This window comes from Mesorhizobium tamadayense (genome assembly GCF_003863365.1).
Classification (GTDB): Bacteria; Pseudomonadota; Alphaproteobacteria; order Rhizobiales; family Rhizobiaceae; genus Mesorhizobium; species Mesorhizobium tamadayense.
Genome location: NZ_RQXT01000010.1, coordinates 115,344 through 169,797, shown reverse-complemented (window position 1 = coordinate 169,797; position 54,454 = coordinate 115,344). Strand labels below are relative to the sequence as shown.

The following is a 54,454-nucleotide window of genomic DNA, read 5'->3' as shown; positions in this document are numbered from 1 at the left end:
AAGCTGCCCGGCGGCGCCCGAGACGATGCCGGCTCCCGCGAATGAGCCGACGAGCAGCGTGACGGCGGTGGAGCTTTGAAGCGCGATGGCAAGGCCGCAGCCGGCCAGTACCGCCATCAGCGGTTTGCGCATGGTGGCGCGCAGCTTGTGGCGCAGCACATCGCCATAGGCGCGTTCGACGCCGGTCTTCACCAAGCGGGTGGCAAAAAGCATCAGCGCCACCGCGCCGGCAAGGTGCAGAAGGACGACGGAACCGCTCATGCCCGGCCTCGCAATGAGGCGGCAGGGAAGGGGGAAAGGGCACGAATCACAAGCATTTCAGGGGCCGAGATTACTCCAAACAATTTTAGCCGGATAATAAATTTTGCGTCGCTTGACGGGCGGCCGGCACACGACGGGGCGTGTCGGAAATGGATGGGAGACATATTGGTTGCATCCGGCCGCGGCGCTAGCCGGCCTGACGCGATACGAAGACTGGCCCAAGGGTCAATTTGGGTTTTTCTTCTTCTTGAAATGATCTTCACAAACGTCGGAAATCATTACAGAATTGTAATCAAGGTGTTCAGTTTCGGTTCATCCACGCCGGAATATCTCCTTGCCTATCGACAACCAAGGAGCACCGACCATGAAGCGTCTCATACTTTGCGCCGTCACTGCCTCGATGCTGGTCGCCTCAGCTTTTTCGGGCCAGGCCGCGCCACTCGTTAAGCCGAGCGCGCCGCAGTCGAGCTACACCCAGGTCGACTGGCAGAAGCCGGGCCGGCACGTCGAGAAACGCGTCGTGAAGAGGAAGGTCGTGGTGACGCGCGGCCATTGGCGCAACGGCCAGAAGTATTCCAGCTGGAAGCGCCATCAGGCGGTTCGCGACTGGAACCGTTACGGGCTGCGTCGCCCCGGCCCCGGCCAGGAGTGGATCCGCGTCGGCAACGACTACCTTTTGGTCAGCATGGTCTCCGGCATCATCTTCGGCGCGATCGCCGCGCACTGATCCGGCAACGATCCGAAACACAAGAAGGCGGCCCATCCGGGCCGCCTTCTTTTTGTCTGTGAAAAGCGGGTACGATGGATTTAACGAGTCGTCGCGCCCGGGCGGCTCGATTATATGGAGGGCAAAAGAGCTTCCCCGATGCGCTTTCCGCCCGCCTTCCTCGACGAGATACGCGACCGCGTGCCGATTTCCGCGGTGATCGGCACGCGTGTCTCCTGGGACAGGAAGAAGACCAACGCGTCGCGCGGCGACTATTGGGCCTGCTGCCCGTTCCACGGCGAGAAGAGCCCGTCATTCCACTGCGAGGACAAGAAGGGCCGCTACCATTGTTTCGGCTGCTCGGTGTCGGGCGATCATTTCAAGTTCCTGACCGAGCTCGACGGGATGAGCTTTCCCGAAGCGGTCGAAAAGATCGCCGAGATGGCGGGCGTGCCCATGCCGGTGCGCGACGAGGCGGAGGAACGGCGCGAGAAGGAACGCGCCAGCCTGACCGACGTGATGGAGATGGCGACCGTCTTCTTCCAGGAGCGTCTGCAGGGACCGGAGGGCGCCAAGGCGCGGGCCTATCTGCGCGATCGCGGCTTGACGCCCGCGACGCAGCAGTCGTTCCGGCTCGGCTATGCGCCGGACAGCCGCAACGCGCTGAAGGAATATCTCGCCGCCAAGGGCGTGCCGAAGGCCGATATCGAGGCCTGCGGGCTGGTGCGGCATGGCGACGACATTCCCGTCTCCTATGATTGGTTCCGCGACCGCATCATGTTCCCGATCCCGGATTCGCGGGGGCGGATCATCGCCTTCGGCGGTCGGGCGCTGGCGGCGGACGCTTTAGCCAAATACATGAACTCGCCGGACACCGAGCTCTTCCACAAGGGCAATGTGCTTTACAACTTCGCCCGCGCCCGCCAAGCGCTAGGAAAGGGGGCCGTCGCCAAGGGCGGCACGGTGATCGCCGTCGAAGGCTATATGGACGTGATCGCGCTGGCGCAGGCCGGCTTCGAGAATGTCGTGGCGCCGCTCGGCACGGCGCTTACCGAAAACCAGCTCGAGCTGTTGTGGCGCATGGCCGGCGAGCCGGTGCTTTGCTTCGACGGCGACCAGGCCGGGCTGAAGGCTGCCTGGCGCGCCGCCGACCTTGCCCTGCCGGCGATCCAGCCGGGCCGCTCGGCACGCTTTGCGCTGCTGCCCGAAGGCAAGGACCCGGACGACCTGGTCAAGGCGGATGGACCGGAGGCTTTTCGCGCGGTGCTGGCGGAGGCGCGGCCGCTCGCCGACCTTTTGTGGATGCGCGAGACGGCCGGCGGCGTCTTCGACACGCCGGAGCGGCGCGCGGAGCTCGAAAAGAGGCTGCGCGAGATCACTAGCTGCATCCGCGACGAAAGCCTGCGCTATCACTACAGCCAGGAAATGCGCGAACGGGTGCTGAGCTTCTTCGGCTCGCAGCGCGGCGCACGGCAAGGCCGCCAAGGGGGACGCCCGGACGGCCGGCCGGGCGAGCGCGGCAGAGGCTCGGCGCCGGGCGGAGCGTTTGGCCGGGGCGCTACCGCCGTCGGGCGCGCCGCAATCACCGAAAGCCTCGGCCGTTCAGCACTGGTCAAGCGGGCCGGCGAGGGCATGTCGGTGCGCGAGGCAACGATCATCGTCGCGCTGGTGAACCATCCTGCGCTGATCGACGAGAATTTCGCGCATGTCGAATTCCTCGACCTCGTCAACTCGGATCTGCGGCGGCTGCATGCCGCCATCCTCGATGCGATGGCCCATGACGCGGCCGACAACCGCGACGCGGTGATCGGCACCATCGAGCGTGCCGGGTGCGGTGGCATCTGGGAGCGGGCGGTGGCGCTGATCAAGCGGGCGCGGCAGTGGCCGGCGCTCGAAACCGCGGCGCTCGACGATGCCCGCGACGCCTTCAATCAGGCGCTGCACTTGCAGCGCAGCGCGCGCACCTTACATAGAGAGCTGAAACAGGCGCAGGCGGCGCTGGATGCAGACCCTTCGGATGAAAACTTCCGGCATCTCGTCGAAATTCAAGCGCAATTCAACGATGTACAGGCAACGGAAGCGCTGATCGAAGGGTTTGGCGTTTCATCGGGCAGGGCCGGACGCGTTTAGGTCGAGACCTGCCAAAAAAGGAAGTGGAAATACACAGCGCGTCGATTCGACGCCCCTAAGTCGGGTAATTGATTCGCTTTTTTCATGCGAATCATGCCAGAGGCGCTTGACCTTCTGGCAGATTGGCGGAATCAGGACGATTCGAAACGTTAACCGTGCCCCGGCGTCGGCGGGAAATTTTGAGCGATGTGAGATTCTGGTCACTGGACAGGCAAAGGGCCTGCCACAGATACCAGGGTTAATCTGGACTTAACAAGAGATGCGGCTACTGGCCCGGTAAGAAGCGATCTGGTGCGAGCGCATCCGATTAGACCGGTCCCGGCAGCTTACGCGGCTTCGATATTGGGCCGCTTGGAGACGACAAAGAATGGCGACAAAGGAAAAGGAAGAGGTCGAGACGGAACGTGAAGGCGCCACCGATGGCCCTCTGCTCGACCTTTCCGATGATGCTGTCAAGAAGATGATCAAGGCCGCGAAGAAGCGCGGCTATGTGACCATGGACGAGTTGAACTCGGTGCTGCCTTCGGAGGAAGTGACCTCCGAGCAGATCGAGGACACGATGGCCATGCTCTCCGACATGGGCATCAATGTCGTCGAGGACGACGAGCAAGGCGAGGAAGCGGAGGCCGCCGACACCGGCGCCGACGCCGAGGAAGACGCCAACGAGCTTGCCGAGCAGACCGGCACCGCCGTCGCCACCACGACCGCCAAGAAAGAGCCGACCGACCGCACCGACGATCCGGTGCGCATGTATCTGCGCGAGATGGGTTCGGTCGAGCTTCTGTCGCGTGAGGGCGAAATCGCGATCGCCAAGCGCATCGAGGCCGGCCGCGAGACGATGATCGCGGGCCTGTGCGAAAGCCCGCTCACCTTCCAGGCGATCATCATCTGGCGCGACGAGCTCAACGAATCGAAAATCCTGCTGCGCGAGATCATCGACCTCGAGGCGACCTATGCCGGCCCCGAAGCCAAGCAGGCGCCGGTTGTCGAACGCATCGAGGAATCGCCCAAGGCCGAGGAAAAGCCGCGCGGCCGCGCGGCGGCGCGCGAGGAAGAAGACGACATCACCAATGTCGGCGGCGACACGCGCGGGCTGGAAGAAGAGGAAGACGACGAGGACGAGGCAAGCCTGTCGCTCGCCGCGATGGAAGCCGAACTGCGCCCGCAGGTGATGGAGACGCTCGACGTCATCGCCGACACCTACAAGAAGCTGCGCAAGCTGCAGGACCAGCAGGTCGAGAACCGGCTGGCGGCTGCCGGCACGCTTTCGCCCAGCCAGGATCGCCGGCTGAAAGAGCTCAAGGAGCAGCTCATCAAGGCGGTGAAGTCGCTGTCGCTCAACACCGCGCGCATCGAGGCGCTGGTCGAGCAGCTCTACGACATCAACAAGCGTCTGGTGCAGAACGAGGGCAAGCTCTTGCGGCTCGCCGAAAGCTACGGCGTGCGCCGCGAGGAGTTCCTCAGGGAGTATCAGGGCTCGGAGCTCGATCCGAACTGGACGCGCTCGATCGCCAACCTGACCTCGCGCGGCTGGAAGGAATTCACCAAGAACGAGAAGGACGCGATCAAGGAGCTGCGCGCCGAGATCCAGAACCTCGCCACCGAGACGGCGATCTCGATCCAGGAATTCCGCAAGATCGTCAACCAGGTACAGAAGGGCGAGCGCGAGGCCGCGATCGCCAAGAAGGAAATGGTGGAGGCGAACCTTCGTCTCGTCATCTCGATCGCCAAGAAATACACCAACCGCGGCCTGCAGTTCCTCGACCTGATCCAGGAAGGCAATATCGGCCTGATGAAGGCGGTCGACAAATTCGAGTACCGCCGCGGCTACAAGTTCTCGACCTACGCGACCTGGTGGATCCGGCAGGCCATCACGCGCTCGATCGCCGACCAGGCGCGCACCATCCGCATTCCGGTGCACATGATCGAGACGATCAACAAGATCGTGCGCACCTCGCGCCAGATGCTGCACGAGATCGGCCGCGAGCCGACGCCGGAGGAACTGGCCGAGAAGCTCGCCATGCCGCTGGAAAAGGTGCGCAAGGTGCTGAAGATCGCCAAGGAGCCGATCTCGCTCGAAACGCCGGTCGGCGACGAGGAGGATTCGCATCTCGGCGACTTCATCGAGGACAAGATGGCGATCCTGCCGATCGACGCGGCGATCCAGGCCAATTTGCGCGAGACGACCACGCGCGTGCTGGCTTCGCTCACCCCGCGCGAGGAGCGCGTGCTCAGAATGCGCTTCGGCATCGGCATGAACACCGACCACACGCTGGAAGAGGTTGGCCAGCAGTTCTCGGTCACCCGCGAGCGCATCCGCCAGATCGAGGCCAAGGCGCTGCGCAAGCTCAAGCACCCCAGCCGCTCGCGCAAGCTGAGAAGCTTCCTCGACAGCTGAGACGGAAATATCAGACAAGCAATTCAAAGGGCGCTGCGGCGCCCTTTTCATTGGGTCAACAGGCGCGCCGCTCTCTTGCCCACGATGCCCGTCAGGAGGATACTTTCCGTGTCGGATGCATTTCTGGGCGACAGACCGGATGCCCGCCCCGGCGGAAGGTCCTTGACCTCGACGCCGTGCTCCGTGGCGCCGGAGAGAGGTGTGCCATGACGACCTATATTATGCTGATCAACTGGACAGAGCAGGGCGCCAAGAACGTGCGCGAGTCGCCGAAGCGGCTCGATGCCGCCAAGAAGCAACTGGCCGACATGGGCGGATCGTTCAAGGCGTTCTATCTGACCATGGGCGAGTGCGACATGGTGGCCGTGGTCGAGGCGCCCGACGATGCGGTGCTTGCGCGTTTCGCGTTGATGCTGGCGACTGGCGGCAGCGTGCGGACGCGGACGCTGAAGGCCTTTCCCGAGTTCGCCTATCGCGAGATCATCACCTCGCTCGGGTGAACGCGCCGAGGGCCGCTTTGGCCAGTGCGCCACATTGCGGTGATGCGTCCCGTCGCCGATAGTCGCGCGATGTCCAAGCCCCTGCTTACGGTCTGGTACAATACGCGCTGCCCGGTGTGCGATGCCGGCATCAGGCGGCAAAGGCGGCGGCTGATCGAGGCGGTCAAGGCCGGCCGCGTCGAATTCCGCGACATCAATTTCGAGCCGGCGGCGCTTTCCGCATTCGGCGCCTCGCTGGAGGACATCCGCCGCCGGCTGCATGCGATCGACGCCGAGGGCAGACTGCTGGTCGGCGCGGATGTGGCGATCGCGGTCTGGCGGATAACGCCCGGCGAAGGCTGGCTGGCGACACTGTTCGGCAATCCGATCGCGCGGCCGCTGACGCGCCTTGCTTACGACCGCTTCGCCGATCTGCTTTACGCCTGGAACCGGCGCAACGGCCGCTGGTAGCCTGTTTCCCGGACGCGTTGCTTCGCATCTTCGACCGCTCGGCAGCGTCCCTTGGCGCCAATCGCGATACATCGTAAGATATATCTTGACTTACAGCGAGCTGCGAACTAATTAAGATATATCGTAAGACATAACTCAAGGAGCAATCCATGCACAGGCATAACCATTTCGGCGAGCGCATGTTCATGCATATGGCCGGCAAATTCGGCGGTCGCGGCGGCGGCTTCGGGCCGTTCGGGCACGGCATGCGCGGCGGCGGACGCGGCGGCCCGGGCGACATGTTCCGCGCCGGCCGCATGCTGGCCGACGGCGACCTCAAGCTGATCACGCTTTCGCTTCTGGCCGAGGCGCCGCGCCACGGCTATGACATCATCAAGGCGCTGGAGGAGCGCACCAGCGGCATCTACAGCCCGAGCCCGGGCGTGGTCTATCCGACCCTGACTTTCCTCGAGGAAGCCGGCTACGCCGTCTCGTCCAGCGAGGGCAACAAGAAGGTGTTCTCGATCACCGAGGCGGGCAGGGCGCATCTCGAAGAAAACCGCGAGATGATCGATCATGTGCTCGACCACCTCGAGCGTTTCGGCCGCAAGATGGCCAAGGCGCGCGACTGGTTCGGCTGGAACGACGACGGCGAGGAGGGCGGCCGGCGCAGCCGCCACGAGAAGAGGGACGAAAAGCGCGACCGGTTCCGGGCGCTGCGCCAGCGGCTGCGCGCCGCGCTCGGCGATATCGTCGATGCGCCGGAAGACAAGCAGGCCGAGGCGATCAGCATCCTGGAAGACGCCGCCGCGGCGCTGGAGGCGCTGTCGCACCGCTGAGGCCGCCAACCGGCGTGAGGCGCCTATTGCCCGTTCAACCGAGGGCCGCTACTGAAAATCGTCCTGCAATACGCTATGTGATGCAGGACGATTGCCGTTGGAGGATACTGAAATGTCTTTTCTGAAACGTCTTTTCGGCGGCGGTGGCAGCGAGGCGACAGAGGCCGGTGCCGCGAAGCCGGCAAAACAGGTCGAGCACAAGGGATTCCTGATCAGCGCAACGCCCTACAAGGCCGACGGCCAGTACCAGACCTGCGGCGTCGTTTCCAAGGAAGTGGACGGCGTGATGAAGGAGCATCGCTTCATCCGCGCCGACCGTTTCGCCGGACTGGACGATGCCGTCGACATCTCGATCAAGAAGGGCATCCAACTCGTCGACGAGCAGGGCGAGAGGATGTTCGGATAGCCGCAGCGGTCCTTTTTGCCCCGATCAGAACGCGACCTTGTCGCCGCCCTTGAGCTGCAGGATCTGTCGCGCTTCGTCGGGCGACGCGACCGAGGCGCCGAGGCCTTCGATGATCTGGCGTACCTTGGTCACCTGTTCGGCGCTGGAGCGGGCAAGCTTGCCCTTGCCGATCCACAGCGAGTCCTCCAGGCCGACCCGCACATTGCCGCCGAGCGCGATGGCCTGCGTGGCGATGGGCAGCTGGTGGCGGCCGGCACCCAGCACCGACCAGTGGTAGTCGTTGCCGAACAGCCGATCGGCCGTGCGCTTCATGTGGGCGACGTCTTCCGGGTGCGTGCCGATGCCGCCCAGGATGCCGAACACGCTCTGGACGAAGAACGGCGCTTTCACTAGGCCGCGGTCGACGAAATGCGCCAGCGTGTAGAGATGGCCGATGTCGTAGCACTCGATCTCGAAGCGCGTGCCGTTGTCGGCGCAGGTACGCAGTATGTGCTCGATGTCGCCGAAAGTGTTGCGGAAGATCCTGTCGCGCGAGCTTTCGAGATAGGGCCGCTCCCAATCGTGCTCGAAGGTCTTGAACCGCTCCAGCATCGGAAACAGCGCAAAATTCATCGATCCCATGTTGAGCGATGCAACCTCGGGCGCGAAAACCTTCGCCGGCTTGACCCGCTCTTCCACGCTCATCGTCGCGGCGCCGCCGGTGGTGATGTTGATGACGCAATTCGAGCGCTGCTTGATGACCTGCAGGAAAGGGGCGAACGCCTCCGTCGATTGGTCAGGGCGTCCGTCGACCGGATTGCGGGCATGAAGGTGGACGATCGCCGCCCCGGCCTCGGCCGCCTCGATGGCCGCGGTCGCGATCTGCTCGGCCGTCACCGGCAGATGCGGCGACATCGACGGGGTGTGGATCGATCCTGTGACCGCGCAGGTGATGATGATCTTGTTCTGGTTCGCCACTTTGTGATGCCCTGATCTTTCGCTGTTTGACCGCGCCTTATTTGACCGCCCCTTTGGGTGATGCCGGACATGAACTGCTTTGACAGCGCGATATAGAGCAGCGTAGTCGGCAGCGCCGCCAGTGTCAGCCCGGTGAACAGCACACCTCAGTCGGTGTCCATTCGCCGGCGAACACGGTCAGCCCTAGTCGGTGTCCATTCGCCGGCGAACACGGTCAGCCCTTGCGGCAGTTGTCTTCAAATTGTCGGAGGTGTTCAGGACCAGGGGGGAGAAAAAGTCGTTCCAGATCGGCACCGCGTTCTGGATCGCCAAGATCGTCCGGTGGCGGTCTTGCCGCCTTTGTTGCGGTCAACCGTCTGACGGACATGCAAAAAGGCAGGCACCGGTTGGCGCCTGCCTTTTCAGTTTCCAGGGCAGGGGTTACGCCGCGGCGGCCTGATCGGCATTGGCGGCCGCAGCAGCAATCGCGTCGACCTTGGCGGTCGCCTTGGCAAGCGCGGCGGTGACAGCGTCGGCGCCCATGCCGACGCCTTCGACGCGGATGACCTCGACATCGGTCATGCCCAGGAAGGCGAGCACGCCGCGCAGATAGGGAATGGCATGGTCCATCTGCACCGCGGCGCCTTCGGAGTAGATGCCGCCGGAGGCAAGCACGATATAGACCTTCTTGCCGGTGACGAGGCCCTTCGGACCGTTCTCACCGTAAGCAAAAGTCTTGCCCGAGCGGGAGACGTGGTCGATCCATGACTTCAGCGTCGAGGAGATGTTGAAGTTGATGAAGCCGGTGGCGAGGATGATTGTGTCGGCCGCGAACAGCTCGTCGAGCACCGCATCGGACACGCCGACCACCTCGGCCTGGCGCTGGCTGCGCGCCTCGGCGGGCATGTAAATGCCGGTCGCATAATCGGGGTCGATGTGCGGCAGCGGGTTGGCGACGAGATCGTGCACGACAAGCTTGGCCGACGGGTCTGCGGCAAGCAGTTTCTGGGCCAGATCGGTAGCGACGCGGGTCGAGTGCGAAGCAGCGCCGCGCGGGCTGGAGGTTACAAGCAGTATAGACATGGCGGTGTCCCCCTTGGGGTTGGATTGAACTTTCCCCGCGAATATGGGATTGCCACTCTATCTGGAAAACTGGTATAATTTGCGTGGTATCCATCTATGAAATAGATTGATCATGCAGCCAAATCCTACGCTCGACCAATTGCAAATTCTGGTGGCGGTGGCCGACACCGGCAGCTTCTCGGCCGCGGGTCGCAAGCTAAACCGGGCGCAGTCGGTGGTGAGCTACGGCATCTCCAATCTCGAGGCGCAACTCGGCCTGAAACTGTTCGAGCGCGAAGGGGTGCGCGAGCCGCAACTGACCGATGTCGGCAAGGCGATGCTGGAGGACGCGCGGCGCATGATCGGCGTGCTGCAACGCATCCGCTCGCGCGCCGACGGTTACCGGCAGGGACTAGAGGCGGAAGTGGCGATGTCGGTCGACGTCACGCTGCCGTCGCCGGTGCTGGTCCGGGTGCTCAAGGCATTCGAAGCCCAGTTCCCGGCCGTGATGCTGCGCCTTCACATCGGTTCGCTCGGCCTGACCGTCGACCATGTCGTGAGCGGCCAGGCGGACCTTGGCTTTGGCGGCCTCATAGGCGAAGCCGATGTCAATCTGCAGCGCATCGGCTTCACCTCGCTGGTGCCGGCGGCGGCGCCCGACCATCCGTTGGCGAAACTGCCGGGCCCCATTGCTGTCGAGGATTTGCGCGAGCACATCCAGCTCGTCGTCTCGGACCAGTCGGAGCGGACGCGTGGCCGCGACTATGGCGTCTTTGCCTACCGCACCTGGCGATTGACGGATGTGCGCACCAAGCACGCCTTGATGCGCGAATGCCTTGGCTGGGGCGGGCTGCCGCGCTGGTTGATCGCTGACGATTTGGCGAGCGGCCGGCTGGTCGAGCTCGATCTTGAGCCCTATCGCGAGGTGCGCTCGCCGCTCTACGCCATGCACCGCACCGACCGCAGCCCCAAGCCGGCGGCGTCCTGGCTGATCGATGAATTCAAACGGCAGCTTGGCTGTTTCAACGAGATGGAGCCGGGCGTCTGGACGGAAGAGGGGCCGGAGACAAGCCGTCCATGAACGTCATGCCGCGAATTAGCTCCTTGCCACCGGCGTCACCACGACCTGGCTGACCCCGGAGCGGCGCACGACGGTGCAGAGCGTCTCGCGGCCGATGCGTTCGGCATCGAGGATGCGCACGAGATCGTCGACGCCGGTAACCGGCCGGCCGTCGATGGCGGCTATGATGTCACCTTCCTTCAGGCCGGCCTTCGCGGCGGGGCCGTTCTTCTCGACGCTGCGCAGGCGCACCGCCGTGTTCGTGGTTACCTGCGAGAGAAGTGCTGCGCGGCGCGGCAGGTTGGTCGTGTCGGCCGAGACGCCGATGAAGGCGCGGCGCACGCGGCCGAAGCGGATGATCTCGGAAATGACGAAGTTGGCGGTGTTGGAGGCGACCGCGAAGGCGATGCCTTGCGCGCCGTGGATCATGGCCGTGTTGACGCCGATGACCTCGCCGGCCGACGACACCAGCGGTCCGCCGGAATTGCCGGGGTTGAGCGCGGCGTCGGTCTGGATGACGTCGTCGATCAGCCGGCCGGTCGAGGCGCGCATCGAGCGGCCGAGCGCCGAGACGACGCCGGCGGTGACGGTCCATTCAAAACCCAGCGGATTGCCGATCGCGATCGCGATCTGGCCGCGGCGCAGGCGCTTGGAATCGCCGAGCGGCGCGACATCGGCGAAGCTGCCGTCGGCGCGCACCAGCGCGATGTCGGTGTCGGGATCGCGGCCAAGCACGCGGCCCTCGCGCGCGGCGCCATCCGGCATCGTGACGCGCACGGCGCGCGCGTCGCCGACGACATGGAAGTTGGTGACGACCAGCCCGTCCTGCGCGATGACGAAGCCAGAGCCATGGCCGCCGGCGCCGCCTATGCGCTCGATGCGGCAGACGGCCGGACCGATGCGGTCGACCGCGTCGGCGACCGCCGTTGAATAAGCATCAAGCAAGGCGTCATCGGATTGGAGTTTTTCGGCGGCGAAGGCCATGGGGTGGGGCTCCGTGTCATTCGATAAAGCAATGACTATATGTGCGGAGCAGCCTCCGGCGTCGCGACCTGACCACATGGCCAGTCCGGCCGCCGACTAGCCGTCAGGCGAGTACCAGCGGCGGCGCCATGGAGCGATATCTGGGTCACAGAACCCAGGAGATCATCGATTATGAGCAACTTCAACCTCAATGCCTTTTCCGACGCCGTTGCCGACGTCGCGGCGACCGCCGCGCCGGCGTTGGCGAGCTTTGCCACGCATCACCACCGCAGCGCGAGCGCCTTCCACTGGCGCGACGGCTTCTTCGTCACCGCCGAGGAAGCGGTCGAAGCCGGCGAGGAGATCGAGCTGACGCTGGCCTCGGGTGAGACCGTCAAGGCCGAGCTTGTCGGCCGCGATCCTTCGACGGGTGTTGCTCTATTGAAACCAGCCTCCGCCGCCGCCGGTTTGCCGCAACTCGCCCAGGCTGCTGCCGTGCGCCCGGGCAATGTAGCCATTACCGTCGGCAACAGCGACGGGACTGCACTTGCCGTGTTCGGCACGGTCGGCGAGGTCGGACCTTCGTGGCGCTCGATGCGCGGCGGCACGATAGACCGGCGCATCAACCTCGCCATCAATGCCGGCGGCCGCTTCGAGGGCGGTCCGGTGCTCGATGCCAAGGGCGGCCTGATCGGCATGCTCCTGTTCGGGCCACGCCGGCGGGCGCTTGTCATGCCCTACGAGACGATCGAACGGGCGGTGGCGACGCTGCGCGAGAAGGGGCACGTCGCGCGCGGCTATCTCGGTGCCGGGCTGCATCCGATCCGTAACGGCGACACGCACGGCGCCATGGTGATGAGCCTCGACGACAGCGGTCCGGCCAAGGGCGCCGGCCTGCATGTCGGCGACATCATCGTCGCCTGGAACGGCGAAGCCGTGCATGGACCGCGCGAGCTGATCCGCAAGCTCGGGCCGGACAGCGCCGGCACGGCCGTGACGCTCGGTATCTTGAGCGGCGGCGCGCAGCGCGATGTTTCGATCATCATCGGCGAGAAGCCGTTGAGCTGAGAGGGTCGATGCCAGGCAGCGCGGCACAAACGATTGCTCGACCGGAGCCGGCAAGCCACCGGCTGACGGTGCTGATCGCGCTCGGCGACGCGGCGCGCGCCGAGCAACTGGCCGACGCGCTTGCGGCGAGCGACGACCTGCTGCCGATCCTCGCCGGAAGCAGCATGGGTCAAACGGCGGATGTCGCCTTGGTTGACGAGGCGGCGTTGGAAAGCCGGGCCGTGAGCCCGGCAACGCCATGCGTGCTGTTCTCCCGGCGTGCCGGCCACGAACGGCCGGCCGGCAATGTGTTTGCGACGCTGCCGGCCTCAGCCGATAGCTTGCTGATTGCGGCCGCTCTGCGGTTGGCGGCGTCCGGCTACCGCATCAGCCGCGCAGCACCGTCGGAGGTCGCCGCTCATGGCGATTTCCACGGAGATCTTTCCGAGGACGAGACGACCGACGAGCCTCGCGCGGCGTTGTCGCAGCGCGAGGCGGAAGTGCTGGCGCTGCTGGCGGAAGGCGCGCCCAACAAAGTGATCGCGCGGCGGCTCAACATTTCCGTCCATACGGCGAAATTCCATGTCGCCGCGATCCTGGTCAAGCTCGGCGCAGCCAACCGCACCGATGCGATCGCGATCGCGATGCGGCAGGGGCTGGTGCTGGTGTGACGCGTCCCCGTCAGATTGCCGGTTCAATGTCGGTCAGCCGGAAATCATCACCCTTGAACAGTAGTGGCATGGCTTCAAGCCGCGCCGTGGCATAGGCGATGCAGTCGCCGAAGTTCAACGCCGCCGGATGTCGGCCCTTGCCGTAGCGCTGGAAGGCCTGGCGCGCGACGGCGGCGTGGTCGGCGGTGAAGGCGATGGTCTCGATCGACGCCGTGCGCAGGAAGGCGTCGAGCTGGTCCAGGATTTCGTCCTGCCACCTGCCAGCGAGCACCATGCTCGTTTCGAGGAGTGTTGGCGCAGCAATCAACCGTCTTGCGGCATCCGTGATCGCCCGCACGAAACGTTCATGGCCCGGCTCGGCGCGGAGGATCGCGACCAGGGCCGACGAGTCGATGATCATCGCGTCGGGATTCCAAGTTCGTCGTAGCCAAGGATCTCATCCTCGGTCATCGCATTTTCCCGTTCCGGAATCTGCGCGGCCCTGTCCGAAATCGCCATTAGACGTTGGAGAAGGTCTGTGCCTTTGTCGCGAGGCACCAGCCGCTCCCGCGCGACTTCCCGCTCGAGAGACTGGCGGATCGCTTCCGTCACCGACACGTGGCGGCGGCGGGCAAGTTCCCGCGCCAACCGCTCGACTTCCATGTTTTTGATCGAAAGCGCCATTCTATATTCTACCTATTTGTATAGAATATATACCAATTCGGGAACCTTCCGCAATGTGCGGGCAACAAAGCCTCCCCTCGCGTCATCACCGCTCGCTACTGCAAACCCTTGTACCCGCTCGAAGGCGCGGGCAAGGATCGCGCGAACGCTATTGGCACTGGGAGGTACAAGAATGTCGCTCAAGGGAAAGACGCTGTTCATCTCGGGCGGATCGCGCGGCATCGGGCTGGCGATCGCGCTGCGCATGGCGCGCGACGGCGCCAATGTGACGATCGCGGCCAAGACCGCAGAGCCGCATCCGAAGCTGCCGGGCACGATCTACACCGCGGCCGAGGAGATCGAGCAGGCCGGCGGCAAGGCGCTGCCGATGCTCTGCGACATCCGCGACGAGGCTCAGGTAGCCGATGCGGTGGCAAAGACGGTCGAACGGTTCGGCGGCATCGACATTTGCGTCAACAATGCCAGCGCCATCCAGCTCACCGGCACGCTGGAAACCGACATGAAGCGCTATGATCTGATGCACCAGATCAACACGCGCGGCACGTTCCTGGTGTCCAAAATGTGCATTCCGCACCTGAAGTCGGCCAAAAATCCTCACATCCTGATTCTGGCACCTCCGCTCGACATGAAGGCCAAGTGGTTCAAGAACCATGTTGCCTACACCATGGCCAAGTTCGGCATGTCGATGTGCACGCTTGGCATGAGCGCGGAGTTCGCCGGCGCCGGCATCGCCGTCAATTCGCTATGGCCGATCTCGACCATCGACACGGCCGCCGTGCGCAATTTGCTGGGCGGCGCCACGGTGGCGGCGATGAGCCGTTCGCCCGACATCATGGCCGATGCGGCGCATGCGATCTTCCTGCGCCCGGCGCGCGAGGCTACCGGCAATTTCTACATCGACGAGGAGGTGCTGCGCGCCGAGGGCGTCACGGACTTTTCGGTCTATGCGCCGGGCGCCAAGGGGCCGCTGGCCGGCGACTTCTTCGTGCCGGACGAAGTATTTGCCAATTCGGACACGAAGATAACGCGAACGTTCTAAAGGTGCCTGGGATAGTCCATTTGTTGATGCAAAATGCGCACAATATCAATGGATTGCTCAGTCGTCCGCAGGTACAGTACGTGGGAACCAACAGCATATTTCAGTAGGCCAGGCCGGACATCCGAAGCGTTCCGTGCTATCGCCGGAAACTGGTCTATCAGGGTGATCGTGGAGTGAATGGAGCGGATGTAGGCTTCTGCCCACTCCGCGCCCCATTGGTTCAGAGAATAATCCCAGTACCATCGAGATCCGCCTTCGCTTTCGGCGAAAAACGATCGTTCGTGTCATCCGCGTTTCTTCGACTCGAGAAACGCCTCAATGTCGAACGGTTCGGGGCTGCCCGACAGATCTCCTTCGTCGATCGCGGTACGGAGCTGCTCGAGCTTCAGTTCCTGCTCTTCAAGGAGGCGAAGACCCGCGCGGACGGCTTCACAGGCAGAACCAAAGCGGCCCTTCTCAATCTGCCGCTGGATGAAGGTGTCGTATTGATCGCCGAGGGTAATGGACGTGTTTCTGGGCATGGCTAAGCTCCAATACCAATAGATGATATCAACGCGACTTCACGCTGGCGAGCCCAAGCGTATTTCTACGTCTTGGCCTTCTTACCCTTGGCCAGCGCCATCACCCGGTCGATATAGGCAAGCATCAAAGAGCCCCGCCGGAGAGGGGGCGCCGGCGGGGCTCATGTGTCCCGCTGGAGTCGGGACGGGGCAGGGAACGCCCTGACCTGAATCTGGGTGCCGCAATGCGGCGATTCAATGAGCGCGGCGGGACAAGCGCGACAATTCTTCTTGAATTTTCAAAGGCAGGGCCCGTCCGGATCCGGGCGGGCCCTGCCTTGTCGCGCTGATTTTCGAAAACCGGGTCAGGATTTTGAAATCATTGCTCGTTGTTGCTCGCCACCGGCGCCACCAGCGAGGTGATGCGACGAATGGCGACACGGCGGTTCTCGCGGTTCGGGCCAGGCGTGTTCACCTTGAGATACTCCTCGCCGTAGCCCTGTGACGTGAGGTTCTCGGCAGGGATGCCGAACGCGCTGGTCAACGCCTCGGCCACCGCCTCGGCACGCCGGTCCGACAGTGCGAGGTTCGCATCTGGCGTGCCGACGGCGTCCGTATGGCCCTCGATCAGGAAGGTTTCCGCCGGGTTCTTCTTCAGAAGCTTTTCCATGGCGGTGGCCACACCTTCGAGCTTCTGCACTTCGGTGTCGGAAATCGTGGCCGAGCCGAAGTCGAAGTTCAGCGTGTCGAGATCGATGCGGCGGGCGATGTCGCGCACGCGGGCCGAGCGCTTGACCTCGTCGATCGAGTAGAGGCGCTGCACCCTCTCCACCGGCGGCTGCTCGAGGAAGGTGTAATACTCGTCCGGGTCCTCGACTTCCTCCGAATCCAGGATGTAGTCCCGACGCGGGATGTCGAGCCGCATCGGCGGCAGGTCGTCGCCGGGATCGCGCCATTCGTCGACGTCGCTGTAGTACCGCTCGTCGACATAGCTCAGCACATATTCGCGGCCATCCGGCATGATGCGCGAACGCCGGACGACGTCGCCGTTGCGGTTGCGGATCGTGATGATCTTGACGCCGTTGTCGCGCTCCACGATTTCACGGGTTCGACCACGCGGCAGATCCTCGTAGTAGACATCCCTGGCGCCGCGGGTGATGCGAGGAGCCTCGTTGCTTTCCACGAACGTCTGGTTGTTGAACTGGAGGATCACGCGGTCGCCGAACTGCTTGACCACGTCCGCGCCCTGCGGCCGGCGGCGATCACGGACGACCTGCTCGGGCGTAAGCTCAATCCGCTTGCCCTTCTCTTCAGTAACCGGAACGAGCTTTTCAGGCTTGATCTCCTGCTGGGCTGCCTTGTCATCGGTGGGCGGCGGGCCCTGATCGACCGGCGCAGGCCTTTGCGCCTGCTGGCCTCCCTGCTGTCCAGCCTGGTTGCCGCCTTGTACGCCGCCGGCCTGGCCATTCTCGTTCTGGCCGGCCGGCTGGCGGCCCTTGCGCTTGCGAACGACGTCCTTCTGGCTGTCGAGTATGGGAGCCTCATTCGCGTTGGCAGGCGCTTCGCCCTGCGCGGCCGTGCCGCCCTTCGCGCCGCCTTCAGCTGGTGGCTGCTCGCCGGTAGCGGGCTGGCCGCCGGTGGTTGCCTGGCCCTCGCTGGAGGGCTGCTTGGTCGAAGGTTGCTCTCCCGTCACGGCTTGACCGGTGCCGGGCTGCTCGCCGAGAGGCTTCCTGCGCTTCTTTGTCTTGTCCAGAGGCTGTTCGCCTTCGGCCGGTGCAGCTTGCTGATTGTTCTGCTGCGGCTCGGCCTGCTGCGCCTCGCCGGCAGGGGCTTCGGTCTTCGGCGCCTGCTCGGCCGGTGCGGTCTCGGTCTGCTGCTGGCGCTTCTTCCTGCGCAGCTTGTCCTGCGGCATGTTGTCGTTGGCGGGCGCCGCCTGTTCAGCAGGCTGCTCGGCCGGTGCGGTTTCGGTCTGCTGCTGTTGGTTCCGCTTCTTCTTGCGCGGTTGCTGTTCCTCGTTGGGCGCCGCCTGTTCAGCAGGCTGCTCGGCCGGCGCGGTTTCGGTTTGCTGCTGCTGGCGCTTCTTCTTGCGCGGCTGCTGTTCTTCGGTCACAGGCGCGCCGCCCTGATCGGCTGGGGCTGCCTCGATCTGCTGCTGCTGGTCGCGTTTCTTGCGCGGTTTGAGCTGTTGCTCGGCCGGTGCTGCTTCCTCTGCCTGGCCGGTGTTCATCTGCTGCTGCTCCTGCCGCTTCCGGCGCGGCTTCTGCTCGGGCTCGGCGGGCTGTTCGGCCGGCGCCGATTCCGTCTGCTGTTGCTGCTCGCGCTTCTTTTTCCTCGGCTGCTCAGCTTCTCCCTGCTGGCCGCCTTGCGCACACTCTTCCGCCGACTGACCCTCGGCGCAGCTCGACTGCGCCAGGATAAGCGGCGCCCCCCGCGAGGTGCCGAAATCGGCCTGCAGCGGATACGCGCCCAACGGCGCGGATGCCATAAGCAGGCCGATTGCCGTACCCGCCAGAATCCGTGGTTGGCGTTTCATATCAATTTTCTCCTAGTGGGGTCCCATCCCTGCCCAAACTTTCATCAGCCGCAATTGGTTCCGTCAGGCATTGGCACCAGCCAAGGATGCCCGGCCGGCCTTTTGAAGGCAATTTCGTGTTTTTCTAATGTTGATACTGGGTCACTATGACAACAGCGCTTGACCGGAAGGCTCCGGAGCGCCAAATCCAGCCGCATGAACGCACCGTTCTGGAAAACCAAGACGCTCGAGGCCATGACTCCGGCCGAGTGGGAATCGCTCTGCGACGGCTGCGGCAAATGCTGCCTGTCTAAGCTCGAGGACGAGGACACCGGCGAGATCTATTGGACGAGTGTCGGCTGCCGGCTGTTCGATCCCGAGAAATGCCTTTGCTCGGACTACGCCAACCGGCTGTCGCGCGTGCCCGATTGCGTCGGGCTGACGCCGCAGAACGTGCGCACCATCACCTGGCTGCCCAAGACCTGCGCCTACCGGCTGGTGGCCGAGGGACACGATCTCTATTGGTGGCACCGGCTGGTTTCGGGAAGTGCCGAGACGGTGCACGAGGCCGGGATTTCGATCCGTGGCCGGGTGAAGGCCAAGGAAACTGATCTGGCTGAGCCGGACGACTATTTTGACTATATACTTGACGACGAACCCTGACGGGTTCGCGTTTTGATGACGAAGCCTGACGGGTTCGCATCTTGACGACGAACCCTGAGGGGACCGGGCGCTTACGGCGCGTTTCCGGCTCCGGATTTGGATGCGCGAGGATTTCGCCTTTCCTTCCACATGAACCGGACGTGAACGGCCGGTTCGCAAAAAGTTCAGACACGAAAAGGCATTTTGTAGTCATTGGTTTGCCAATCATCAGTTCAAGGGGCGAGAGGCCCGCAAAAGGAGAGAGACGATGTTCAACCAGATCAAGACGGCAGCCCTTTCGGCCCTTGTCGGGCTTGCCACGCTCGGCGCCATCCCGGCGCATGCGGACAGCCTCTATCTCGGCTTCGGCAACAATCACGACCCGCGCTTTGGCGTCTACACCGGCGACGATGACGATGATGGATATTACCGCCGCGATCGCGACTGGCACCGCCGTGGCTGCTCGCCGGACCGCGCGCTCGACAAGGCCGAGCGCATGGGCCTGCATCGCGTCCGCATCGTCGACATCAGCCGGCGCACGGTGAAGGTGGCCGGCCGCCAATATGGCGACCGCGTGGTGGTGGTCTTCGCCAACGAGCGCGGCTGCCCGATCATCTATCGCTGAGACTTTTGTCCGGCGGGATCGGCTTACAGCGATCCTCTGCGAGGATCACCTGTAAGCAAGGTCTTCTGCGAGGACGACAGAAACCCCGGAGGACCGATCCTCCGGGGTTTTGTTTCTGGGTTGGCTATTTCAGCTCGAACGTGACGGTCACCTGGACGGTATAGGCGTTCTCGCCGGCCTGCACCGGCACGGCGGCGCGGGCGGCATCGAAGGCCTTGGCGTTCATCGGCATCGGCACCGGCGTGACGTTCTGGTCGGCGATCTCGATCACCCTGCCGAGGCTGACGCCGGCGGCCCCGGCGAGTGTCTTGGCCTTGGCGATCGCGTCGGCAACCGCCTTCTTGCGCGCCTCAGTGATGGTGGCCTTCGGATCGTCATTGGTGAAGGCGATGCCGCCACCCTGGTTGACGCCGAGCGACACCGCCCTGTCGAGGATGTCGCCGGTCTTGTCGACGTCGCGCACGCGTACCGACAGCGTGTTCGTCACCTGGTACGCGACGAGCTCGGCTTCCTGGCTGCCGTCTGCCTTGTTGGTGTAATTGTAGCGCGGGTTGATCTGGATGCCGGCCGTCTGCAGATCGCGATCGGCGACGCCGGTCGATTTCATCGCCGCGATCACCGCCGCCATGGCGTCATTGTTGGCATCGAGCGCGGCGCGCGCGGTCTCTGCCTCGCGCATGACGCTGAGCGTCAGGATCGCCATGTCCGGCGCAGCCGTCGCTTCGCCTTCGCCCGAGACAACAATGCGCGGAGGCGGCTGTGTGTCGGCAGCGCTTGCCAGCGCCGGAAACGCGATCGCGGCCGCGAGCGCGACAGGCAAAAGATGTCTGGTCATGAAAACTCCTCGAAATCTGCGATCCGGTATCCCTGCAGCATCTGCCACCGACCCAAAAAAAGCGTCGATTCCCGGCGGTGCGGTGCGGGCCCCACCTGTTCACGCGCCTTATGGGCGCGCACGCCGCTGTACGGAGCGAATATGGGCTGATTTTGGCGCTTGCCGCCAGTGCTTTCGAAAGCCTTGTGCCGCGCGGCGAAAAACACTAAGCCAGCCCGCGTGGGGCCTGTAGCTCAATGGTTAGAGCCGGCGGCTCATAACCGCTTGGTTGGGGGTTCGAGTCCCTCCGGGCCCACCAAAACAATTGATTTCATTGCCAAAAATCGGTTTTTGCCCACGCTCTGCCCACGCTTTGCCCACGGCACGCACGGCGAGGAAGAAAGCGACGAAAGCCGCTTTCATAAATCGCTTCGAGGTTCTGGCTCACCGCACGACCCGCAAAGTCGCCCGCCGCTTCATCTGATCGCGCTTTTCCTCACGCTGGTTGATCGCAATCGCAATGTCGACTGCAATTCTTTTTTTGTTAGCCTCGCGCACATAATTGTCCGTGACCGTCATGGAAGAATGTCCCATCGCTTCCATTATAGCACGTGCCTGGATGTTGCATTCGGCGAGGTAGGTGCCGAAGGTGCGGCGCAGGCCATGAAGAGTATAGCCGTCAGGAATGTCAGCCTGCCGGGTCCAATGCTGCATCATGCCTGTCAGGCTCTTCTCTGAAAACGGGTTGCCATAGCCGTTCTTCAAGACGGTTCCACCCTTCGAGCGGTCAAGTGGGTCAAGCGCTGCCGCCAGCTTGTCCACCACGGGAATGAACATCTCCCTCCCGCCATGGCGGTTACGATTCTTCTTCTGTCTGAAGGCAAACGCCTCGATCAATGCTAAGGAACCATCGAACAGTTCGATCTCTTCAGTCACCAGATCATCCCATTCAAGGTCAGCGATGTCCCCTCGTCGGTTGCCGAGCCAGAAACCCAGCGCATAGCAGGTCCGAGCGGGTGTACCGATCGGATGTCTCTCTTCATACTTTTCTCGGATCGCAATTGGCCAAGCCGGGTTCTTGGTCGATTTTGGTATGCGCACGCGGATCGACAACGATGGATCATCCTGCGGCTTTATCCATTTCTCGACTTCGATAGCCACCCAGAGGAGCTTTTTGACGGCTACCAGCATGTGTTTGGCGACGGTGCGGTTTGTCTTAAAGATACCTTCGATGATCGTGCGAAGCCTGTCGGCATCCATGTATTCAACCGGCACATCGCGCCATGTCACCACATGTTCGGGGTCGACAGGCATATTCAGGAAGCGCTCTATCAAGTTGCTGTTCTTGGCTTGGGTAGCCGGATCGAAGTCAGCCCACTCCATCGTGGATTCAAGTCGCCGTGCTGCGTGCCCGAACGAACGCGGCAGGACACGTCCCGGCATGTCAATGATTTCCGACTTGCCTGTGCAACCTTCGACGGCACGTCGGTAGCAGGCTTCAAACGCTTCGTCGCCCGGCTGTCCGGGCAAGGCGATCTGCCGAGCATGGCGATTTGCACGAAAGCGCCAGTACTCCTTGCCGTTGACGACGCGAGAAGAAGCCCCAGGGTAGTCAGGATGTTTAGCCATCAAACGCTCTTTCGAGGCTTCTTCTGGAGTTGCCCACCACCATGCACCTTCTCATGAATCGGATCATGCGAAACGGCCTTGCTTCATGGCAACGCGCAGGAGCACCGGGTAAGGGAACCCTCTGCTTTGCTCGATGCCTTCAAAGGTGCGCTTCGGTATTCCCAGCACCTTGGCCGCGGCTTCAGCAGTGAGCCCTTCCTTGGCCCGCCAAGCTTTGACTTCTTGCGCCAATTTCTCATTCTCGTTCATGTCATGCCTTTCGCAGGCAATCTCCATACTACCCTTGCGGCATATACGCAAGGAGCGTATTTAATTTCTTCTTTCTCTGTCCCGTTTGCTTCTTTCCAGTAGTTCTTGAAGACCGCTACCTTTGTCCGGCAACGAGGTGAAAGCTATGTCGAGGGCCACACGATCCCAAACAGCGCGGCTGTTGATGCGCTTGGGCTTCGGCATGCGCCCATCGGCAACCATTTCATCAAAAAGCGTTGTTCCGACTCCGATGTAGCGAGCTGATTCCTCACGCGTTAGACCTCGTGGGGGATATGAGATTGCATCACTCTTCATGGGCGCTGTCTCGCCGCTGAGGTGCCTGGCGTATTGGTGTCAAAGCACAAAGCCGCATCCTCCTTGCCGTTCCTAGCGAGTGGTCGTACCGACTTAGAAGGAAAGGGCCTAAAGCGGAAGCGATCTGACTAAGTTCTTCGGCGTAAACTGGCGGCAACGTGTGAACGGGTGGATCACGGCAGGAGAGCTATCGGCGGACGGCTCCGCAATGCATTACTCGCCCCGCCTTCGCCGCCTCCTTTAGCGTGGAAACTTGAGCCGTTATCGAGGGCCGGCGAACACCGCCGCCACAGCATTGTTATGGGCCGAAACCAATATGCTTCCATATTGAAGACCTCTCGATCAGCCGATGGCGCCTCGACGACGATCGACATCGCCGGCGACAGTTGCCGCCGACTTTGATATGACAGGTGGTGCCAGGGCATTAGGCGGGGGGGGCAGACTGCCGTCCGAAAAGTTGTTTGGCGACCAATACCCCGGCCCCGGTGCGGGTGTTGCACTCAGCGACTCTAGGGGTTAATCCGGACGAATGAAACCACCGGCTGAACACATCACTGACGCCATGGGCTCGATCGATAGACACGGAATCTATCTCGACTACCAAGCGACGACGCCGCTGGACCCTCGTGTCCTAGAAGCCATGCTGCCGCATCTAACTGCGTTGGGGAATCCGCACTCCAGTCGCCATGACCACGGCACCGCGGCGATGGCCGCGGTGGACACGGCGCGGGCGCAAGTCGCCGCCCTGGTCGGTGCTGAACCGGACGAGATCGTCTTCACCTCGGGTGCCACGGAGGCCGACAACCTTGCGATCAAGGGCGCGCTCGCTTCGTCCAGGCGGGACGGCGTCGTCACCTTGGCTACCGAACACCATGCCGTATTAGATGTGGTGCTGGCGACTGGCCGGAGAGGCGCCCGGTCGACGATCATCGGCGTGGACGGCGAAGGCCTTGTCGATCTCGATGCACTTGCGCAGACTGTGGACGAAGGGACGGCCGTGGTCAGCGCCATGGCCGCCAACAACGAGATCGGCGTCCTGCAACCCCTCGCGGAAATCTCCCGGATCGCGAAGCGCGCCGGCGCCTTATTCCACAGCGACGCGGCGCAGGCGATAGGCAAAGTCCCGTTCGACGTGGCCGAAACCGGTGTCGACATGGTTAGTATCTCGTCGCACAAGCTGTACGGACCGATGGGCGTTGGCGCCCTCTATATGTCCCGTGACGCGGGTCGACGCATCAGCCCGATCATTGAGGGGGGCGGTCAGGAGCGCGGCTTCCGCAGCGGTACGTTGCCGGTGGCGCTATGTGTCGGCTTCGGCGAGGCCTGCAGGATATCAGGGGAAGTGATGACGAAGGAGGCTGGGCTCCTGCGGGAGTTGCGGGCCGCATTCATGGAACGTCTGCGCGAGATCGGCGTGCGGTTCACGATCAACGGTACGATGGGCGAACGCTTGCCGGGAAATCTCAATCTCAGCTTCGACGGTGTGGACGCCGAGGCGTTGCTAATGCGCCTGCGCGGGAAAGTGTCGGTAGCTTCGGGTTCGGCATGCACTTCCGACAGCCTCGACCCCAGCCATGTCGTGATGGCGCTGGGGTTTGGCTTGGAGCGCGCCGAAGAAGCCATCCGCATCGGCTTCGGACGGTTCACTACGCTCGACGAGGTGTTAACAGGCGCCGGGACGATGGCGGAAGCGGTGGCTAAACTGCGCCGAGTCGGCTACAACCGGACCAAAGGAGCTTAAGTCGATGAGCCTGTTGCCTTTAGCTGCCCAGATGGAAGAGGACGCGCTCGAGGACAAGCTCGAAGCGGCCAAGGCTGATCTGGCGGATGAGTACGGTCAAAACCACAAATATCCCTGGATCATCGGCTTCTCCGGCGGCAAGGACAGTACCCTTGTCCTGCAGCTGGCGATGGAGATGCTGCTCGAGCTCCCGCCCAGCGAACGAAAACGCACGGTGCACGTCGTCTCGAACGACACCCTCGTCGAAGCCCCGGTTGTCGCCGACCTGGTAGACAGGACCTTGGACCGCATTTCTGACGCTGTGACGGCGATGCGCTTGCCCATAGTCGTGGCGAAGACGGCGCCCAAGGTCGACCAGACTTTCTGGGTCAACTTGATCGGACGGGGCTATCCGGCCCCAAGCAGGACCTTCCGCTGGTGTACGGACCGCATGAAGATCCAGCCGACATCCCATTACATCCGGAGTCGAGTATCTGAAAACGGCGAAGTCATCCTTTTGCTTGGTGTGCGCCGTCAGGAATCAGCGACTCGAGCCGTTAGCATGAGCCGGTATGATAACGGCGAGAGGCTGAATGACCACAACGACCTCAAAGGCTGTAAGGTGTTTCGTCCGATCGTGGATTTCTCCACCGACGAGGTCTGGACAACCCTGTTGCAACGTCGCCCACCATGGGGCGGCAGCCACCGCGATCTGGTGGCACTCTACAAGGATGGTCAGGGGGGCGAGTGCCCGCTGGTGCTCAGTAAGGATGATGCTCCGTCATGCGGTACGTCGTCCTCGCGATTCGGCTGCTGGACCTGCACCGTTGTCGTGAAGGACCGGAGTATGGCCGGCTTCATCGAGGCGGGTCACGAGAACCTCGAACCACTTATGGATTTCCGCGACTGGCTTGCCGAAATCCGGAACGATCCGGCTCGCCGATCGGCGCGGCGCCGCAACGGCCAGACGACGTTCCTTGCCGACGGCTCATTGGTCCCGGGACCGTTCACGCCGACCGCGCGTCGGGAAATTCTCGATCGCCTGCATCAGGTCGAACGTGCCACCGGCCGCACCCTGATCACCGCCGCCGAGATCGAGGCGATCAACCGCATCTGGGCCGAGGACGCCGCCGCCGTCGTCGCTTCTGTCGAGGCTACCGCTCTCGAGGCGGTTTCGTGAAGCCGGCGCTGCTCCGTACGCCCGCCGGTCGGGAATTGCTGCAGCGACTGTCCACCGAACGGGGTGTTGATCCCACGATCGTGGATGACCTGTTGGACGCCATCGACGAGCATGCCGGTATGCTACGCCGCCGCGGTCTCTTCCAGCGCTTCGATGCTATTTTAGACAAGGCCCGGGAATAGCATGCGCCTTAACGCCATCGGGCTACGCAACTGGAAGTCCTATCGTCGCTTCCGGTTGGACATTCCCTACGGTCGCGAAAAACCAGTCGCGCTGATCGAGGGTAACAACGGATCAGGGAAGACCAGCCTACTTGAGGCCTTCGTGCTGTGTCTCTACGGGCGGCTTGGCATTCCGCTGCTGGCCCGCGCTAATTCCGTCAGCCGTGTAGACCGGTCATATGAACGCTTCATGGAGCGTGCGCTGAACTCAGGAGCGCGCCAAGGGCGGACGCAAATCACGATTGAGATCACTTTCCAATCGGACGACAACGAGTACGTCATCGAGAGGATCTGGCATTTCGTTGACGGCGCCCTGCGCAAGAACGACGAGGAAGTGCGCATCTTCCAAGGGGCCGACCGCATAATCCTTGCTTCCCCCGACCCCGAAGACGACGAGCGGTTCGTCCGGGACTTCGTCGATCAGAACATCCTTCAGGACAATCTTGCGGGCTTCTTCATCCTAGACGGTGAACACCTCGAGCGCATGGCGAGCATCAATATGGACGGCCAGGTCAAAACGGCGCTGGAAGCCGCGATCGGGATCGACCGGCTGCATCGCGCCTCGGCTGACCTTCGCACCTATGCGCGGGAGCGGCGCCGCAACCTTCCCGACAACGCGGCTGCCACGGCCGAAGCCCGGCTCGCGCTTAACAATCTGGGGCGCGAGATCGAGGAACGCGCGACGTCGGTGGAACTGCTTCTGGCGGTCATCGGGCCGTTGCGGGAGCGGCGTGATGACGTAGTCAGCCGTATCGGCCGCCTGCACGGCGACAGCTACTGTGCGTTCAAGACGCATTTCGAGCAGCGCGAAAGCGTGATCCGGGAACGAGACGCTCTCCGCGACGAACTGCGTCGTTTGCTGAGCGGCGAGCTCGCACAGGCGCTGGCCGGCGAAACTCTCAGGACTGCCGCACTAGAGCGGATCGAGGCTGAGCATAAGGCCGCGCAAGTCAAGGGGGACGAGGAGCGGAACCTGAACCGCGCCTCGGAATTCGTGGACCGCGTCTCGCGCCACACGACGGTGACGGACGATGTCGCCCGTGCTCTCGCCCTGGCGTGGCGGGAGATGTGGGGAAATCGCACCGCGGATGCCGGCGGCCCCCTGCTCTCGCATTTGGGCGAGACAGATCGCCTTTCCGTGGCGGAGCATCTCCTTAAGTTGTCGTCGGTCAGTGCCTCCGACATCCGGGATCTCGCCCGCGCGGTTTCTAGGGCCGACGAGAGAATTGGCCAACTCGATCGCGCCTTAGGCGAGCAGAAGGGTACGGACGACGAATCCAAGTCGTTGGCGGAGGAGTTGAACGGAATCCAGGAAGAACTGGCCCGCGCGGAAGCCCGTCACGCGATGGAAGCTGCCGCGTTGCGGGAGTTGGAGGACAGGCGTTCATGCGAGGAGCAACAGTTGGCGGCGGTCTCGCTGGGCGAGAGCGGCAACGCGGTGGCGCTCAAACGGAGCGCCGCGGCGGACCGGGCCGCCGATCTGATCGACGCTCTTGCCGACGCTGCCGTTCCGCAAAACCTCGATGCGCTGTCCGCCGAGATTACCGACGCCTATCGCTCGATGGCGCACAAGACTGTGGTCGAACAGATCAAGGTCAACGAGGAGGGACGTGTTACACTGCTCGACCGGTCCGGACGGGATCTGCACGAACTCGACGCCAGCGCCGGCGAAAACCACATCTTCACGCTGTCGCTGATGTCCGCTCTCGCCCGCCTAGCCGCGGACTTCCCCATCATCATGGACAGTCCGTTCGCGAGGCTCGACGCCGAACATCGCCGTAGGGTAATCGGCCATTTCATGGAAATGGACCGACAACTCGTCCTTCTTGTTCATCCGGCCGAGCTTCATCCCGGCGAGCTGGCGCTTGTGACACGACGGAGCGGCGAATTGCTGAAGCTGCCTTCAACCGAACGCCTTCCAGTAACGGGAGCGGCATCCTGATGTCGGCGACAATGGTAGAATTCACGCGCGGTGACTTCAGAACGTCGCGCTATGCCGACGAACTGAACAGCCGATTTCAGGGCTTCCTAAGTCTGCCGCATCGATACGGGCCGGCAAGGCTCGCTCTGGGTCGGTCGCTAAGTATTCCCCAACTCCCCTCCTTTGAATTGGGCAGCATGGGTTACGGCAAGCCGATCAAGGGCGAGCAGCTGTTCGGCCAGGGTATAGAGCTGGCAACGTGGATCACCCTGATCTCGGAGCATGACGCGAGGTCGGGCGAAGCGATGACCCGCAAGCGAATGCAGTCCTTGGCGGCATCGCATTGGCAGCGCGGCATAACGCTGCTGTGGGAAGACTGGAGAGCCAGCACCGGGGATTTCGACGCGTTCGTTGGGCGCTTGGTCGGCATGGCCCGTCTGTAATCAATTCAGGCGGCCACCAGGATTTCGTTGATGCGCTTCTCCAACTCCTGAGGCCGCCGACCGGACTTCTCCATCATGGTGGCGAGGAACCAGCGGATGTCGCCCACCGTGTCGAATCGCCTGCTCAGTCTGCCGATGAGTCGCTTCGTATCCACGAACCTGAGAAGCCAACGCCACTTGTCCTCGTCCGGACCTGGGGACGAGTCCACGATGGCGTCGAGAAGCGGTCGGACAGCCGCGGCAGCCGCCAGGCCGTTCTCGTGCGTGAAAGCCTCCAGCTCCTTCTCGCACTCGGCTTCGAGCTCTTCGGCGAGCTTGTGCACTAGGTGGTTCGACGCGCGATTGATGCCGGCCACATGACACGCCACGAAAAGCCGCTGCACGAGCAGGAGGTTCTCAATCTCTACCAATGCACGCTCGAGCGCCGCCCTGCATTCCGCCTCGGTCCCTTTTCCCGATCGTGTGAAGGACTTCACTAGATCGACCATTAGGTCGGGCTCCAGCAGATAGGCTTCGATCTCCCAACGGCGGGTCGTATAAAACTCCTCGTTCCACGTCGCCGCCTCGAAAACGGCATCATCGAGCGCGAAGAGGTTATCCCAGTCGCGGTGTCGGAAAAGCCAGTCCCGGTCCACGAAACCGAACGCAGGTATCTTGTCCACCTCACGACTCTTTTTGACCGCGGCGGCCACCGCGGTGCATCCTGAGCCCTGCACGAGGTCGTTGGCCTGGACGAAATCGACGCGGTCCATGTAGCTAGCGAACCAATACCGCTCGAACAGCCGCAAGTCGTCGACGCCTTCGAGCACGATGCCTGGCAGGCCTAGATGGGTAGCACCGATCTGCCGTTCGTCGTCGAACTCGTCGAACATGACTACATTGTCAGTCATCGTCCGACCTGAACTTGGGTTTGACGAGACAGCCGCTCTTGAAGAGCCCGTCCTCGACGGTCTTCGGAGCCAGAAGCCGCATCGAGTCCGTCTGGTGCGAGGTCAGCACGAAACTCAGACCGTCGCGCTCTTGCGCCCAACTCTTGAGGATGTTGATGAGGCGACGGCGCATCACGGTATGCAGATGCTGTTCGGTCTCGTCGATCAGCACGATCGTTGAACCGGTCATGTGTGCGGCGATACGGATGGCCAACTGGACCAGTTGCCGTTCGCCGCTGCTGAGCTGGTCGAGCCGATGATGGTCTCCGCTCGCGGTCTCCACGGGGATCGACAGTTCGTTGCGATCAACGGCGCCGAGACGCTTCGTTCCCTTGAACACAACGTCGTTCACGATCTCCCGGCAGATCTTTTCCCGGTCGTCGCCGAGCCAGGCGAACCACACGAGCAGGTTCTCGATGGACTCGGCCCAGTTCGTGCCGTCTGGACCGAACAGATGGGCGGGCGAATAGCCCAGGGATTTGGGACGCACGATGGATCGGTTTTCGTGCGGCGGCCGACGCAGGCCTCGGTCGGAATGGAAATACAGCACCGTCGGCAGGGCCATCGAGGTGCCCCAAAGCGACAGCGGATGCTGGTCTAGGCTCTGGATTATCGCCTCGGCGAATTCGAGCGCCAGCGGGGAGGACGAGTTGGATCGCTCGACAGGGCCGTAGCCGAGCCTTTTGCCGAAGAAAAGCAGTTGCTGGTCCTCGTACACTCCGATGCGCTCGCACCCCTCGGGCGTCCAAAATTTCAGCGGTTTATCCGCCCCCGCCACCATCGAGATCAGGTGCATAACCGACCGGCGCCCGTCGTCAAGCTGGACCAGCGCGTCGAGCTGGATCGCGCCTTTTCCGCTATCGAGCGCCTCGTGGCCGTAAGCCTCGCTTGTGCGCGCCCGCAGCAAGGACATAGCGCAGTAGATGGCGTCGAGAATGGTGGTCTTGCCCGCGCCGTTCTTTCCCATGATCAGGAAGACGTTGGTGGGGTTGCCTGCCGGATCCAGGAACGGGACGAACGTCTTTCCCCGCAAAGGGCCGACGTCGACGGTAGAAATGCCCACCAGAGAGAATTTGGTCGGTCTGTTCATGTGTGCCTCGAATTGGCTGCGGTTACGGCTCGCTTCACATCGGCGACGTCCACACGCGCGCCGTGTGCCCGGAGAAGCGGTCTCCCGGCCAGCTTAATGAGCATGTCGCCGCGCATCATCAAGTCTTCGGCGCCGGACTCGTCAAGAATGATCCTAGAGTCCGAGGACTTTTGGACCGTCAACGCGATGCGACTGGGTATGTTGGCCCTAAGCAGACCGGGGAAAGTAGCTGCTTCCGGTCGCTGGGTCGCCAGCAGGAGGTGGATGCCGACAGCCCTGGCCTTCTGCGCGATGCGGACCAGTGGCTCTTCCGCACCGGTGCGCGACATCAGAAAATCGGCGAGCTCGTCCACAACGACCACGAGCCGTCTCATCGGACTGCCGGCGGCACGTGCCTCCGCAATGTTCCGGGCCCCGAATTCTCTTAGACGCTCCTGTCGCGCGTCCATCTCCTCGACGACGGCACGCAGCATTTCCACGGCAGCCCCCATCTCGGTAACGACCTTTTCGCCACGCAACAGTTTGAGCCCGTCGTACTCCGCGAAGTCTACGCCTTTCGGGTCGATCATGAGCAACTCGGGCGGGTTGTCCGAAGCCAGCATCGACAGAAGGATGGCGTTCATGCAGACTGACTTGCCGCTGCCGGTGGCGCCAGCCACGAACATGTGCGGCGCCTCGACGAAGTCGAACACGACGGGTTCGCCGATAACGTCGACGCCTGGGCATACCGCCAACGCCGCATCGGAGGACATGAACGCCTCAACCAGCGGAGGCCACGGCACGTCGCGCCATGCGCCGGACGGCCGGGGAATGTCGAGCACGACCCGCCGCTCGCCGGGTTCGCGGCCGAAAGCGATCGTACCCGTACCCAGACCGATGGCGAAGGCCAGATCCTCGAGGCCGCGGCGAAGTCTGTCGTAGTCCTCGACGCCGCCCAAGGTCAGCCTGTGACGAGAGAGGCGGGGTCCTGAAATGGGCTCGCCGATCGGGTTCGCGTCCACGCCGATCTGCTGTAGTCCCTTCTTGAGGATATCGAACTGTACGTCACCCTTGTTGGTCGAGTGATCGTCGTCGACCGACGGCCGGAAGTAGAGGCTGTCTAGGAGGACATCGTGGAAACTTGTACCCGGCAACCAGCTTTCGTGCAGCAATTCCATACCACGACGCGCGTGGCGCTGCAGCACCTCGACATACAGGTCGTGGTTCTCGAACAGGTCCTCGTCCCGGCGAAGGGACAATAGCAGCGCGAAAGCGTCGTCGTAATCGGGTTCTTTCGCGCGACCGGTTATCTGCTCCAGATGCAACTCGCTCGGCGACTTCGGCATGGCCCTGTAGCGCTCGTCCGGTTCGTCGCTTTCCTGTAGGGAGCGGGCGATGGCGATGCGGACAATCCACCAGTAGACGCCGCGCCTGCCGTCCTGCATCAGACCGTCGTCGATAATGCGCTCGAAAAACGCGCGCTCCTCGACGGTGAAATAGATGCTGTCCTTCATAGCTCTACCGGCATCAGCTTGGCGGTCTCGCCGCCCTCGTTGTCGATGCGGTATCGGCGCCGGATATGCTCACCGAGCAGATCGTCGGCGATTTCGGTGAATTCGGTGTCGGTCGGCAATAGGATGAGAGGCGCGCCAGCCTCCGGAAAATAGTCACGCATCAGGAGGTTGCGATTGGTGGAGTCGATACGGCCCAGGGGCGTGTCGACGATCACCGGGATGGATCGGGCGGCCTCCTCCTTCAGCGCCCAAAGCATCGACATGGCGATGAGTTGGCGCATGCCTGCCGAGATGCTGTGGCGCGAGACCTCCTCGCCGTCCTGGTCGAAGTAGCTCATGATGAATTGTCCGTCGAGGCGGACGCTTTTCACCAATTCACTGGGCGCGAGTAGGATGGCCACCTTTTGGTTCACCCGATCCTCCACGGACTGTCGGATGCGTGAGCGCCGCAGTTCCAGATAGCGTTCGAGGGCGCGCTTAGCCCGGAGAGCGAACCGATAACCTTCGTCCAGCTCCATGGAGACTTTGTACTCCTTCATCTCCTGGACGGCGCGTTCGTCGTGGCCAACGGCTTCGTGGGCAAAGCCCTTTTCGTCCACCAGTGCCTTGGCTGACCGCTGCATCGCGTCGCGAATCGCTTCTCCGATCCTAGTAATCTCGGCGGTGATTTCCTCATACCGCGCTCGAGCCTCGTCGGTGCTCAGCTCCGCTTCGTCCAGCTCCTTGCGCAATCTACGCGTCTCGGTGACCAGTTCGCGCATGCGACGAAGTTGCGCACGTTCCTCGGCGAAGTCGGCGGCTCCGCGGCTTCTCCAGACTAGGAACCGGTCGCGCAGCGCCTTGGTCTTCTTGGCGCTTAGCGACGCCAACACCGGATGCTGATCGCCGGACACAACGCCGAGCGTTCGCAACGATTCCCTGATGTCGTTCTGCAGGTCAGTCTGCTGCTTGGCATTCAGCGTCACCGGATCCTCGATCGTGGTGAGGCTGCGTACCGTCATGGCCGGTAATTCCGCATGTAATCTCCCGGCCAGGCTCGCGTCGGCCGTGGTCTGGCGGTCCAAAACGGCGAAGGCCTCATCCACAAGGTGTGGCTGGGTACGGAAGACGATCTCGAGCGGCAGGCGTTCCGCTAATTCGTCTGCCAGGGTCTGACGTTGGGTTGCCAGGACTTCCAACCGGTCGTGGAAGCGCTTCGCCTCGCTTTCCGAAAGGGTGCCGCTGCGCAAACGTTGCCGTTCCCCATCGAGCCGAGCGCGCCTGGCCTCCAGATCAAGCAGTTCTTCCTCGGCCGCCACCCGTGCTCGCGCCTGGACGGCCTCGTTGGCGCGAGCCTCTCGGGCGGCGTTTTCCGCCTCAACGACGCTTTTCATGACGTCGACAGGCAAACGCGCCCGGCTTCGGCGGTTGGCGTCGTCGTTCACCTTATCGATCAGGTGTGCTACGAAGTGCAGCCCCAAAAGACGTTCGATCTCGCCGGCCTCGCGTCCGATCTCCGCGTCGGCGAGCGACTGCACCTGTTCGCCGTCAAAAAAGAAGAAGGGCACCAATTCGCGCGGGAGCATTGCCTGCAGCGCGTCTTCCGCAGCGTTGCCATCAAGCGGCGAACTTACCGGGCCGAATTCGACCAGTTCGGAGTATGCCGAAAAGCTCTTCTGGCCAACGAAAGTGCGGCGCGCCCGATGCACCACGCCGCCTTCGGTCCAGCACAACGACACGCTAGCACGGTTATGCCCCTGCTGCCGCGCGGTCTTGTTGAACACCCCGGACCAACGTCCGGGCTGGCCCAGAACATATTGCTTATCTGTAAGTGCGGTGCGCGAGAAGCCCACCCGCCGCAGAGACTCGTCCTGCGCGCCCGCGAAGAGGAGTTTCGCGCTGTTGAGCAGGCTAGTTTTTCCGGCGCCGTTGCGCCCCTTGATGAGCACTATGTTGCGCTCACCATCCTGCGTCTCGGACAGATCCACCGAGCAGGTCCCGTTATAGGCGAACATATTCTCGATATCGAAGGAAACGAACTTCAATCCTTCGACCCCAGGCCGGCTGAGATGACTTCTTCGACCCTTCGGGTCAAGCGCGACTTGGCGCTGCGGGCGGACATGTTCGGGAATTCGCTTTCGAGATCCAACAACGCCTGCACGGTCACCGGCGGTAGCTCGAACTCGCGAGACACCCGCTCGATCAACTTGTCCTCTGCTTCGGATATGTTAGACATCTTAGCCCCCGTAGCACCCAATACCACGAAATCCTTATGTTGTATGAATTTTCAGACCGGAGGGGCATACAATGGCTTCAATTTTTTTCTGATGGTTAGCAGCTCTCGTCGGCCGTTTCAGTGTCCGGTAACCGGCTGACGGCCACGAGTTCGCCTGTGGCGTGCCAGGCTTGCTCGAGGAATTCACCCCTGCGGTATTCTTGCCGCTGGAGCACCATTGATGAACGGCAGCTATTCCATTCGGCACGTTCAACAGCCGACAGTTCACTGTCGGCCCCAACCCAGCCGTTCAACAATTCTCGCCGGGTTGGAGTCAAGGGCAGAAACCGACGCCAGAGTTGTGACGTCAAGAACACTCAACGCCTAACGTTCGTCTTTTGTGCTTCGATGTTGCAACCAAGTTCGAATGTCGCGGCGCCAGCAAAGTAGAAATGTCGCTTGGCGGTGGGGGATGACCACAACGAGAGCGCCCGATCGGGCGTCAGCTGGTCGGGATTGCGCAGCCTGATCGGGTGCGGTTCAGTCGGGCCCCCTCGCTAGATTAGTGCCCATCCATAAAGGGCAAGCTACTGAATTTGTTGGAAGAATCGCGATATTTCCGCAGGTAAAGCCCGGCGGTTTCAGGTACACTTTAGATCAAGCGACTGATTCTAAAGACAAACCCGCAACCGCCGGAGCCAACAATGCGTCAAGAACAGCCGGCCGGTCGCGTCGTCGATGAAGAACGGCGCGGCGCTTTCGAAAGGCAAAGTCGCGCATTACGAGAGCAGCTATCATCTGACCTTGCTGTTCATGCCGTCGCCGGACAGCCAAGCGCGTGCGGAAAGCGCGCTCGTCGACTCGCATCATTCCGAAGGCGAGACAGACCCATACGTTCGTAGGTGAGACGATGGGGACTATCGCTCGCGCGCCTCGGGGATCGCGGGAGTTCTACTGGGACGTCCTTTTCTGCCCGACGACGGTGGCGGGATGACCTACGCCCAATTGGTCGTCGGGTTGGAGATTCATTTCGGTTTGGTGTGCCGTCGCTGTTGGGTTCAAAGTGGACGGTCGCGATGGTGTATGAACGGCAGGCTTGCCGCGTCGCCCGATCGAGATCACTAGCGTGCTTTTTCTTTCGAGTTCATCCAAATAATCTGCCCACCACTGCATCATCTTGACACGCTCTTCCCAATGCTCAGCCCGGGCGTAGGCACGACGAACGCCGTTGTTTTCGATGTGGGCCAGTTGCCGCTCTATGGCATCCGGATGCCAATTTCCGCATTCGTTTAGCAGAGTTGATGCCGTTGCTCGAAAACCGTGCGCGGTAGCTTCTTCTTTGCCATAGCCCATACGGCGAAGGGCGGCGTTAAGCGTGTTGTCGGAAATCGGACGCGAACCCGATCGAACACTAGGAAACAACAGCGATCCACCACCAGAGATTTCTCTAAGTGAGGTCAGGACGCTGACCGCCTGCCTGGAAAGAGGTACACGGTGCGGCCGTCGCATCTTCATGCGTCCTTCAGGGATGCTCCACACCGACGTTTCGAAATCGAACTCGTCCCAAACGGCCGCGCGCAGCTCGCCGGGGCGGGGAAACATCAGGGCCATCAGCCTTAGGGCGGCTCGGGTTGTAGGCTGTCCGTCAAATGCATTGATCGCCCTCAGCAAGCCTCCCAAGGCCTTAGGATCGGTAACCGCGGCACGCGGCGTGACCGTCGGACAGACGAGTGCGCCCCTCAGGGCGATCGTCGGATCTACATCGGCGCGCGCGGTTGCGATCGCATATCGAAACACACTGCCAATGGTGGAGCGCAGTCGCCTAGCCGACTCGTATCGACCGCGAACCTCCACGCTCCGGAGAGTGGCAAGAATTGTGGCTAGATCGATCTCCCGAACGCTTTTGTCCCCAAACGTTGGATACGCAAAGTCGAGCAACCATTTGACCTTGGTGATGGTCCGGTCGGCACGTCCCTCCTTCTTCAGCTTGTCGACATAGTCCTCGGCGATTGAGCGAAAGGTGTTCTCCGCCGAAACCTTTTGCGACTTACGCTCCTGTGCGGGGTCGATGCCACGTAGGAGGAGACGTTTGGCGGTATCGCGCGCCTCGCGTGCCTCAGCGAGGGAGATGAGAGGATAGCTGCCCAACGCAAGAAGCTTCTGCTTGCCGCCGAAACGATAGGCGAGGCGCCACAGGCGAGATCCGGTAGGCTGCACCCAAAGCTGGAGCCCGCCACCGTCAGACAATTTCACGAGCTTGGAAACGGGTCGGGCATTTCGGCATTTTACGTCGGAAAGGGCCATTTTCGGGACCTCCATTTGGCTGCATCGATACCATCAGGATCTCCAATACCAGCGAAAATACCAGCCCCGCTCCTCGTTGGATCAACTGCGCCGAATTTCCACAAAACCCGACCATTTGCGCTTTACGCGCCGAAATCAGTAAGTATTTCAATGAATTGCCGAGACAGAAGCGTTGAAGCTTCGGCGAAAGAGACTGTCGAGAGAAGAGGGGATGGTGCCCAGAGGCGGATTCGAACCACCGACACGCGGATTTTCAGTCCGCTGCTCTACCAACTGAGCTATCTGGGCCTGTGCCGGCTAACGGGATCGCCCGCCGGGTTTCACAGGGCGCCGGGCGGCGCCCCTTGAAAGCGCGTGGGTTATAGCACGGGAATTCGGCCTGTCCAGCGCTTAGGTGTTGATAAAGAAAAATCGCCAGAAAGGGCCAATTGCCGCGCGCGTTCACGGCTCGTCCTTGGGCGAGGGGCCTTGTTTCGAGCCTTCGTCTTCTTCTTCCTCATCGTCGCGGCCCGGGAGGACATAGGCACCCTTCAGCCAGCGATTGAGGTCGATGTCCTTGCAGCGCGCCGAGCAGAACGGATAGTGCTCGCGCGCGGAAGGCTTGCCGCATTCGGGGCAGGGGCGCTTCGGCCTCAGCGGTGTCACCTTGTCGTCCATGCTCATGGCCGCGAAGCATGCCAGTTCTGGTGCGCTTTGAAACCTTCGCCGGAAAGCAGCGCGACACTTTCATAAAGCGGCAGGCCGACCACATTGGTGTAGGAGCCGACCAGCTTGACGACGAAGGAGCCGGCGAGCCCCTGCACGGCATAGCCGCCGGCCTTGCCGCGCCATTCGCCCGAGGCGACATAGGCGTCGATCTCCTCGCGCGGCAGCCGCTTGAAGCGAACCCTGGTCTCCACCAGCCGCTGTCGCATCTTGCCGCCCGGCGTGATCAGGCAGATGCCGGAATAGACCCGGTGCGAGCGGCCGGAAAGCAGGCCGAGGCAGTTCACGGCGTCATCGATGGTCTCGGCCTTGGGCAGGATGCGCCGCCCGACCGCCACCACCGTGTCGGCGGCGAGAATGAAGGCCGGCGCATAGTCTTCCTCGCTCTTCAGCGAGATGAGCGCCTTCTCCGCCTTGTCCTTGGAAAGGCGCTTCGCCAGCGAGCGCGGATGCTCGGCGCGCAGCGGCGTCTCGTCGACATCGGCGGGCAGCACGCGGTCCGGCTCGATGCCGGCCTGCTGCAACAGCTCGATGCGGCGCGGCGAACCCGAGGCAAGCACGAGCTTCTGCAGGTTGCTCATCGCGGTTGGCGCCGGGCTGTTACTTGAAACGGTAGGTGATGCGGCCCTTGGTCAGATCGTAAGGCGTCATCTCGACCAGGACCTTGTCGCCGGTCAGCACGCGGATGCGGTTCTTGCGCATGCGGCCGGCCGTGTGGGCGATGATCTCGTGTTCGTTTTCGAGCTTTACGCGGAACATCGCATTGGGCAGCAGTTCAGTGACCACACCTGGAAACTCGAGGACTTCTTCCTTCGGCATTCGATACCTTTGCTTGGATGGAGGTTCCGGCGGCCGGCCGGAATTCGCGGCGGAACCTATATGATAATCGCTCGCTTGTGAACATGCTTAGAACCTTTCCGGCCTGGATTGAACCGTTCTGTTCTCCGCTTGTGCGCGCCACATTGTCGGGCGGCTCGCCCGATGCACCACATCGGGCATTCGCCACCCTCCGCGTGGATCGTCTCGCCGTCAGAGAAACACAACGGTTCGCTCCAGGCCGGAAAGGTTCTAATCGCCAGCGCTTTTTCCTTCCGGCGGCGCAAAACGCTTGGCGATGCGCGCTTTCAGCCGCTCGCGCACGTCGCGATAGGCGGCCATGATGTGCTCGCGCGTGCCGACGGTGTCGGTCGGATCGGGCATCGGCCAGTATTCGACCTCGACTGCGAGCGAGCGGGTGAGCTCAAGGGCGGCGTGGTGCGCCTCCGGCGCCAGCGTCACGATCAGGTCGAAATAATCGTCTTCCAGGTCGTCGAGCGTTCTCGGCTGCCGCTCGCCGAGCGTCAGACCCTCCTCGGCCAGCACGGCGTCGACGAAGGGGTCGCGCTCGCCGCTGCGCACGCCGGCCGAGGCGACGAAGGTGGTGGCGGGCAATAGCCGTCGCGCCAATTGCTCGGCCATCGGCGAGCGCACGGCGTTCATACCGCACACAAACAGGATCGAATGCGGCAGCGCGGCCAGGACTAGCCCCGCCAGTGCAGCACGCAGACCAGCGTGAACAACCGGCGCGCCGTGTCGAAATCGATCTCGATCTTGCCGGCCAGCCGGTCCATCAGCGTTTGCGAGCCTTCGTTGTGCAGTCCCCGCCGGCCCATGTCGATCGCCTCGATATGGCTGGGCGTCGAGGAGCGGATAGCCTCGTAATAGCTTTCGCAGATCAGGTAATAATCCTTGACGATGCGCCGCAGCGGCGTCAGCGACAGGATGTGGGTGACCACCTCGGCGTCGTCCTGGCGGCTGACGGCAAACACCAGGCGCGACTCGGCCAGCGACAGCTTCAGCTTGTACGGGCCGGCGCCATCGTCGTTGACCGGCCGGAAACTGTTTTCCTCGATCAGGTCGAAGATCGCCACCGCCCGCTCATGCTCGACATCGGGTGTCGAACGTCCGATCGACTCGTCGAGCTCGACGTCGATCAGCCTGTTGCGGTTTTGGTGGTGGTGGCCGGACATCGCTTACATGTTCAGCCTGATCGCCACGGAGCGTGCGTGCGCGTCGAGCCCTTCCGCCTTGGCGAGCGCGATCGCCGCCGGCGCCAGCGCCTTGAGCTGCTCCGGGCCGAGCTTCAGAATCGACGTGCGCTTGACGAAATCGAGCACGGACAAGCCAGACGAGAAGCGCGCCGAGCGCGCCGTCGGCAAGACGTGATTGGAGCCGCCGACATAGTCGCCGATCACTTCCGGCGTGTGCCGGCCGAGGAAGACGGCGCCGGCATTGCGCATTTTGGCGAGGAAGGCCTCGGCGTCGTCGAAGGCAAGCTCGACATGCTCGGCCGCGATGCGGTCGACCAGCGGCAGCGAGGCTGCGAGCGACGGCACCAGGATCACAGCGCCGAAATCGCGCCAGCTTGCTGCCGCCGTCTCCGCGCGCGGCAGGGTTTTCAACTGGCGTTCGACAGCCTGCTCAGCCGCCTTGCCGAATTCGGGGCTGTCGGTGATCAGGATCGACTGTGCCGATGCGTCGTGCTCGGCTTGCGCCAGCAGGTCGGCGGCGATCCAGTCCGGATCGTTGTCGGCGTCGGCCACGACCAGCACTTCCGACGGCCCGGCGATCATGTCGATGCCGACGGTGCCAAACACCTGGCGCTTGGCCTCCGCGACATAGGCATTGCCCGGCCCGACGATCTTGGCGACCGGCCGGATCGTCTCGGTGCCGTAGGCGAGCGCGGCGATGGCTTGCGCGCCGCCGGCGCGGTAGATCTCGGACACGCCGGCAAGGTCGGCCGCGACCAGCACCAGCGCATTGATGACGCCGCCTGACGCCGGCACCACGATGACGATGCGCTCGACGCCGGCGACCTTGGCCGGCACGGCGTTCATCAGCACCGAGCTCGGATAGCTCGCCGTGCCGCCCGGCACATAGAGGCCGACCGCCTCGATCGCCGTCCAGCGCGAGCCGAGCTCGACGCCGACGGCGTCCGTGTAGCGGTCGTCCTTCGGCTTCTGCCGCTCGTGATGCGAACGGATGCGGTCGCGCGCGAATTTGAGCGCCTCGACTGCAACTGGGTCGGCCGCGGCATAGGCCCCGGCGATGTCGTCTTTCGAGACGGCGATGCCGAGCTTGCCGAGATCGGCCTTGTCGAATTTGAGCGTGTAGTCGATGAGCGCCTTGTCGCCTTCGGCGCGCACGCGCGCGATGATGTCGCGCACCACGGCCTCGACATCGGCCGAAACCTCGCGCTTGGTCGATAGAAAGGCGGCGAAACGCTGCTCGAAATCGGCGTCCTGCTGGCTAAGCGTTATGGCCATTGCGCTTTAGCCCCTATGCACGGGTCGCGAGGTGGCTTCCCAGGAGCCGCCGATATCGGCGAGCCGCGCCTCGATGCATTCGACGTCGAGCATGATCGTGCCGCCTCCGGAAAACACCAGCTCGATTATGCCGGCCGGCTTGCTGATCGCGATGAAGCTGACCGCCAGCAGCGAAAGCACCTCGGCCGGCTTGTCGCGGGAAATGCCGCTGGTCTTGGCGCCAAGCACGCGGTCGAAATGCAGAACGCTCTGCCGCCGCTCATTGTGCTGGCGGAAGAAGCCGGACCTCGCCTCCCAGACGAAGCGGTTCATGGTCAGCACGAAGCGTTTGGCCGCCGGCAGGTATTCAAGGTCGGAGACCTTCATCACGGCGTCCTGGACATGGGCCGAGACGATGCTCAGATCCTGGTCGTCGAGCGCGATGAGCTTGAGAGCGGCCATGCGGAATGCGCACCTGAAGGTTGACAATTCAACGTCCTGTTAGAGCATGATCCCGAAAAGTGGAAACCGGTTTTCGGCAAAGATCATGGCTCAAACAAAAAACTAGAGCCTGTTTCGCCCCGATTTGATCGTGACGAACCGGCTCTAGTGGGTCTTTCCGCTCCGCGCAACCGACGCGCGGCCGCACCCGGCTCCTTTAGCCCGAAATCCGCTCGATCACCGCGCCGCAGCCGGAAAGCTTCTCCTCCAGCCGCTCGAAGCCGCGGTCGAGGTGGTAGACCCGGTTGACGACGGTCTCGCCTTCGGCGGCAAGGCCTGCGATCACCAGCGACACCGAGGCGCGCAGGTCGGTCGCCATGACCGGCGCGCCCCTCAGCCTGGCGACGCCGTCGACGATCGCCGTCTGGCCGGAGAGCGTGATGTGGGCGCCGAGGCGGGCAAGCTCCTGCACATGCATGAAGCGGTTCTCGAAGATCGTCTCGGTGATGCGCGACTTGCCCTTGGCCATCGTCATCAGGCCCATGAATTGCGCCTGCAGGTCGGTCGGGAAGGCGGGGAAGGGCGCGGTCGTCACGTCGACCGGCGCAATGCCGGCGCCGTTGCGCTTGACGCGGATGCCGGCATTGGTCGGTGTGATCTCGGCGCCGGTCTCGGCGATGATGTCGAGCACGGTCTGCAACAGGTCGGGCCGCGCGCCTTCAAGCACGACGTCGCCGCCGGTCATCGCCACTGCCATGGCATAGGTCCCGGTCTCGATACGGTCCGGGATGACGCGCACGCGCGCCCCGGACAGCGCCTCGACGCCCTCAATGGTGATGGTGGAGGTGCCGGCGCCGTGGATCTTGGCGCCCATGGCGACCAGGCATTCGGCGAGGTTGACGATCTCCGGCTCGCAGGCGGCGTTTTCGAGCACCGTCTCGCCCTTGGCGAGCGAGGCCGCCATCATCAGCACATGGGTGGCGCCGACCGAGACTTTCGGGAAGACGTAGCGGTTGCCGACAAGGCGGCCGTTCTTGGTCTTGGCGATGACATAGCCGTTGTCGACGTCGAGGTCGGCACCCAGCACCTGCAGGCCTTCGAGGAAGAGGTCGACCGGGCGCGTGCCGATGGCGCAGCCGCCGGGCAGCGAGACCTTGGCCTCGCCCATACGGGCAAGCAGCGGACCGATGACCCAGAAGGAAGCGCGCATCTTCGAAACCAGCTCGTAGGGCGCGGTGGTATCGACGATGTTGCGGGCGGAGAATGTGATGGTGCGCGAATAGCCTTCCTGCTGCTTCTCACGGCGGCCGTTGACCGAATAGTCGACGCCGTGGTTGCCGAGGATGCGGATCAATTGCTCGACATCGGCCAGATGCGGCACGTTCTCCAAGGTCAGCGTATCGTCGGTGAGCAGCGAGGCGATCATCAGCGGCAGCGCCGCGTTCTTGGCGCCCGAGATCGGAATGCTTCCGGCAAGCTTATTGCCGCCGACAATTCTGATGCGATCCATGAGAGAACGTCCCCTCGGCCCGGACGGGCCGGTTTCAATCGGTTGAGTATGTCCGGCTCTAGACTATTGGCCGGTGCGGTTCAAGAAATAGGATTTCCCCACCTGTGGACCAAGTGTGGTCGGCCAGTGTGGCTGATTTGAGTTACTTTTTTTGCATTTTTCCAGCAGACGGCGGTCCCTCCGGCCGCTGATCGGCATCGCCGGCGCGCTGCTTGTCAGCGTCGCCAGCGCGCTGCTTGTCAGCGTCGCAGGCGCGCCGCGAGCGTGCCTGCGCCTTGCGTTTCTGCAGGTTGGCGCGCAACGCTTCGGCGAGCCGCTCCTTGCGCTCGCTGCTCTTTTTCGGTGGATTTGCCCTATCGTTCATCGTCCCGTTCCAGCCGGCAATCGGCCGGCTGCCTTTCAGGCACAGCAGCATTATGGCGCGGCCATGTCATAAAGACCATCAACGGCAGCTTCCACAGCTGCATCAATGGCTGCATTTCTTGGCCTTGCGCTTGCCGGTTCGATATGGCAGAAGCGCCGCCATCGCAGGCTGCGGTAGCTCAGTGGTAGAGCACTCCCTTGGTAAGGGAGAGGTCGAGAGTTCAATCCTCTCTCGCAGCACCAGCCTATCCCTTGGAAATCGCTGAAGCCCTTGACGCTCAAGGCTTCCTGTCCGTTCTGGCGTTACAAAACCCGTAACAAATCGGATGGACTTGATGACAGGCCGCGTTCGAAATCATCTAAATCGGGGCGGCCGCTATTTTGCTCGGCTTGTCACTTATGCATCGCGCTATGGGTGCAACATACTTTCCGGCCTGAAGTCGTCGATGGTGTTCGCGCGCATCCACAGCCATCCGGCCAGCCAAGCGATGGCTATCGCAAGAACCACCAAGCCCAGGTCAAGAGCCCACTCCGGGACGAACGCACGGAGCGCGATCGGCGCCGCGCCAATGAGATAGAGGGCCAGTGGAATGCGCGGCACACCTCGTCCAACGGCAAGAGAGATCGCAAACGCCAGGGTTCCAAGTAGGAAAAGCAACGAACCGGCGAATAGAGCCAGCCCGAGTGGCCCGGCTCGTAGGTCCATGACGGTAGTCAGCGGAAGTTTCGAAAATACGAGATTGATCACCACTTCCACACCTTCCAAACTTGCCAATGCAATGAAGTTGATGACAAACGCGACAGTGCCGAATGGGCCCGTGCGCCTGCCAAACGCAAGAAACAAGCCTACGACAAGACCAAGCGCCAATATCTCAGCGAGTGGCGCGAGAAGTTGCGTTAGATCGGTGGTCGGGATGAGCGAACTGCGTTTAGCGGCGTTGATCAAAAGAATAAGCGCGCTTCCCACTCCGGCGACGGCGGCAATCCGATAAAGCGTGACGCTGGGCGCGGCCGCACTCGACTGAACAGTCCGGAAATTCTCCTTATGCTGAGGTTTTTCGGCTGGACCCTGGGACGACGTGAACGATTGCAAACGGCGAGCTTCGGCGTTTCTGGCGAGCATGTTCGTTTCCTCCATCTGGGCATTTGGCAGCCGCGAAGATCGCAGGCCTATTCCGTCCCATCTGTAATCACTGCTTACATCCTGCGGCATAAGTTGTAAACAGTGATTACATTATTGGAGATTTCTTGATATAGAGGCGAGATGCAGCTCTACAGAACGAAGGGAACGAGATGCCAAAAGCCAAGACGCCTCGCCGCACGAGTTACCACCATGGCAATTTGCGGGAGGTCCTGATCGATGCCGCGGTTCAACTTGTCGAGGAGGGCGGCTCCGACAATGTGAGCGTGCGCGAAGCCGCAAAGCGGGCGGGCGTTTCTCCCGGCGCACCCTTCCGTCATTTCGCCAATAAGACCGCATTGATGACGGCTGTGGCAGAGCAGGCAATGAGCCGGTTTCGCTCGGAGATTACAAACGCAGTCGAGAACGTCGCAACAGACAACCCGATTGCGCGCTTTGCCGCTGTTGGTATCGCCTATTTGCGCTGGGCAATTCGAAACCCCACCCATTTCCAGATCATCTCGACGCGGAGTCTTATTGATTGGGACAGTTCGGAGTCGCTGCGTCGCGATAACGAAGCGGTACGTGCGTTGGTAGAAGGGTCGATGGTAGAGGCCCAGCAACGACACTTGCTTCGGTCAAACGACATCGCAGAGACCCAGATAGCCGCGAGGGCGCTCGTCTACGGGCTCGCACGCATGTACATTGATGGGCACTTTGCGCAATGGGCAGTGGCTGGACATACTGCGGAGCAAACTGCGCAGAACGTATTGAAACACTTCGTAACCCTCATTGGAAACGACGGGTCTAAAGGGGATTAAGTGCCGCTCGCAATGCCGGAAGTGAAGCTACTTGCTCATCACATCGCCGAGAGCAAGGGCGACATTCCACGCAGCTGAGCTGTTGGCGGCAGCCAACTAATTTTCGAAACTACTGCTCTCGACTCAAGATCCGGCGCTCGGCCGGCTCCGGCCGGCATTGATATCCGCTCAGTCATCGCCGCAGCCCTGCCACAAAAGTCTTCACCCGAGCGGGGTCGACCTGGTTCCACCAGACGCCGTCATGCTTCAGCGCACTTGCGATGATGACACCGTCGACGATGCCAAGGATGTCGTTGGCGTTGTCGGGCGTCACGCCGCTGCCGACCAGAGTTGGGAGTCCGGCGGCCTCCTTGATCATGCGGATGTAGCTCAGATCCGCAGCATGCCCGGTGCGCTGACCCGTCGCGATGATGGCGTCGGCGTCGAAGAAGACCAGATCCTTGACCAATTCCTCCACCGGGCGGTCACCAACGATGGCGTGCGCGCCATGCTTGACATGAGCATCGGCGAAAATGCGGATGCCGTTGGCGCGCAGCCGGGCGCGATAGCGTGCTGCGCGGCCCGACTCGCCCTCTACAAAACCCTCATTGGCGACATAGGCATTGGCCCATTGATTGATACGGACGAACCCCGCGCCAGCGGCACTGGCAATCGCAAGCGCCGGGATCGCGGCGTTGGCAAGCACATTGATGCCGATCGGCTTGCCGAGTTCGCGGCGAATACGGTCGGAGATCACCGCCATGTAGGCCGCTGTCTCCGGTCCGATATCGTCAGGTTTGGCAAAGGGAATGTCGCCATGATTCTCGACGATCACGCCGTCGCATCCGCCATCGAAATAGGCTCGCGCATCATCGAGTCCTCGCTGATAGATCGCCTCTATAGCCTCGCCGTCGTAGCGTGGCGCGCCAGGAAGCGGCGCAAGGTGAACGACGCCGATTACCACCTTGCTGCGGCCGAAAAGCTGGACGAGCGCGTCGCCGCCTGATTGTCCGATCGGACGTGAGGGCTGGGTCATGAGAGCTCCGTTTGATCGACGAGCGCCGCCATTTCAGACGCGGAGGGGCAGGATAGCAATGTGCCTGGCCGTGTCACCGAGATTGCTGCGGCCGCCAGCGCGAACTTCAGCCCTGAGGTAATCGGCATGCCCCTGGCGAGCCCGCCGGCCAGACAGCCGCAGAACACGTCGCCGGCACCACTGGTGTCGAGCGCCTTCACGTGTGGGGCGGGCAAACAAAGTGCTCCTGCCTGGCCATGACCAAGCACAAGACAACCCTCGGCGCCGAGCGTGATCGCGACTGTCGCGGCGCCCTTGGCCGCGAGCGCGCCGGCCGCCGCCGCCATGTCCATCTGACCGGTCAGTGCTTTCGCTTCGGATTGATTCACCACCAACATGTCTGCCAGGCCGAAGTCAGGCAGAGCGGCCTCATCGATAGGGCTGGCGTTCAAAATGGTGCGCGTGCCATTTTTCCGTGCCGCCCTCAGGCAGGCATTTGTCGCAGCGCCTCTTAGGTTTCCCTGGCAGACAAGGATCTCGCCCGGCGTAATCCGGCGTGCAAGTGCGGTTTGCGCGATCGGATCGAATGCTTCGCTGCAGGCGACGCCGCTGACGATGAAGTTCTCGCCGCCAGCATCGATGACGATGGTCGAGCGGTCGCTGGGCAGGTCGAATTCGCTCACCTGCACGTCCGACAGCTCCATGTCGAGCTGGCTCCTGATCCATGCGCCTAGCGGGTCCTTGCCGAGCGCCGTCCATAGCGTCACCGCCGCGCCTGTGCGCGCTGCTGCGACCGCCTGGTTTGCACCCTTGCCGCCAAGGCCATCGGCATAAGCAGTGGCGTTCAACGTCTCGCCGGCGGCAGGGAAGCGGCCGAGGCGAAACGTCGTGTCGATACAGGCGTTGCCCACGACGTGGACGTGCATCGCTCAATTCCCGCCGGTTGCCCAGCCAAGCATCTGTTCGAACAGGGTCTTGTAGCCTTCCCAGGCAATGAACTCCGGTGGCAGCCAATGCGGGCCGACATCGGACGTCCAGGCCACGGTGCGGCCCTTGCCGTAATGGCCGGTGACGAGCAGCGGCAGTGATCCATACTCCGACGACACGGTGGCCAGAACTTCCGCCCCGTCTTTCAGCGTCACCTCGTTGAAGCCAAGCAGCATCGGCCAGTCCGAACCGAGACCGTTCAGGATAGGATGGCTCGACGGACCTTTCAGCACAGGCGCAAAGCCCTCAGGAACCTCGACACGGTCGTCGACGGCGAGGCAGTTCACCGGCAGCACTTCCTCGACCGGCGTCTTGCGGTAACGCGCGCCGCCGTTGATGCCTTGGAAGCTGTAGTAGCCGCCGAACATCAAAAGTCCGCCGCCGGCGCTCACATAGTCGCGCAGCAGACGCAGGCGGTTCGGCGTTCGCTTCGAGTGAACCCAGGTGTCGGGATGCAGCAGCAGCGTGTTGGCGCCGATGTCGGAAAGCACCACCGCATCATATGCGGAGAGGGTTTCCATCGTTTGCGGAAAGCTGCGCTGCGCCTCATGCGCCGGCATGAAGGTCACGTCGAAATCGGTCGCCTTCAGCGCCGTCAGCAATTCGTCCGCGCCGGTATGGTAAGTGACCGTCGGAAACTGGTCGAAGCCCTTGATATGGGTCGCTGTCGAGACCCAGGATTCACCGGCAAGCAGGATCTTCTTCTTGGACATTTTGACTCCGCAGTAGGTCTTGGCTGCCGTAAAGCTGGGCAGCCGTAAGTCTGGTCCGTTCAATTCTGCTGCGCGAACACGGCCTTGGGATTGGCAATCAGCATGCGGTCGATCGCTGGCTGCTCGAGACCATGCCGTTTCAGACGCGGTATGAAATGCTTCAGGATATAGCCGTAGCCGAAGCCGCCGAAGCGGGTCAGCATGATCTTGAGGAACACATCCTGGGAAAGCAGCAGGCGGTCGCCGAAGCCCGCTTCGACAAGTGCCGCTATCGCTCGCGCATTCTCTTCATCGGAAGGCGATTGCGCGTCCTGATCGGCATAATAATAGTCCATGCCGATCATATCGTATTCGAGGAAGGCGCCGCGCCGGGCGAGGCTGGTCTGGTAATCCAGATCGTTGTGGCTGGGATTCATGTGGCAGAGCACGGTGTGGCGAAGATCGGCGCCCTCGGCCTCCACGACATCGAGCACGTCGTGCGCCAGGCGCTCCCAGCCCGGCAGATGGATCGACAGCGGCACGCCCGTGATGCGCGATGCTCTGGCGGAAGCTCTCAGCGACTTTCGTTCCTCGACGGTGAAATCCTTGCTGACGCCGACCTCGCCGATCAGGCCCGCCATGATCGGCGGTTGCGTCTTGCCGCCGCCGACGTCGTTGACAATGAACTCGGTCACCGCGTCAACGTCCATCGCCTTCAGCCATTCGGGATGGGTATGCTCGAGATAGAAGCCGGTGCCCATGACGATCTTCAGACCGGACATGCGACTGATGCGGGCAAGCTTTTCCGGCTCGCGGCCGATACCGATATTGGTCGCGTCGACGACGGTGTGCCCTCCCAGCGCGCGATAGCGTTGCAGCTCCGACAATGCCAGGTCGCTGTCGTCGAGCGAGACGTTGTCGCGGTTCACGTAAGGGTTCATGCGCAGTTCGCCGATGATCTCGATGTTCACCGGCTGCTCGGCGAGCGCCATATCGTCCGGATGACAAGGACATTTCCAGGTGCGCGCGCCGTCGAGCAAGATGTGCTCGTGCATCAGGGTAATCCCCATCTCGTCGACAGGAATCGGGCCGAGCACCGTCATCACATGGCCGGTCTTAACCCCGATCTCCAGCCGTTGCTTGGGCGGCGCGTTATCGAAGAGACTGTTCATGAGCTCAACGGCTCCGCACCGCGCCGCGGAACAGGCGGAAATTCAGCCAGATGGCGATCAGGATGATCGTTCCGGTCACGATCGGCGTGAGGAAGGGCGACAGATGCGCCAGGATCAGGCCGTTGCCGATGACGGCCACGGTGAGTGCGCCGAGCACCGTGCCGATGATCGTTCCGCGGCCGCCGAAGAGACTGGTGCCGCCAAGCACGACGGCTGCGATCACCTCGAGCTCGAAGCCTTGCCCGGCGTTCGAGGACCCGGATCCGAGACGGGCAGCAATGATGATCCCCGCAAGCGCCGCCGCGGTGGCGGAAATCACGTAAACGAAAAGGGTCATCAGCCGCGTGTTCACGCCGGCGCGTCTCACCGCTTCGGCGTTGGCGCCGATGCCGGTCACATAGCGGCCGAATGGCGTCTCGTTGAAGGCCAGATAGGCGATCGCAAGGATCGCCAGCGCGATCAGCGCCGGCACCGGCACACCGAGAAACCAGGCGCGGCCTATGATCGTGAACGAGCTTCCCGGCTCGACGGGGATGGAATAGCCGCCGGTGATGAGCAGCGCCACGCCCCGGATCACCGAAAGCCCAGCGAGCGTGACGATGAAGGCCGGGATACCCTCATAGGCCACGAAATAACCCTGCACCGCGCCAAGCAGGGCTCCCAACGCAAGCATGGCGAGGATAACCGCCGGCCACGGCAAGCCGAACTGCAGAAGTGTTGCCGACAGCGTTGCCACCAGTGCCAGCACGGAGCCGACTGAAAGATCGATACCCCCGGTGGTGATGACGAAGGTCATCGCCGCGGCGACGATCAGCAGCGGCGCCGACTGTCGCAGGATATTCAACAGATTGGGCGATGTCAGAAAGGCGTTGGTCGCTACCGAGAAAATGATGCAAACGACAAGAAAGAACAGCGCAATCGACACGACACTGCCATTGGCGAGCATCGCTTCTCGCCATGTGGCTTCGCGCACCCTTCGGGACTGAGCGGAGTGGGTCGCTTCGCTCATATCGGTGCTCCATCGCGATATCGACTGGCAGCGGAACGAGCATTGAACTTGCGGCCAACGATCAGGTTGACCACGTCCTCGATATTAGTTTCGCCGATCAGCCGCTCGGCGACGTTGCGTCCTTCATACATGACCTGGATGCGGTCGCAGACGAGGAACAGGTCCTGGAGCCGATGGGTGATCAGAATGACGCTGACGCCGCGGGCGCTCACGGTGCGGATCAGGTCCAGCACGGCCTCGACCTCGGCGACGGCGAGCGCTGCCGTCGGCTCATCCATAATCAGCACCGACGGCTCGAAAGAGGCGGCGCGCCCGATCGCGATCGACTGTCGCTGCCCGCCGGACAGGTTTTCGACCTTAAGCCGCGTGTCGGCGATAACGATGCCGAGGCGGTCGAGCATCTGGCGCGTTTGCTCGTGCATGCGCTTCTTGTCGAGAAAGGAGATGCCGGCGACGTGGCGGCGCGGCTCGCGGCCGAGAAAGAGATTGCCGGCGACGTCGATGGTGTCGCAGAGCGACAGGTCCTGATAGACCATTTCGACGCGTGCCGCACGCGAGTCCGCCGGCGAGTTGAAGGTCACCGGCATTCCGTCGATCTCGATCGTGCCGGCGTCGGGGATCACCGCCCCCGACAGCACCTTGCTCAACGTGGATTTTCCCGCGCCGTTGTCGCCGACCAGGCCCAGGACCTCGCCCGGCTTCAGCGTCAGGGACACGTCGTCGAGCGTCTGGATGGCGTTGTAGCGCTTTGAGATGCCGCTCATCCGCACCCGATAGGTCTCGCCACTGCTCATCTTGGATCCACGGAACTGGCAAAGAGACCGCGGCGTTGCCTTGAGCGCCGCCGCGGCTCGATCTTCGGTGCAGCTTACTTGAACATCGCGCGGTATTGGTCGACATTCTTCTTGGTCACGATCGTCACCGGAATGTTGATGATCGGATCGACCTTTTCGCCCTTCTTGAGCTTGGCCAGCGCTTCGACCGCGGCCTTGCCTTCGCCAGCCGGATCCTGCTGGACGACCGCCACCACCCAACCATCGTCGATGCCTTGAACCGCCTGCTTGGTCAGGTCCCAGCCGAACACCTTGACGTCGCCGGTGCGGCCCTGGCTGGTCACGGCCGAAACAGCACCCAGCAACGCTGGCTCGCCGGTCGCATAGAGCGTCGTCATGTCCGGGTTGGCGGTCATCAAATTCTCCGAAGCGCTTAACGCGGTTTCCTGAACGTTCTGGCCGTCGACCGTGTCGAGGAAGGTGATCGCCTCGCCGCTATCGGTGACGGCCTTCTTGAAGCCGTCGAGCCGCTGGTTCTGGATGAAAGAATTGAGCGCGCCGATGATGCCGATCTTGGCTTTGCCGCCCATCTCGCTCTTCACATAATCGGCGTAGAATTTGCCGATATCCTCGCCGGCCTTGGTGTTGTCGACACCGATGAACGAAACGTTGTCGCCGTTAGGGATCTGCGCGTCGATAGCGACCACGGGAATGCCAGCCGCCTTGGCGGCGGTGATTGCCGGCTTGACGCCGTTCACGTCGATGGCGACCAGAATGATGCCGTCGACTTTTTGTGTGATGTAGGTCTCGATCGCGTCATTTTGCGCGCTCGGGACGTTGTTGGCATTGAAGATGACCAGCTTGGCGCCCGCAGCATCGGCCGCCTTCTGCGCGCCCTCGTTGATCTGGTTGAAGAACAGGGCCTGCTGGTTGATGTTGACGAGAGCGAACGTGTCGGCGAGAGCTGATCCCATGGCTGTCGAGCCAATGGCAATGACGGCCGCGCAACCGACGAGAAGTTTGAACAGACGCATTTGCGATTCCCCTTGCTTGCGGGCCAAACCTCATTTGGTTGGTCCCATTGGTGCTACAGGCACGAGGCAACAATTCAAGACACTTGAATATTTGTCAATGAGTTTGAACGACCGAAACGCGATCAGAAGGTCGCCGGCGTGTTGACCCAGAAAATGCTCGCGCGCTCATTGCCGATGTTGCGGTAGTGATGCGGCAATTCCGACCTGAACACGAACGCGTCGCCAGCAGTGAGGTCATGGTTCTTCCCATCGACGATCAGCTCGATCCGGCCCGCGAGCACATAGCCGACTTCCTCGCCGACATGCTGGATCGGACCTTCGCTCTCGCCGTCTGGCTCGATGTGATGGATATTGCACTGGAGCAGGTGACCGGACGAATACGGAATGACGCGTTCTAGCGAGATGCCATCGCCGCGCCTCAACGCGTCCAGTGTGATCAACGGTCGCGCACCAGCTCGGAAGACGATCGCCTCGTCATCGTCGACCTCCTCAAACATCCAGCCGATATTGGTGTCCAGAACTTCGACCAGGCGGTGAAGCATGGGCAGCGATGGCGAAGCTTTGCCGTTCTCGATCTTGGACAAAAGGCTTTCAGAGCAGTTCGCGGCAGTGGCCAGCGTCTTTAGCGTCATGCCACGCGTTTGGCGGGCGAGGCGCAACCGCGTTCCAAGCCGCACGGCATTTACGGTTCCGCCCGTAACCGACTCCGGCCGTCGCCGTTCGATTTTATTCATCCGTTCGCCAAGCGTTCAAGGGACCACAGTCGCGCGAGCAAAAGACAGCGGCGGGCGATTTGCAAGTGGTGATCTGCCAATTTCGATTTGAAATGGGAGCACGTTGCCCGATCGCGCCTTGATTCAGGGCTTTTGGCTAGGACGTCTCAATCATCTGCTTGTCATGTCTGCTCCAGACAGTAGGCAGCCCGGGTTTGAGTGGGTGCGTCAGTAGCCAATCGTCTCCATTTTATTTCTCGACAGCTTGTGAAACTCAATCTTACCGGTCCGCCTCGATCGCAACTCACAAGCTGGGCCTGAGAGACGTCCGACTGGACGCGAACCGCGGCAATCTGCCTGCCGACATGCTGATCGGCGGGATGAGGGCTGCTGTCGATTTTAGGCTTCGCCCACGCCCGGAAATGCCGGGGGCGCTTCGGTTCTAACGCTGGCCTTCGCTGCCGCATCTGATGGCATCAATGAAGTGAATGCTGGTGAGCGCCTTCCGTCATGCCTTCCAGCTCTGAATTGGATGAGCCGGCCTGGAGGTGCTTAAACACTTCAAACCAGAAACGATATTCCCGCGTATCTCCCTCACAGTGCGCCGACAGGGCGGACCAGGCAACAACCGTTGCAGCCCCGTCGCACCACAGCACTTTTGCCACCTCGACAGCTTCAGCGACGGACCACTGCCCGCAAGGCGCGACCGCCTTGTTCCCGGTTGAACCGAAAGACGTCGGGCGAGTGTCGAATGAATCTGCCTTCCCACCCCTGAAGCGAGAACTTTTGGTCACGATGGGCAATCCGCCGGCTCGTTTCTTCATGCTGCGCTCCCGTTCGCTCCGTTTGAGACGCGAATACCGCATCCTCTTCCCCTCCCCGGCTTCGATATGCCTAGCCTGTTCGCAAGCATCTGCTCCGGCATAAGCTCTTGCCCGATGCGGATCACATCTCCGAGCACAGAGCGGATCTGCGGCCAGGGAAACCCACCGCCGTCTTCCGAAACCTCTCCTTCCCTGAGCACGGCATCAAGCTTGGCTGCCACACCGGCAAGGGAAGCGGCGGGGGCTTCAGCCAATAGCTCGAGCAGGTCCTCCGTTCGGTCGGCAGCCTTGCGCTCGGCCTGCAATGCCGCCGAATAGCCACTTTCCCTGGCGGCGGCATCCCAGCGCGCCTGATGAGCCGCGAAGTCGGTTTCAGCCTGCGCGCGCATTGCCGCGTCTTCCGGACCAAGATCCAGCACTTCGTGAATCGCCTGAAGTGAATGCAGCGTCACGTCCTCGCCGCCGCGCAGCAGGACGGTCGCACAAGGAAAGCCAACGGATTCGGCCAGCTTCCGTTCCAGGCGCTGCTGCTGACGGCACAGCCGCTCAGTCTCATCGTGGGCCGCCTTCCATTGGCGCCACACCGCCACCGCAGGATCGGCGGATTGATCCGTTCCCGAATCGTTGCCGGCGAACGCTCTTGGCTGCCCTCCCGCCATTGCGTTTGGCGTTCCAGGAAGTAACCTGCTGCGGGTGACGTGGGACAAAGTCATGCTATTGTCGGAATCAGCCATGATCCGAGCTCCCTGAAGCTAGGCGTGGTCAGGCTGACCTAGGTGTTCCCGCACTGCGGTCAGCCGCTCTGGATACCGCTCGACTACGCGTCAGTACTCCAGAGGAATTGATGGAAAAAATATCAAAGTGACTTTGTGAATGTCAATAGAAAATCTATCAAACAGTCCCGCGCCCGTGACCACGAGACAAATCAAGGCCGCAAGGGCACTGCTGGGCTGGTCTCAAGGGGACTTGGCAGAGCGCTCCGCAGTTTCAGAACCGACGATTGCACGTCTGGAAGCCGAAGATGGACCGCTTGGCGGTCGCCCTGAAACGGTGACGAAGATTATCAACGCTTTGGTAGCCGCAGGTATCGAATTCATTCTGGAGAACAGTGGCGGCCCGGGCGTGCGCCAGATCAAACGGATACCAAGCGCACACCGGTGAGGCCAGAGCGGCATAGGCCGACGACGGACTCCCATCTCGTCTGTACAGGGTTCTCTATTCCAACGACAAAACGCCGTGAGAACAACGACGAGTTGCGGTAGTTGTCGGTACGCTGAACGCAGGGCAAGATTCCTGCTGTTCTCAGACCGAGGTCCGGAATTTCAACAGCGGCGGCCGTGACCGGTTAAAGACCCTCTATGGTTCTACATTAATCGTCAACGCGGCAGGGCCGTCCCTGAGGATATTGGTGGAGAAGACCTGGTCTAGGGCGATAGATCCTTCCCTAAAGTATGCAATATTCGCCCGATAGTCGCCGGGCCGAACCGAATCGCCGCGTTGTTGGCTACCCTCTTCATAACATTTCGTTGGGTTAGCATTCATCCCAGACGATCGAATCTCGAAGCAACGTCAGTTGACGGTTGGGTGTCCGATCGCGATATCGAGCGCTCAGCGGGCGCCAGATCGTGTCGTCTGACGACTTGATACGGCTGGCGCTCGCGGTTGAGGAGACATGCATGTGGGTCTACCGCTGTCCGCCCCAGGCTCTATGAAACGGCGCCGGGGTGCAGAACACACGTTGGCGCCTCTTTGAGAAGGAGACCGATATTGTCCATGTGCATGCCGTTGATCCGCCACTTGAAATCCCCCGACCTGTTTGGCGCGATCGACCGTGTGCCGGCGCTTGGCACGCCGCTTGGCGGGCGCACGTTTGAGGTCTTCAATCCATCTACCGGCGAGTTGCTGGCAGAACTTCCCGACATGGGGGGCGAGGAGACGCGCGCGGCGATCGACAAGGCCTATGTCGCGCAGGCCGAATGGGCAGGGCTGACCGCCCGGGAGCGCAGTGAAATCTTGTGGCGTTGGCATCAGTTGATCGTCACCCACGCTGATGACCTCGCCGCGATCCTCACCGCGGAGATGGGCAAGCCGCTCACAGAAGCCAAATCGGAAGTCTCTCAT

Annotated in this window: 63 protein-coding genes and 3 tRNA genes (2 of these 66 only partly in view); 25 read left to right on the top strand and 41 right to left on the bottom strand. The window is 62.3% G+C overall.

Annotation, left to right across the window (positions count from 1 at the left end; genetic code table 11):
* Positions 1-261 carry the beginning of a Na/Pi cotransporter family protein gene (locus EH240_RS11310; protein WP_124998136.1) on the bottom strand. It extends 1,404 nt beyond the left edge of the window, so 261 of the gene's 1,665 nt are visible here — the first part of the coding sequence; it begins with the start codon at positions 259-261; its stop codon lies beyond the left edge, outside the window.
* A 364-nt stretch (positions 262-625) separates the two neighbouring features.
* On the opposite strand from EH240_RS11310, the gene EH240_RS11305 reads away from it, so the two are divergent.
* The 7 genes from EH240_RS11305 to EH240_RS11275 all read left to right on the top strand — a co-directional run bounded on the left by EH240_RS11305 (position 626) and on the right by EH240_RS11275 (position 7,669).
* A complete protein-coding gene (locus EH240_RS11305) occupies positions 626-988 on the top strand; it encodes an RcnB family protein (RefSeq protein ID WP_124998134.1) in 363 nt (120 codons plus the stop codon).
* A gap of 138 nt (positions 989-1,126) precedes the next feature.
* Positions 1,127-3,097, top strand: coding sequence for a DNA primase (dnaG, locus tag EH240_RS11300; RefSeq protein ID WP_124998132.1), 1,971 nt, complete (start codon positions 1,127-1,129; stop codon positions 3,095-3,097).
* Between the two features lie 367 nt (positions 3,098-3,464).
* Entirely contained in the window at positions 3,465-5,495 is a 2,031-nt protein-coding gene (gene rpoD / locus EH240_RS11295; protein ID WP_124998130.1) for an RNA polymerase sigma factor RpoD, read from the top strand.
* A 206-nt stretch (positions 5,496-5,701) separates the two neighbouring features.
* On the top strand, positions 5,702-5,995 hold the full coding sequence (locus EH240_RS11290; RefSeq protein WP_124998129.1) for a GYD domain-containing protein: 294 nt from the start codon (positions 5,702-5,704) through the stop codon (positions 5,993-5,995).
* Between the two features lie 69 nt (positions 5,996-6,064).
* Positions 6,065-6,445 (top strand): thiol-disulfide oxidoreductase DCC family protein, encoded by a 381-nt coding sequence (locus EH240_RS11285; protein WP_206075249.1) that lies wholly within the window; start codon positions 6,065-6,067, stop codon positions 6,443-6,445.
* Between the two features lie 149 nt (positions 6,446-6,594).
* On the top strand, positions 6,595-7,263 hold the full coding sequence (locus EH240_RS11280; RefSeq protein ID WP_124998127.1) for a PadR family transcriptional regulator: 669 nt from the start codon (positions 6,595-6,597) through the stop codon (positions 7,261-7,263).
* A gap of 112 nt (positions 7,264-7,375) precedes the next feature.
* Complete coding sequence (locus EH240_RS11275) at positions 7,376-7,669, top strand: HlyU family transcriptional regulator (protein ID WP_124998125.1); 294 nt, start codon at positions 7,376-7,378, stop codon at positions 7,667-7,669.
* A gap of 24 nt (positions 7,670-7,693) precedes the next feature.
* Here EH240_RS11275 and kce read toward each other — a convergent pair whose 3' ends face one another.
* Both kce and EH240_RS11260 read right to left on the bottom strand, forming a co-directional pair.
* A complete protein-coding gene (kce, locus tag EH240_RS11270) occupies positions 7,694-8,626 on the bottom strand; it encodes a 3,5-dioxohexanoate:acetyl-CoA acetone transferase (protein WP_124998123.1) in 933 nt (310 codons plus the stop codon).
* Positions 8,627-9,046: 420 nt separating this feature from the next.
* The gene (locus EH240_RS11260) at positions 9,047-9,688 is read right to left on the bottom strand and encodes an FMN-dependent NADH-azoreductase (protein ID WP_124998121.1); all 642 of its coding nucleotides are present in this window, start codon (positions 9,686-9,688) and stop codon (positions 9,047-9,049) included.
* Positions 9,689-9,800: 112 nt separating this feature from the next.
* Between EH240_RS11260 and EH240_RS11255 the strand changes: the two genes are divergently transcribed.
* Entirely contained in the window at positions 9,801-10,748 is a 948-nt protein-coding gene (locus EH240_RS11255; protein ID WP_124998119.1) for a LysR family transcriptional regulator, read from the top strand.
* Positions 10,749-10,763: 15 nt separating this feature from the next.
* Here EH240_RS11255 and EH240_RS11250 read toward each other — a convergent pair whose 3' ends face one another.
* Positions 10,764-11,711, bottom strand: a complete 948-nt coding sequence (locus EH240_RS11250; RefSeq protein ID WP_124998117.1) for a S1C family serine protease — start codon at positions 11,709-11,711, stop codon at positions 10,764-10,766.
* A 171-nt stretch (positions 11,712-11,882) separates the two neighbouring features.
* Here EH240_RS11250 and EH240_RS11245 point away from each other — a divergent pair, with 171 nt between their 5' ends.
* Both EH240_RS11245 and EH240_RS11240 read left to right on the top strand, forming a co-directional pair.
* Positions 11,883-12,758 (top strand): S1C family serine protease, encoded by an 876-nt coding sequence (locus EH240_RS11245; RefSeq protein ID WP_124998115.1) that lies wholly within the window; start codon positions 11,883-11,885, stop codon positions 12,756-12,758.
* 8 nt (positions 12,759-12,766) lie between these two features.
* Positions 12,767-13,408: a helix-turn-helix transcriptional regulator gene (locus tag EH240_RS11240; protein WP_124998113.1), complete on the top strand. Its 642-nt coding sequence runs from the start codon at positions 12,767-12,769 to the stop codon at positions 13,406-13,408.
* Between the two features lie 10 nt (positions 13,409-13,418).
* Here EH240_RS11240 and EH240_RS11235 read toward each other — a convergent pair whose 3' ends face one another.
* Both EH240_RS11235 and EH240_RS11230 read right to left on the bottom strand, forming a co-directional pair.
* Complete coding sequence (locus EH240_RS11235; RefSeq protein WP_124998111.1) at positions 13,419-13,808, bottom strand: type II toxin-antitoxin system VapC family toxin; 390 nt, start codon at positions 13,806-13,808, stop codon at positions 13,419-13,421.
* Entirely contained in the window at positions 13,805-14,071 is a 267-nt protein-coding gene (locus EH240_RS11230; protein WP_124998109.1) for a type II toxin-antitoxin system VapB family antitoxin, read from the bottom strand. Before EH240_RS11230 ends, EH240_RS11235 begins: the two co-directional genes overlap by 4 nt.
* Before the next feature lie 172 nt (positions 14,072-14,243).
* Here EH240_RS11230 and EH240_RS11225 point away from each other — a divergent pair, with 172 nt between their 5' ends.
* Positions 14,244-15,110: an SDR family oxidoreductase gene (locus EH240_RS11225; RefSeq protein ID WP_124998107.1), complete on the top strand. Its 867-nt coding sequence runs from the start codon at positions 14,244-14,246 to the stop codon at positions 15,108-15,110.
* Here the strand turns inward: EH240_RS11225 and EH240_RS11220 are convergent.
* The 3 genes from EH240_RS11220 to EH240_RS11210 form a co-directional block, all read right to left on the bottom strand.
* Entirely contained in the window at positions 15,107-15,289 is a 183-nt protein-coding gene (locus EH240_RS11220) for a type II toxin-antitoxin system RelE/ParE family toxin (protein ID WP_245435940.1), read from the bottom strand. The two genes, EH240_RS11225 and EH240_RS11220, sit on opposite strands and share 4 nt — an antisense overlap.
* A 105-nt stretch (positions 15,290-15,394) precedes the next feature.
* Complete coding sequence (locus EH240_RS11215) at positions 15,395-15,631, bottom strand: type II toxin-antitoxin system ParD family antitoxin (protein ID WP_124998105.1); 237 nt, start codon at positions 15,629-15,631, stop codon at positions 15,395-15,397.
* Between the two features lie 358 nt (positions 15,632-15,989).
* Positions 15,990-18,143, bottom strand: a complete 2,154-nt coding sequence (locus tag EH240_RS11210) for an OmpA family protein (RefSeq protein WP_124998103.1) — start codon at positions 18,141-18,143, stop codon at positions 15,990-15,992.
* Positions 18,144-18,338: 195 nt separating this feature from the next.
* Between EH240_RS11210 and EH240_RS11205 the strand changes: the two genes are divergently transcribed.
* Together EH240_RS11205 and EH240_RS11200 are read left to right on the top strand one after the other, a co-directional pair.
* Positions 18,339-18,785 (top strand): YcgN family cysteine cluster protein, encoded by a 447-nt coding sequence (locus tag EH240_RS11205; RefSeq protein ID WP_124998164.1) that lies wholly within the window; start codon positions 18,339-18,341, stop codon positions 18,783-18,785.
* Positions 18,786-19,032: 247 nt separating this feature from the next.
* Positions 19,033-19,389, top strand: coding sequence for a hypothetical protein (locus tag EH240_RS11200; protein ID WP_124998101.1), 357 nt, complete (start codon positions 19,033-19,035; stop codon positions 19,387-19,389).
* 124 nt (positions 19,390-19,513) lie between these two features.
* On the opposite strand, the gene EH240_RS11195 is transcribed toward EH240_RS11200, so the two are convergent.
* The gene (locus EH240_RS11195) at positions 19,514-20,224 is read right to left on the bottom strand and encodes an SIMPL domain-containing protein (protein ID WP_124998099.1); all 711 of its coding nucleotides are present in this window, start codon (positions 20,222-20,224) and stop codon (positions 19,514-19,516) included.
* A complete protein-coding gene (locus EH240_RS11190) occupies positions 20,221-20,430 on the bottom strand; it encodes a hypothetical protein (RefSeq protein WP_124998097.1) in 210 nt (69 codons plus the stop codon). Before EH240_RS11190 ends, EH240_RS11195 begins: the two co-directional genes overlap by 4 nt.
* A gap of 16 nt (positions 20,431-20,446) precedes the next feature.
* Here EH240_RS11190 and EH240_RS11185 point away from each other — a divergent pair.
* Positions 20,447-20,522, top strand: a tRNA-Ile gene (locus tag EH240_RS11185).
* A 125-nt stretch (positions 20,523-20,647) separates the two neighbouring features.
* On the opposite strand, the gene EH240_RS11180 is transcribed toward EH240_RS11185, so the two are convergent.
* The 3 genes from EH240_RS11180 to EH240_RS38820 all read right to left on the bottom strand — a co-directional run bounded on the left by EH240_RS11180 (position 20,648) and on the right by EH240_RS38820 (position 22,396).
* Positions 20,648-21,832 carry a tyrosine-type recombinase/integrase gene (locus EH240_RS11180; RefSeq protein ID WP_124998095.1) on the bottom strand — a complete coding sequence of 395 codons (1,185 nt, stop codon included), beginning with the start codon at positions 21,830-21,832 and terminating at the stop codon, positions 20,648-20,650.
* A gap of 63 nt (positions 21,833-21,895) precedes the next feature.
* Positions 21,896-22,081, bottom strand: a complete 186-nt coding sequence (locus tag EH240_RS11175) for a helix-turn-helix domain-containing protein (RefSeq protein ID WP_124998092.1) — start codon at positions 22,079-22,081, stop codon at positions 21,896-21,898.
* Positions 22,082-22,141: 60 nt separating this feature from the next.
* Positions 22,142-22,396 (bottom strand): helix-turn-helix transcriptional regulator, encoded by a 255-nt coding sequence (locus EH240_RS38820; RefSeq protein WP_124998090.1) that lies wholly within the window; start codon positions 22,394-22,396, stop codon positions 22,142-22,144.
* Positions 22,397-22,925: 529 nt separating this feature from the next.
* Here EH240_RS38820 and EH240_RS11165 point away from each other — a divergent pair.
* From EH240_RS11165 to EH240_RS11145, 5 genes are read left to right on the top strand one after another with little or no spacing between them, the layout of a single operon-like run.
* Entirely contained in the window at positions 22,926-24,137 is a 1,212-nt protein-coding gene (locus EH240_RS11165; protein ID WP_206075248.1) for a cysteine desulfurase family protein, read from the top strand.
* Positions 24,138-24,141: 4 nt separating this feature from the next.
* On the top strand, positions 24,142-25,296 hold the full coding sequence (dndC, locus tag EH240_RS11160; protein ID WP_124998088.1) for a DNA phosphorothioation system sulfurtransferase DndC: 1,155 nt from the start codon (positions 24,142-24,144) through the stop codon (positions 25,294-25,296).
* The gene (locus tag EH240_RS11155; protein ID WP_124998086.1) at positions 25,293-25,478 is read left to right on the top strand and encodes a hypothetical protein; all 186 of its coding nucleotides are present in this window, start codon (positions 25,293-25,295) and stop codon (positions 25,476-25,478) included. Before dndC ends, EH240_RS11155 begins: the two co-directional genes overlap by 4 nt.
* Position 25,479: 1 nt before the next feature.
* On the top strand, positions 25,480-27,459 hold the full coding sequence (locus tag EH240_RS11150) for an AAA family ATPase (RefSeq protein ID WP_124998084.1): 1,980 nt from the start codon (positions 25,480-25,482) through the stop codon (positions 27,457-27,459).
* Positions 27,459-27,881, top strand: coding sequence for a hypothetical protein (locus EH240_RS11145; protein WP_124998082.1), 423 nt, complete (start codon positions 27,459-27,461; stop codon positions 27,879-27,881). Before EH240_RS11150 ends, EH240_RS11145 begins: the two co-directional genes overlap by 1 nt.
* Before the next feature lie 5 nt (positions 27,882-27,886).
* On the opposite strand, the gene EH240_RS11140 is transcribed toward EH240_RS11145, so the two are convergent.
* Genes EH240_RS11140 through EH240_RS11120 form a run of 5 tightly spaced genes read right to left on the bottom strand, consistent with a single transcriptional unit; the run spans position 27,887 to position 33,608 of the window.
* Positions 27,887-28,753 (bottom strand): hypothetical protein, encoded by an 867-nt coding sequence (locus EH240_RS11140; protein WP_124998080.1) that lies wholly within the window; start codon positions 28,751-28,753, stop codon positions 27,887-27,889.
* Between the two features lie 10 nt (positions 28,754-28,763).
* Entirely contained in the window at positions 28,764-29,900 is a 1,137-nt protein-coding gene (locus EH240_RS11135; RefSeq protein WP_124998078.1) for an AAA family ATPase, read from the bottom strand.
* A complete protein-coding gene (locus EH240_RS11130; protein WP_124998076.1) occupies positions 29,897-31,393 on the bottom strand; it encodes an FtsK/SpoIIIE domain-containing protein in 1,497 nt (498 codons plus the stop codon). Before EH240_RS11130 ends, EH240_RS11135 begins: the two co-directional genes overlap by 4 nt.
* The gene (locus tag EH240_RS11125; protein WP_124998074.1) at positions 31,390-33,417 is read right to left on the bottom strand and encodes a hypothetical protein; all 2,028 of its coding nucleotides are present in this window, start codon (positions 33,415-33,417) and stop codon (positions 31,390-31,392) included. The genes EH240_RS11130 and EH240_RS11125 overlap by 4 nt, the downstream gene beginning before the upstream one ends.
* The gene (locus EH240_RS11120; protein WP_124998072.1) at positions 33,414-33,608 is read right to left on the bottom strand and encodes a hypothetical protein; all 195 of its coding nucleotides are present in this window, start codon (positions 33,606-33,608) and stop codon (positions 33,414-33,416) included. Before EH240_RS11120 ends, EH240_RS11125 begins: the two co-directional genes overlap by 4 nt.
* Before the next feature lie 717 nt (positions 33,609-34,325).
* Between EH240_RS11120 and EH240_RS37885 the strand changes: the two genes are divergently transcribed.
* Together EH240_RS37885 and EH240_RS38815 are read left to right on the top strand one after the other, a co-directional pair.
* Complete coding sequence (locus EH240_RS37885) at positions 34,326-34,493, top strand: hypothetical protein (protein ID WP_167483988.1); 168 nt, start codon at positions 34,326-34,328, stop codon at positions 34,491-34,493.
* Entirely contained in the window at positions 34,426-34,581 is a 156-nt protein-coding gene (locus EH240_RS38815; protein ID WP_083918691.1) for a non-canonical purine NTP pyrophosphatase, read from the top strand. The genes EH240_RS37885 and EH240_RS38815 overlap by 68 nt, the downstream gene beginning before the upstream one ends.
* On the opposite strand, the gene EH240_RS11110 is transcribed toward EH240_RS38815, so the two are convergent.
* From EH240_RS11110 to EH240_RS11060, 11 genes are all read right to left on the bottom strand, one after another.
* A complete protein-coding gene (locus tag EH240_RS11110; RefSeq protein ID WP_245435936.1) occupies positions 34,539-35,891 on the bottom strand; it encodes a tyrosine-type recombinase/integrase in 1,353 nt (450 codons plus the stop codon). The genes EH240_RS38815 and EH240_RS11110 overlap by 43 nt on opposite strands.
* 212 nt (positions 35,892-36,103) lie before the next feature.
* Positions 36,104-36,179 (bottom strand) — tRNA-Phe (locus EH240_RS11105).
* 153 nt (positions 36,180-36,332) lie between these two features.
* On the bottom strand, positions 36,333-36,554 hold the full coding sequence (gene yacG / locus EH240_RS11100) for a DNA gyrase inhibitor YacG (protein ID WP_124998070.1): 222 nt from the start codon (positions 36,552-36,554) through the stop codon (positions 36,333-36,335).
* The gene (locus tag EH240_RS11095) at positions 36,551-37,177 is read right to left on the bottom strand and encodes a Maf-like protein (protein WP_124998067.1); all 627 of its coding nucleotides are present in this window, start codon (positions 37,175-37,177) and stop codon (positions 36,551-36,553) included. The genes yacG and EH240_RS11095 overlap by 4 nt, the downstream gene beginning before the upstream one ends.
* Before the next feature lie 19 nt (positions 37,178-37,196).
* The gene (gene infA, locus EH240_RS11090) at positions 37,197-37,415 is read right to left on the bottom strand and encodes a translation initiation factor IF-1 (RefSeq protein ID WP_006200926.1); all 219 of its coding nucleotides are present in this window, start codon (positions 37,413-37,415) and stop codon (positions 37,197-37,199) included.
* Between the two features lie 249 nt (positions 37,416-37,664).
* Complete coding sequence (locus EH240_RS11085) at positions 37,665-38,129, bottom strand: arsenate-mycothiol transferase ArsC (RefSeq protein ID WP_124998065.1); 465 nt, start codon at positions 38,127-38,129, stop codon at positions 37,665-37,667.
* Positions 38,117-38,605: a UPF0262 family protein gene (locus EH240_RS11080; RefSeq protein ID WP_124998063.1), complete on the bottom strand. Its 489-nt coding sequence runs from the start codon at positions 38,603-38,605 to the stop codon at positions 38,117-38,119. Before EH240_RS11080 ends, EH240_RS11085 begins: the two co-directional genes overlap by 13 nt.
* 3 nt (positions 38,606-38,608) lie before the next feature.
* A complete protein-coding gene (gene hisD / locus EH240_RS11075) occupies positions 38,609-39,901 on the bottom strand; it encodes a histidinol dehydrogenase (RefSeq protein WP_124998061.1) in 1,293 nt (430 codons plus the stop codon).
* 6 nt (positions 39,902-39,907) lie between these two features.
* Positions 39,908-40,342, bottom strand: coding sequence for a DUF2948 family protein (locus tag EH240_RS11070; RefSeq protein ID WP_124998059.1), 435 nt, complete (start codon positions 40,340-40,342; stop codon positions 39,908-39,910).
* Positions 40,343-40,538: 196 nt separating this feature from the next.
* Positions 40,539-41,831, bottom strand: a complete 1,293-nt coding sequence (gene murA / locus EH240_RS11065) for a UDP-N-acetylglucosamine 1-carboxyvinyltransferase (protein WP_124998057.1) — start codon at positions 41,829-41,831, stop codon at positions 40,539-40,541.
* Between the two features lie 142 nt (positions 41,832-41,973).
* The gene (locus EH240_RS11060; RefSeq protein WP_124998055.1) at positions 41,974-42,195 is read right to left on the bottom strand and encodes a hypothetical protein; all 222 of its coding nucleotides are present in this window, start codon (positions 42,193-42,195) and stop codon (positions 41,974-41,976) included.
* A gap of 167 nt (positions 42,196-42,362) precedes the next feature.
* Between EH240_RS11060 and EH240_RS11055 the strand changes: the two genes are divergently transcribed.
* Positions 42,363-42,437 (top strand) — tRNA-Thr (locus EH240_RS11055).
* A gap of 166 nt (positions 42,438-42,603) precedes the next feature.
* Here EH240_RS11055 and EH240_RS11050 read toward each other — a convergent pair.
* Positions 42,604-43,317: a hypothetical protein gene (locus EH240_RS11050; protein ID WP_206075247.1), complete on the bottom strand. Its 714-nt coding sequence runs from the start codon at positions 43,315-43,317 to the stop codon at positions 42,604-42,606.
* A 170-nt stretch (positions 43,318-43,487) separates the two neighbouring features.
* Between EH240_RS11050 and EH240_RS11045 the strand changes: the two genes are divergently transcribed.
* On the top strand, positions 43,488-44,135 hold the full coding sequence (locus tag EH240_RS11045) for a TetR/AcrR family transcriptional regulator (RefSeq protein ID WP_124998053.1): 648 nt from the start codon (positions 43,488-43,490) through the stop codon (positions 44,133-44,135).
* 172 nt (positions 44,136-44,307) lie between these two features.
* Here EH240_RS11045 and EH240_RS11040 read toward each other — a convergent pair whose 3' ends face one another.
* The 10 genes from EH240_RS11040 to EH240_RS10995 form a co-directional block, all read right to left on the bottom strand.
* On the bottom strand, positions 44,308-45,150 hold the full coding sequence (locus EH240_RS11040; protein ID WP_124998051.1) for a BtpA/SgcQ family protein: 843 nt from the start codon (positions 45,148-45,150) through the stop codon (positions 44,308-44,310).
* Positions 45,147-46,055, bottom strand: a complete 909-nt coding sequence (locus tag EH240_RS11035; protein ID WP_124998049.1) for a ribokinase — start codon at positions 46,053-46,055, stop codon at positions 45,147-45,149. Before EH240_RS11035 ends, EH240_RS11040 begins: the two co-directional genes overlap by 4 nt.
* Positions 46,056-46,058: 3 nt before the next feature.
* Positions 46,059-46,829, bottom strand: a complete 771-nt coding sequence (locus EH240_RS11030; RefSeq protein ID WP_124998047.1) for a glutamine amidotransferase — start codon at positions 46,827-46,829, stop codon at positions 46,059-46,061.
* Positions 46,830-46,888: 59 nt separating this feature from the next.
* Positions 46,889-47,980: a phosphotriesterase family protein gene (locus tag EH240_RS11025; protein WP_124998045.1), complete on the bottom strand. Its 1,092-nt coding sequence runs from the start codon at positions 47,978-47,980 to the stop codon at positions 46,889-46,891.
* Positions 47,981-47,984: 4 nt separating this feature from the next.
* A complete protein-coding gene (locus tag EH240_RS11020) occupies positions 47,985-48,926 on the bottom strand; it encodes an ABC transporter permease (protein WP_176479218.1) in 942 nt (313 codons plus the stop codon).
* Between the two features lie 59 nt (positions 48,927-48,985).
* The gene (locus tag EH240_RS11015) at positions 48,986-49,783 is read right to left on the bottom strand and encodes an ATP-binding cassette domain-containing protein (protein ID WP_124998041.1); all 798 of its coding nucleotides are present in this window, start codon (positions 49,781-49,783) and stop codon (positions 48,986-48,988) included.
* 74 nt (positions 49,784-49,857) lie between these two features.
* Positions 49,858-50,796, bottom strand: a complete 939-nt coding sequence (locus EH240_RS11010; RefSeq protein ID WP_124998039.1) for an ABC transporter substrate-binding protein — start codon at positions 50,794-50,796, stop codon at positions 49,858-49,860.
* A 122-nt stretch (positions 50,797-50,918) separates the two neighbouring features.
* Entirely contained in the window at positions 50,919-51,530 is a 612-nt protein-coding gene (locus EH240_RS11005) for a cupin domain-containing protein (protein ID WP_124998037.1), read from the bottom strand.
* 455 nt (positions 51,531-51,985) lie between these two features.
* The gene (locus EH240_RS11000) at positions 51,986-52,333 is read right to left on the bottom strand and encodes a hypothetical protein (protein ID WP_124998035.1); all 348 of its coding nucleotides are present in this window, start codon (positions 52,331-52,333) and stop codon (positions 51,986-51,988) included.
* Positions 52,330-53,067 (bottom strand): hypothetical protein, encoded by a 738-nt coding sequence (locus EH240_RS10995; RefSeq protein ID WP_206075246.1) that lies wholly within the window; start codon positions 53,065-53,067, stop codon positions 52,330-52,332. Before EH240_RS10995 ends, EH240_RS11000 begins: the two co-directional genes overlap by 4 nt.
* A 139-nt stretch (positions 53,068-53,206) precedes the next feature.
* Here EH240_RS10995 and EH240_RS10990 point away from each other — a divergent pair, with 139 nt between their 5' ends.
* Both EH240_RS10990 and EH240_RS10985 read left to right on the top strand, forming a co-directional pair.
* Entirely contained in the window at positions 53,207-53,494 is a 288-nt protein-coding gene (locus tag EH240_RS10990; RefSeq protein ID WP_124998033.1) for a helix-turn-helix transcriptional regulator, read from the top strand.
* Positions 53,495-54,106: 612 nt separating this feature from the next.
* Positions 54,107-54,454 carry the start of an NAD-dependent succinate-semialdehyde dehydrogenase gene (locus EH240_RS10985; RefSeq protein WP_425374786.1) on the top strand. It continues 1,122 nt past the right edge of the window, so only the first 348 of its 1,470 coding nucleotides appear in the window; the start codon lies at positions 54,107-54,109; its stop codon lies off the right edge, out of view.

Coding starts and splice junctions, on each gene's coding strand:
- EH240_RS11305 (WP_124998134.1), top strand. CDS start 626: ATGAAGCGTCTCATACTTTGCGCCGTCACTGCCTCGATGCTGGTCGCC.
- dnaG (WP_124998132.1), top strand. CDS start 1,127: ATGCGCTTTCCGCCCGCCTTCCTCGACGAGATACGCGACCGCGTGCCG.
- rpoD (WP_124998130.1), top strand. CDS start 3,465: ATGGCGACAAAGGAAAAGGAAGAGGTCGAGACGGAACGTGAAGGCGCC.
- EH240_RS11290 (WP_124998129.1), top strand. CDS start 5,702: ATGACGACCTATATTATGCTGATCAACTGGACAGAGCAGGGCGCCAAG.
- EH240_RS11285 (WP_206075249.1), top strand. CDS start 6,065: ATGTCCAAGCCCCTGCTTACGGTCTGGTACAATACGCGCTGCCCGGTG.
- EH240_RS11280 (WP_124998127.1), top strand. CDS start 6,595: ATGCACAGGCATAACCATTTCGGCGAGCGCATGTTCATGCATATGGCC.
- EH240_RS11275 (WP_124998125.1), top strand. CDS start 7,376: ATGTCTTTTCTGAAACGTCTTTTCGGCGGCGGTGGCAGCGAGGCGACA.
- EH240_RS11260 (WP_124998121.1), bottom strand. CDS start 9,688: ATGTCTATACTGCTTGTAACCTCCAGCCCGCGCGGCGCTGCTTCGCAC.
- EH240_RS11255 (WP_124998119.1), top strand. CDS start 9,801: ATGCAGCCAAATCCTACGCTCGACCAATTGCAAATTCTGGTGGCGGTG.
- EH240_RS11250 (WP_124998117.1), bottom strand. CDS start 11,711: ATGGCCTTCGCCGCCGAAAAACTCCAATCCGATGACGCCTTGCTTGAT.
- EH240_RS11245 (WP_124998115.1), top strand. CDS start 11,883: ATGAGCAACTTCAACCTCAATGCCTTTTCCGACGCCGTTGCCGACGTC.
- EH240_RS11240 (WP_124998113.1), top strand. CDS start 12,767: ATGCCAGGCAGCGCGGCACAAACGATTGCTCGACCGGAGCCGGCAAGC.
- EH240_RS11235 (WP_124998111.1), bottom strand. CDS start 13,808: ATGATCATCGACTCGTCGGCCCTGGTCGCGATCCTCCGCGCCGAGCCG.
- EH240_RS11230 (WP_124998109.1), bottom strand. CDS start 14,071: ATGGCGCTTTCGATCAAAAACATGGAAGTCGAGCGGTTGGCGCGGGAA.
- EH240_RS11225 (WP_124998107.1), top strand. CDS start 14,244: ATGTCGCTCAAGGGAAAGACGCTGTTCATCTCGGGCGGATCGCGCGGC.
- EH240_RS11215 (WP_124998105.1), bottom strand. CDS start 15,631: ATGCCCAGAAACACGTCCATTACCCTCGGCGATCAATACGACACCTTC.
- EH240_RS11210 (WP_124998103.1), bottom strand. CDS start 18,143: ATGAAACGCCAACCACGGATTCTGGCGGGTACGGCAATCGGCCTGCTT.
- EH240_RS11205 (WP_124998164.1), top strand. CDS start 18,339: ATGAACGCACCGTTCTGGAAAACCAAGACGCTCGAGGCCATGACTCCG.
- EH240_RS11200 (WP_124998101.1), top strand. CDS start 19,033: ATGTTCAACCAGATCAAGACGGCAGCCCTTTCGGCCCTTGTCGGGCTT.
- EH240_RS11195 (WP_124998099.1), bottom strand. CDS start 20,224: ATGACCAGACATCTTTTGCCTGTCGCGCTCGCGGCCGCGATCGCGTTT.
- EH240_RS11180 (WP_124998095.1), bottom strand. CDS start 21,832: ATGGCTAAACATCCTGACTACCCTGGGGCTTCTTCTCGCGTCGTCAAC.
- EH240_RS11175 (WP_124998092.1), bottom strand. CDS start 22,081: ATGAACGAGAATGAGAAATTGGCGCAAGAAGTCAAAGCTTGGCGGGCC.
- EH240_RS38820 (WP_124998090.1), bottom strand. CDS start 22,396: ATGAAGAGTGATGCAATCTCATATCCCCCACGAGGTCTAACGCGTGAG.
- EH240_RS11165 (WP_206075248.1), top strand. CDS start 22,926: ATGAAACCACCGGCTGAACACATCACTGACGCCATGGGCTCGATCGAT.
- dndC (WP_124998088.1), top strand. CDS start 24,142: ATGAGCCTGTTGCCTTTAGCTGCCCAGATGGAAGAGGACGCGCTCGAG.
- EH240_RS11150 (WP_124998084.1), top strand. CDS start 25,480: ATGCGCCTTAACGCCATCGGGCTACGCAACTGGAAGTCCTATCGTCGC.
- EH240_RS11145 (WP_124998082.1), top strand. CDS start 27,459: ATGTCGGCGACAATGGTAGAATTCACGCGCGGTGACTTCAGAACGTCG.
- EH240_RS11140 (WP_124998080.1), bottom strand. CDS start 28,753: ATGTTCGACGAGTTCGACGACGAACGGCAGATCGGTGCTACCCATCTA.
- EH240_RS11135 (WP_124998078.1), bottom strand. CDS start 29,900: ATGAACAGACCGACCAAATTCTCTCTGGTGGGCATTTCTACCGTCGAC.
- EH240_RS11130 (WP_124998076.1), bottom strand. CDS start 31,393: ATGAAGGACAGCATCTATTTCACCGTCGAGGAGCGCGCGTTTTTCGAG.
- EH240_RS11120 (WP_124998072.1), bottom strand. CDS start 33,608: ATGTCTAACATATCCGAAGCAGAGGACAAGTTGATCGAGCGGGTGTCT.
- EH240_RS37885 (WP_167483988.1), top strand. CDS start 34,326: ATGAAGAACGGCGCGGCGCTTTCGAAAGGCAAAGTCGCGCATTACGAG.
- EH240_RS11110 (WP_245435936.1), bottom strand. CDS start 35,891: ATGGCCCTTTCCGACGTAAAATGCCGAAATGCCCGACCCGTTTCCAAG.
- yacG (WP_124998070.1), bottom strand. CDS start 36,554: ATGAGCATGGACGACAAGGTGACACCGCTGAGGCCGAAGCGCCCCTGC.
- EH240_RS11095 (WP_124998067.1), bottom strand. CDS start 37,177: ATGAGCAACCTGCAGAAGCTCGTGCTTGCCTCGGGTTCGCCGCGCCGC.
- infA (WP_006200926.1), bottom strand. CDS start 37,415: ATGCCGAAGGAAGAAGTCCTCGAGTTTCCAGGTGTGGTCACTGAACTG.
- EH240_RS11080 (WP_124998063.1), bottom strand. CDS start 38,605: ATGTCCGGCCACCACCACCAAAACCGCAACAGGCTGATCGACGTCGAG.
- hisD (WP_124998061.1), bottom strand. CDS start 39,901: ATGGCCATAACGCTTAGCCAGCAGGACGCCGATTTCGAGCAGCGTTTC.
- EH240_RS11070 (WP_124998059.1), bottom strand. CDS start 40,342: ATGGCCGCTCTCAAGCTCATCGCGCTCGACGACCAGGATCTGAGCATC.
- murA (WP_124998057.1), bottom strand. CDS start 41,831: ATGGATCGCATCAGAATTGTCGGCGGCAATAAGCTTGCCGGAAGCATT.
- EH240_RS11060 (WP_124998055.1), bottom strand. CDS start 42,195: ATGAACGATAGGGCAAATCCACCGAAAAAGAGCAGCGAGCGCAAGGAG.
- EH240_RS11050 (WP_206075247.1), bottom strand. CDS start 43,317: ATGCTCGCCAGAAACGCCGAAGCTCGCCGTTTGCAATCGTTCACGTCG.
- EH240_RS11045 (WP_124998053.1), top strand. CDS start 43,488: ATGCCAAAAGCCAAGACGCCTCGCCGCACGAGTTACCACCATGGCAAT.
- EH240_RS11040 (WP_124998051.1), bottom strand. CDS start 45,150: ATGACCCAGCCCTCACGTCCGATCGGACAATCAGGCGGCGACGCGCTC.
- EH240_RS11035 (WP_124998049.1), bottom strand. CDS start 46,055: ATGCACGTCCACGTCGTGGGCAACGCCTGTATCGACACGACGTTTCGC.
- EH240_RS11030 (WP_124998047.1), bottom strand. CDS start 46,829: ATGTCCAAGAAGAAGATCCTGCTTGCCGGTGAATCCTGGGTCTCGACA.
- EH240_RS11025 (WP_124998045.1), bottom strand. CDS start 47,980: ATGAACAGTCTCTTCGATAACGCGCCGCCCAAGCAACGGCTGGAGATC.
- EH240_RS11020 (WP_176479218.1), bottom strand. CDS start 48,926: ATGCTCGCCAATGGCAGTGTCGTGTCGATTGCGCTGTTCTTTCTTGTC.
- EH240_RS11015 (WP_124998041.1), bottom strand. CDS start 49,783: ATGAGCAGTGGCGAGACCTATCGGGTGCGGATGAGCGGCATCTCAAAG.
- EH240_RS11010 (WP_124998039.1), bottom strand. CDS start 50,796: ATGCGTCTGTTCAAACTTCTCGTCGGTTGCGCGGCCGTCATTGCCATT.
- EH240_RS11005 (WP_124998037.1), bottom strand. CDS start 51,530: ATGAATAAAATCGAACGGCGACGGCCGGAGTCGGTTACGGGCGGAACC.
- EH240_RS11000 (WP_124998035.1), bottom strand. CDS start 52,333: ATGAAGAAACGAGCCGGCGGATTGCCCATCGTGACCAAAAGTTCTCGC.
- EH240_RS10995 (WP_206075246.1), bottom strand. CDS start 53,067: ATGGCTGATTCCGACAATAGCATGACTTTGTCCCACGTCACCCGCAGC.
- EH240_RS10990 (WP_124998033.1), top strand. CDS start 53,207: ATGTCAATAGAAAATCTATCAAACAGTCCCGCGCCCGTGACCACGAGA.